55 protein-coding genes and 3 pseudogenes (1 of these 58 only partly in view) are annotated in these 55,574 nt (G+C 64.9%); 25 read left to right on the plus strand and 33 right to left on the minus strand.

From position 1 onward, the window contains the following. Positions 1 to 573: the 3' portion of a TRAP transporter small permease gene (locus tag ACLD02_RS00540; protein WP_410297680.1), read on the plus strand. The gene continues 6 nt to the left of window position 1, outside the view; 573 of the gene's 579 nt are visible here — the last part of the coding sequence; its start codon lies off the left edge, out of view; its stop codon occupies positions 571 to 573. Further along, positions 566 to 1,873: a TRAP transporter large permease gene (locus ACLD02_RS00545; protein WP_203105444.1), complete on the plus strand. Its 1,308-nt coding sequence runs from the start codon at positions 566 to 568 to the stop codon at positions 1,871 to 1,873. The genes ACLD02_RS00540 and ACLD02_RS00545 overlap by 8 nt, the downstream gene beginning before the upstream one ends. 41 nt (positions 1,874 to 1,914) lie before the next feature. On the opposite strand, the gene ACLD02_RS00550 is transcribed toward ACLD02_RS00545, so the two are convergent. Further along, the gene (locus tag ACLD02_RS00550; RefSeq protein ID WP_410297681.1) at positions 1,915 to 2,877 is read right to left on the minus strand and encodes an MBL fold metallo-hydrolase; all 963 of its coding nucleotides are present in this window, start codon (positions 2,875 to 2,877) and stop codon (positions 1,915 to 1,917) included. 32 nt (positions 2,878 to 2,909) lie between these two features. Then, complete coding sequence (gene doeB, locus ACLD02_RS00555; RefSeq protein ID WP_410297682.1) at positions 2,910 to 3,920, minus strand: N(2)-acetyl-L-2,4-diaminobutanoate deacetylase DoeB; 1,011 nt, start codon at positions 3,918 to 3,920, stop codon at positions 2,910 to 2,912. A gap of 182 nt (positions 3,921 to 4,102) precedes the next feature. On the opposite strand from doeB, the gene gmk reads away from it, so the two are divergent. From gmk to ACLD02_RS00585, 6 genes are all read left to right on the plus strand, one after another. After that, the gene (gene gmk / locus ACLD02_RS00560) at positions 4,103 to 4,735 is read left to right on the plus strand and encodes a guanylate kinase (protein WP_203105441.1); all 633 of its coding nucleotides are present in this window, start codon (positions 4,103 to 4,105) and stop codon (positions 4,733 to 4,735) included. Between the two features lie 29 nt (positions 4,736 to 4,764). Then, the gene (gene rpoZ, locus ACLD02_RS00565; protein ID WP_203105440.1) at positions 4,765 to 5,028 is read left to right on the plus strand and encodes a DNA-directed RNA polymerase subunit omega; all 264 of its coding nucleotides are present in this window, start codon (positions 4,765 to 4,767) and stop codon (positions 5,026 to 5,028) included. 184 nt (positions 5,029 to 5,212) lie between these two features. Then, on the plus strand, positions 5,213 to 7,333 hold the full coding sequence (spoT, locus tag ACLD02_RS00570; protein WP_203105439.1) for a bifunctional GTP diphosphokinase/guanosine-3',5'-bis pyrophosphate 3'-pyrophosphohydrolase: 2,121 nt from the start codon (positions 5,213 to 5,215) through the stop codon (positions 7,331 to 7,333). Positions 7,334 to 7,378: 45 nt separating this feature from the next. After that, positions 7,379 to 7,765: a RidA family protein gene (locus ACLD02_RS00575; protein ID WP_410297683.1), complete on the plus strand. Its 387-nt coding sequence runs from the start codon at positions 7,379 to 7,381 to the stop codon at positions 7,763 to 7,765. 337 nt (positions 7,766 to 8,102) lie between these two features. Further along, the gene (locus tag ACLD02_RS00580; RefSeq protein WP_238401124.1) at positions 8,103 to 9,851 is read left to right on the plus strand and encodes an alpha/beta hydrolase; all 1,749 of its coding nucleotides are present in this window, start codon (positions 8,103 to 8,105) and stop codon (positions 9,849 to 9,851) included. Between the two features lie 173 nt (positions 9,852 to 10,024). After that, positions 10,025 to 11,503 (plus strand): alpha/beta hydrolase family protein, encoded by a 1,479-nt coding sequence (locus ACLD02_RS00585; protein ID WP_410297684.1) that lies wholly within the window; start codon positions 10,025 to 10,027, stop codon positions 11,501 to 11,503. A gap of 76 nt (positions 11,504 to 11,579) precedes the next feature. Here the strand turns inward: ACLD02_RS00585 and ACLD02_RS00590 are convergent, their stop codons facing one another. From ACLD02_RS00590 to ACLD02_RS00600, 3 genes are all read right to left on the minus strand, one after another. Continuing rightward, positions 11,580 to 12,692: a 5-(carboxyamino)imidazole ribonucleotide synthase gene (locus ACLD02_RS00590; RefSeq protein ID WP_410297685.1), complete on the minus strand. Its 1,113-nt coding sequence runs from the start codon at positions 12,690 to 12,692 to the stop codon at positions 11,580 to 11,582. Further along, the gene (purE, locus tag ACLD02_RS00595) at positions 12,689 to 13,189 is read right to left on the minus strand and encodes a 5-(carboxyamino)imidazole ribonucleotide mutase (protein ID WP_410297686.1); all 501 of its coding nucleotides are present in this window, start codon (positions 13,187 to 13,189) and stop codon (positions 12,689 to 12,691) included. The genes ACLD02_RS00590 and purE overlap by 4 nt, the downstream gene beginning before the upstream one ends. Before the next feature lie 137 nt (positions 13,190 to 13,326). Next, entirely contained in the window at positions 13,327 to 14,154 is an 828-nt protein-coding gene (locus ACLD02_RS00600) for an NAD-dependent epimerase/dehydratase family protein (protein ID WP_410297687.1), read from the minus strand. Positions 14,155 to 14,205: 51 nt separating this feature from the next. On the opposite strand from ACLD02_RS00600, the gene ACLD02_RS00605 reads away from it, so the two are divergent. After that, entirely contained in the window at positions 14,206 to 15,108 is a 903-nt protein-coding gene (locus tag ACLD02_RS00605; RefSeq protein ID WP_203105432.1) for a hydrogen peroxide-inducible genes activator, read from the plus strand. A 10-nt stretch (positions 15,109 to 15,118) separates the two neighbouring features. Beyond that, the gene (gene recG, locus ACLD02_RS00610) at positions 15,119 to 17,200 is read left to right on the plus strand and encodes an ATP-dependent DNA helicase RecG (RefSeq protein WP_410297688.1); all 2,082 of its coding nucleotides are present in this window, start codon (positions 15,119 to 15,121) and stop codon (positions 17,198 to 17,200) included. 7 nt (positions 17,201 to 17,207) lie between these two features. Here the strand turns inward: recG and ACLD02_RS00615 are convergent, their stop codons facing one another. Continuing rightward, positions 17,208 to 17,684, minus strand: coding sequence for a hypothetical protein (locus ACLD02_RS00615; RefSeq protein WP_410297689.1), 477 nt, complete (start codon positions 17,682 to 17,684; stop codon positions 17,208 to 17,210). Between the two features lie 93 nt (positions 17,685 to 17,777). Next, positions 17,778 to 18,773 carry an AraC family transcriptional regulator gene (locus tag ACLD02_RS00620; protein WP_410297690.1) on the minus strand — a complete coding sequence of 332 codons (996 nt, stop codon included), beginning with the start codon at positions 18,771 to 18,773 and terminating at the stop codon, positions 17,778 to 17,780. Between the two features lie 90 nt (positions 18,774 to 18,863). Between ACLD02_RS00620 and ACLD02_RS00625 the strand changes: the two genes are divergently transcribed. Together ACLD02_RS00625 and ACLD02_RS00630 are read left to right on the plus strand one after the other, a co-directional pair. Next, the gene (locus ACLD02_RS00625) at positions 18,864 to 20,564 is read left to right on the plus strand and encodes an alkyl sulfatase dimerization domain-containing protein (protein WP_410297691.1); all 1,701 of its coding nucleotides are present in this window, start codon (positions 18,864 to 18,866) and stop codon (positions 20,562 to 20,564) included. Between the two features lie 100 nt (positions 20,565 to 20,664). Continuing rightward, positions 20,665 to 21,582 carry a DUF3298 domain-containing protein gene (locus ACLD02_RS00630; protein ID WP_410297692.1) on the plus strand — a complete coding sequence of 306 codons (918 nt, stop codon included), beginning with the start codon at positions 20,665 to 20,667 and terminating at the stop codon, positions 21,580 to 21,582. Positions 21,583 to 21,584: 2 nt separating this feature from the next. Here ACLD02_RS00630 and ACLD02_RS00635 read toward each other — a convergent pair whose 3' ends face one another. After that, positions 21,585 to 22,475, minus strand: coding sequence for a LysR family transcriptional regulator (locus tag ACLD02_RS00635; RefSeq protein WP_203105426.1), 891 nt, complete (start codon positions 22,473 to 22,475; stop codon positions 21,585 to 21,587). A gap of 149 nt (positions 22,476 to 22,624) precedes the next feature. Between ACLD02_RS00635 and ACLD02_RS00640 the strand changes: the two genes are divergently transcribed. The 3 genes from ACLD02_RS00640 to ACLD02_RS00650 all read left to right on the plus strand — a co-directional run bounded on the left by ACLD02_RS00640 (position 22,625) and on the right by ACLD02_RS00650 (position 25,417). Further along, positions 22,625 to 23,401, plus strand: a complete 777-nt coding sequence (locus tag ACLD02_RS00640) for a ferredoxin--NADP reductase (RefSeq protein ID WP_203105425.1) — start codon at positions 22,625 to 22,627, stop codon at positions 23,399 to 23,401. Between the two features lie 188 nt (positions 23,402 to 23,589). Beyond that, complete coding sequence (locus tag ACLD02_RS00645; RefSeq protein WP_203105424.1) at positions 23,590 to 24,210, plus strand: hypothetical protein; 621 nt, start codon at positions 23,590 to 23,592, stop codon at positions 24,208 to 24,210. A gap of 7 nt (positions 24,211 to 24,217) precedes the next feature. Further along, positions 24,218 to 25,417: an FAD-dependent oxidoreductase gene (locus ACLD02_RS00650; RefSeq protein ID WP_410297693.1), complete on the plus strand. Its 1,200-nt coding sequence runs from the start codon at positions 24,218 to 24,220 to the stop codon at positions 25,415 to 25,417. 36 nt (positions 25,418 to 25,453) lie between these two features. On the opposite strand, the gene ACLD02_RS00655 is transcribed toward ACLD02_RS00650, so the two are convergent. Genes ACLD02_RS00655 through prlC form a run of 3 tightly spaced genes read right to left on the minus strand, consistent with a single transcriptional unit; the run spans position 25,454 to position 27,984 of the window. Continuing rightward, positions 25,454 to 25,729 carry a YrhK family protein gene (locus tag ACLD02_RS00655; protein ID WP_203105422.1) on the minus strand — a complete coding sequence of 92 codons (276 nt, stop codon included), beginning with the start codon at positions 25,727 to 25,729 and terminating at the stop codon, positions 25,454 to 25,456. A 12-nt stretch (positions 25,730 to 25,741) separates the two neighbouring features. After that, positions 25,742 to 25,939 (minus strand): YheV family putative metal-binding protein, encoded by a 198-nt coding sequence (locus ACLD02_RS00660; RefSeq protein ID WP_410297694.1) that lies wholly within the window; start codon positions 25,937 to 25,939, stop codon positions 25,742 to 25,744. Positions 25,940 to 25,947: 8 nt separating this feature from the next. After that, entirely contained in the window at positions 25,948 to 27,984 is a 2,037-nt protein-coding gene (gene prlC, locus ACLD02_RS00665; RefSeq protein ID WP_410297695.1) for an oligopeptidase A, read from the minus strand. Positions 27,985 to 28,031: 47 nt separating this feature from the next. Between prlC and ACLD02_RS00670 the strand changes: the two genes are divergently transcribed. Beyond that, positions 28,032 to 28,562, plus strand: a complete 531-nt coding sequence (locus ACLD02_RS00670; RefSeq protein ID WP_203105419.1) for a gamma carbonic anhydrase family protein — start codon at positions 28,032 to 28,034, stop codon at positions 28,560 to 28,562. Positions 28,563 to 28,591: 29 nt separating this feature from the next. Here ACLD02_RS00670 and ACLD02_RS00675 read toward each other — a convergent pair whose 3' ends face one another. The 6 genes from ACLD02_RS00675 to ACLD02_RS00700 form a co-directional block, all read right to left on the minus strand. Next, complete coding sequence (locus ACLD02_RS00675; protein WP_203105418.1) at positions 28,592 to 29,578, minus strand: lipid A deacylase LpxR family protein; 987 nt, start codon at positions 29,576 to 29,578, stop codon at positions 28,592 to 28,594. A gap of 195 nt (positions 29,579 to 29,773) precedes the next feature. Then, on the minus strand, positions 29,774 to 30,589 hold the full coding sequence (gene aroE / locus ACLD02_RS00680; protein WP_410297696.1) for a shikimate dehydrogenase: 816 nt from the start codon (positions 30,587 to 30,589) through the stop codon (positions 29,774 to 29,776). Next, a complete protein-coding gene (hemF, locus tag ACLD02_RS00685; RefSeq protein ID WP_203105416.1) occupies positions 30,586 to 31,494 on the minus strand; it encodes an oxygen-dependent coproporphyrinogen oxidase in 909 nt (302 codons plus the stop codon). Before hemF ends, aroE begins: the two co-directional genes overlap by 4 nt. Positions 31,495 to 31,506: 12 nt before the next feature. Then, a complete protein-coding gene (locus ACLD02_RS00690) occupies positions 31,507 to 32,052 on the minus strand; it encodes an L-threonylcarbamoyladenylate synthase (RefSeq protein WP_410297697.1) in 546 nt (181 codons plus the stop codon). Positions 32,053 to 32,092: 40 nt separating this feature from the next. Further along, a complete protein-coding gene (gene dprA, locus ACLD02_RS00695) occupies positions 32,093 to 33,142 on the minus strand; it encodes a DNA-processing protein DprA (RefSeq protein ID WP_410297698.1) in 1,050 nt (349 codons plus the stop codon). Between the two features lie 45 nt (positions 33,143 to 33,187). Beyond that, positions 33,188 to 34,261 (minus strand): LysM peptidoglycan-binding domain-containing protein, encoded by a 1,074-nt coding sequence (locus ACLD02_RS00700; RefSeq protein ID WP_203105413.1) that lies wholly within the window; start codon positions 34,259 to 34,261, stop codon positions 33,188 to 33,190. 166 nt (positions 34,262 to 34,427) lie between these two features. Between ACLD02_RS00700 and def the strand changes: the two genes are divergently transcribed. From def to ACLD02_RS00725, 5 genes are read left to right on the plus strand one after another with little or no spacing between them, the layout of a single operon-like run. After that, positions 34,428 to 34,937: a peptide deformylase gene (gene def, locus ACLD02_RS00705; RefSeq protein ID WP_203105412.1), complete on the plus strand. Its 510-nt coding sequence runs from the start codon at positions 34,428 to 34,430 to the stop codon at positions 34,935 to 34,937. Further along, positions 34,934 to 35,887 (plus strand): methionyl-tRNA formyltransferase, encoded by a 954-nt coding sequence (gene fmt / locus ACLD02_RS00710; RefSeq protein WP_203105411.1) that lies wholly within the window; start codon positions 34,934 to 34,936, stop codon positions 35,885 to 35,887. The genes def and fmt overlap by 4 nt, the downstream gene beginning before the upstream one ends. Beyond that, a complete protein-coding gene (rsmB, locus tag ACLD02_RS00715; RefSeq protein WP_410297699.1) occupies positions 35,880 to 37,211 on the plus strand; it encodes a 16S rRNA (cytosine(967)-C(5))-methyltransferase RsmB in 1,332 nt (443 codons plus the stop codon). Before fmt ends, rsmB begins: the two co-directional genes overlap by 8 nt. Then, the gene (gene trkA / locus ACLD02_RS00720; protein WP_203105409.1) at positions 37,208 to 38,584 is read left to right on the plus strand and encodes a Trk system potassium transporter TrkA; all 1,377 of its coding nucleotides are present in this window, start codon (positions 37,208 to 37,210) and stop codon (positions 38,582 to 38,584) included. Before rsmB ends, trkA begins: the two co-directional genes overlap by 4 nt. Positions 38,585 to 38,594: 10 nt before the next feature. After that, on the plus strand, positions 38,595 to 40,046 hold the full coding sequence (locus ACLD02_RS00725) for a TrkH family potassium uptake protein (RefSeq protein WP_203105408.1): 1,452 nt from the start codon (positions 38,595 to 38,597) through the stop codon (positions 40,044 to 40,046). A 66-nt stretch (positions 40,047 to 40,112) separates the two neighbouring features. Here the strand turns inward: ACLD02_RS00725 and ACLD02_RS00730 are convergent, their stop codons facing one another. Then, a complete protein-coding gene (locus ACLD02_RS00730; RefSeq protein ID WP_203105407.1) occupies positions 40,113 to 41,261 on the minus strand; it encodes an alkane 1-monooxygenase in 1,149 nt (382 codons plus the stop codon). A 192-nt stretch (positions 41,262 to 41,453) separates the two neighbouring features. Between ACLD02_RS00730 and ACLD02_RS00735 the strand changes: the two genes are divergently transcribed. From ACLD02_RS00735 to ACLD02_RS00745, 3 genes and pseudogenes are all read left to right on the plus strand, one after another. Beyond that, entirely contained in the window at positions 41,454 to 42,119 is a 666-nt protein-coding gene (locus tag ACLD02_RS00735) for a GntR family transcriptional regulator (RefSeq protein ID WP_203105406.1), read from the plus strand. Between the two features lie 239 nt (positions 42,120 to 42,358). After that, a pseudogene (locus ACLD02_RS00740) lies at positions 42,359 to 42,559 on the plus strand (type II toxin-antitoxin system RelE/ParE family toxin); the annotation flags it as partial. Continuing rightward, entirely contained in the window at positions 42,543 to 42,875 is a 333-nt protein-coding gene (locus tag ACLD02_RS00745) for a helix-turn-helix domain-containing protein (protein WP_202552862.1), read from the plus strand. The pseudogene ACLD02_RS00740 and the gene ACLD02_RS00745, both read left to right, overlap by 17 nt. Before the next feature lie 113 nt (positions 42,876 to 42,988). On the opposite strand, the pseudogene ACLD02_RS00750 reads toward ACLD02_RS00745, so the two are convergent. The 11 genes and pseudogenes from ACLD02_RS00750 to ACLD02_RS00800 form a co-directional block, all read right to left on the minus strand. Further along, positions 42,989 to 43,177 (minus strand): annotated as a pseudogene (locus ACLD02_RS00750) (aminoglycoside nucleotidyltransferase ANT(9)); the annotation flags it as partial. A gap of 58 nt (positions 43,178 to 43,235) precedes the next feature. Beyond that, a pseudogene (locus tag ACLD02_RS00755) lies at positions 43,236 to 43,323 on the minus strand (nucleotidyltransferase domain-containing protein); the annotation flags it as partial. A 141-nt stretch (positions 43,324 to 43,464) separates the two neighbouring features. Further along, entirely contained in the window at positions 43,465 to 43,803 is a 339-nt protein-coding gene (locus ACLD02_RS00760; RefSeq protein WP_203105402.1) for a DUF2834 domain-containing protein, read from the minus strand. Between the two features lie 253 nt (positions 43,804 to 44,056). After that, a complete protein-coding gene (locus tag ACLD02_RS00765; protein WP_410297700.1) occupies positions 44,057 to 44,560 on the minus strand; it encodes a hypothetical protein in 504 nt (167 codons plus the stop codon). A 92-nt stretch (positions 44,561 to 44,652) separates the two neighbouring features. Continuing rightward, positions 44,653 to 45,033 (minus strand): hypothetical protein, encoded by a 381-nt coding sequence (locus ACLD02_RS00770; protein WP_410297701.1) that lies wholly within the window; start codon positions 45,031 to 45,033, stop codon positions 44,653 to 44,655. Positions 45,034 to 45,396: 363 nt separating this feature from the next. Beyond that, positions 45,397 to 45,843 carry a hypothetical protein gene (locus ACLD02_RS00775; protein ID WP_410297702.1) on the minus strand — a complete coding sequence of 149 codons (447 nt, stop codon included), beginning with the start codon at positions 45,841 to 45,843 and terminating at the stop codon, positions 45,397 to 45,399. Positions 45,844 to 45,917: 74 nt separating this feature from the next. After that, the gene (locus tag ACLD02_RS00780) at positions 45,918 to 46,127 is read right to left on the minus strand and encodes a hypothetical protein (protein WP_410297703.1); all 210 of its coding nucleotides are present in this window, start codon (positions 46,125 to 46,127) and stop codon (positions 45,918 to 45,920) included. A gap of 42 nt (positions 46,128 to 46,169) precedes the next feature. Continuing rightward, positions 46,170 to 46,604 (minus strand): hypothetical protein, encoded by a 435-nt coding sequence (locus ACLD02_RS00785; protein WP_410297704.1) that lies wholly within the window; start codon positions 46,602 to 46,604, stop codon positions 46,170 to 46,172. A gap of 103 nt (positions 46,605 to 46,707) precedes the next feature. Further along, positions 46,708 to 47,601: a hypothetical protein gene (locus tag ACLD02_RS00790; RefSeq protein WP_410297705.1), complete on the minus strand. Its 894-nt coding sequence runs from the start codon at positions 47,599 to 47,601 to the stop codon at positions 46,708 to 46,710. Between the two features lie 247 nt (positions 47,602 to 47,848). After that, a complete protein-coding gene (locus ACLD02_RS00795; protein ID WP_410297706.1) occupies positions 47,849 to 48,319 on the minus strand; it encodes a hypothetical protein in 471 nt (156 codons plus the stop codon). A gap of 92 nt (positions 48,320 to 48,411) precedes the next feature. Beyond that, complete coding sequence (locus ACLD02_RS00800; RefSeq protein WP_203105396.1) at positions 48,412 to 49,008, minus strand: TetR/AcrR family transcriptional regulator; 597 nt, start codon at positions 49,006 to 49,008, stop codon at positions 48,412 to 48,414. 54 nt (positions 49,009 to 49,062) lie between these two features. On the opposite strand from ACLD02_RS00800, the gene ACLD02_RS00805 reads away from it, so the two are divergent. Then, on the plus strand, positions 49,063 to 49,479 hold the full coding sequence (locus tag ACLD02_RS00805) for a PaaI family thioesterase (RefSeq protein WP_203105395.1): 417 nt from the start codon (positions 49,063 to 49,065) through the stop codon (positions 49,477 to 49,479). A gap of 6 nt (positions 49,480 to 49,485) precedes the next feature. Here the strand turns inward: ACLD02_RS00805 and ACLD02_RS00810 are convergent, their stop codons facing one another. The 4 genes from ACLD02_RS00810 to ACLD02_RS00825 all read right to left on the minus strand — a co-directional run bounded on the left by ACLD02_RS00810 (position 49,486) and on the right by ACLD02_RS00825 (position 55,409). Continuing rightward, positions 49,486 to 50,625, minus strand: a complete 1,140-nt coding sequence (locus ACLD02_RS00810; RefSeq protein ID WP_203105394.1) for an acyl-CoA dehydrogenase family protein — start codon at positions 50,623 to 50,625, stop codon at positions 49,486 to 49,488. A gap of 121 nt (positions 50,626 to 50,746) precedes the next feature. Beyond that, entirely contained in the window at positions 50,747 to 51,196 is a 450-nt protein-coding gene (locus ACLD02_RS00815; protein ID WP_203105393.1) for an OsmC family protein, read from the minus strand. 73 nt (positions 51,197 to 51,269) lie between these two features. Next, positions 51,270 to 54,371, minus strand: a complete 3,102-nt coding sequence (locus ACLD02_RS00820; RefSeq protein WP_410297707.1) for an Ig-like domain-containing protein — start codon at positions 54,369 to 54,371, stop codon at positions 51,270 to 51,272. A gap of 192 nt (positions 54,372 to 54,563) precedes the next feature. Then, complete coding sequence (locus tag ACLD02_RS00825) at positions 54,564 to 55,409, minus strand: esterase/lipase family protein (protein WP_203105391.1); 846 nt, start codon at positions 55,407 to 55,409, stop codon at positions 54,564 to 54,566. Positions 55,410 to 55,574: the final 165 nt, after the last annotated feature.

Here is a 55,574-nt window from a genome sequence, read left to right on the forward strand (position 1 = left end):
CGGCTCGGACGTTGGCTTTCCCGCCTGACCAGCGCCACCACTCTGCTGGGCGGGTTCGCCATTGCCCTGATGATGTTGCACATCACCGCCGACGTGGTGCTGCGATACCTGTTCTCGGCGCCGCTTCCCGGCACCATTACCTATGTCTCCAATTACTACATGATCATCGCCACCTTCGTGCCCCTGGCCTACGCGGAAAAGCTGGATGCCCACGTTACCGTGGAAGTGGTCGCCGAGCGTCTGCCGCGCCGGCTGCAGCGTCATCTGGCCCACTGGCTGCTGCCGGTTTGCGCGGTGGTGCTGTCGTTCATGACCGTGAAGACCTGGACCGAGGCGGTGAGCAAGTATCAGATGAACGCCTCCCTCGTGGAAGGCGGCACCACCATCATTACCTGGCCTGGTTATTTCATGCTGCCCCTGGGGCTGGGCCTGATGGTGCTGGTGCTGCTCTACAAGTTCGTCGTCTATCTCACCGGCGCCCGTTGCGGCCTGACGGTGAGCGACGAGGAACGGGCCATTGCCCGGGAAGTGCACGCGGATAAGCCGGCCTCACCGGGAGACCGCCATGAGTGACGTTCAGATCGGGCTGTCCGGGCTCGCCGTATTGTTCGTGCTGATCGCCTTGCGCATGCCCGTGGGGCTGGCGTTGATCGGCGTTTCCTTCGGCGGCCTCTGGTATTTGATGGGCTGGGGCATCGCCTGGGGCTCCCTGGGGCTGATTCCGTATCAGTTTTCCGCTAACTGGGTGCTCAGCTCGGTGCCCATGTTCCTGTTGCTGGGTTACGTCTGCTACCACGCTCAGCTTACCCAGGGCCTGTTCCGGGCCGCGCGATTATGGCTGTCGAGAGTACCCGGCGGGCTGGCGGTGGCCTCGATTTTCGGCACCACCGGGTTCGCCGCCGTGTGCGGTTCCTCGGTGGCGTGCTCCGCCGCCATGGGTCGGGTGGCGGTGCCGGAGATGATTGAGCACCGCTACAACCCGGGCCTGGCCACCAGCACGGTGGCCATCGCCGGCACCGTGGGGGCGCTGCTGCCGCCGTCCATCATCATGATCCTGTACGGCATCATCGCCCAGGAGCCGATCACCAAGCTGTTTCTCGGCGGCATCACCGCTGGCCTGCTCACGGTGCTCGGTTACATCATCGTGGTCATCGTGCGGGTAAAGCTGAACCCGGAGTTGGCGCCGGCGCCGGACGAACGCATTTCCACCGAGGAGCGGCTCAAGGCGCTGTGGGAAGTCTGGCCGGTGGTGATGATCATGCTGGGCATTTTCGGCGGCCTGTTCGCCGGCCTGTTCACACCCACCGAGGCCGGCGCCGTGGGTGCCTCCCTGGCCTGCGCGGTGGCGCTGTGCAAAGGCACCCTGACCTGGCAACGCTTGCGCGACGCGGTGCTGGAGACGCTGCTTACCACGGGTACCATTCTGATCATCGCCATGGGCGCCAGCCTGTTGACCCGCTTCCTGTCACTTTCCGGCGCCGGTGACTATCTCTCTTCCATGGTCATCGACGCCGGTGCCAGCACCTTCGCCATTTTGCTGATCATCGTGCTGATCTACCTGCTGCTGGGCATGTTCCTGGAGCCGATCGGCGCCATGTTGCTGACGCTGCCCATTGTGCTGCCGATCGTGGACAGCGTCGGGCTCAGCCTGATCTGGTTCGGCGTGGTGCTGACCAAGCTGCTGGAGATCGGCATGGTGACACCCCCCATCGGCATGAACATCTTCGTGATAAAAAGCGTGGTCGGGAACCTGGTGAGCACCGGCGCCATTTTCAAAGGCGTGCTGTGGTTCCTGCTCATGGACGTACTGGTGCTGGCGCTGCTGATGAGCGTGCCGGAGCTGGTGCTGTTCCTGCCCGAACACGTTGGCTGAGGGAACGGGCCGCCGGGCGGCGGCCCATTCCGCCGGCGCCGTCAGGCGGCCTTGCGCGCCTCCAGCCACACCGCCAGCCCCTGGCTGTTGAGCTTCACGTCCATGCCCAGGATCGCATCCAGATGGTCGTCATCCTGCTCGCAGCCGTGTTCCCGGGCGCGCCGGAACAGGTAGCCGCGCAGGGCGGTTCGCAGCGCCGGCTCAAGCTCCTCGTCGCCGTGGTCGGCGGCCACCCGTTCCGCCAGATCCACATAGTCGTCCACCATGCCGCGCAGACGTTCGCCGAGAATCCGCGGGCCTTCCACCGGGCCGTAATGGGTCAGGTACATGCGCTCCGGGTTCAACGCCAGCAGCCTGGCGATGGAATGCTTGAGCGCCGGCGGGTCGAACTGCACCGGGGTGGTGGTGGGCAGAATGAAGGGGCCTTTTTCCGTGGTCAGGGGAGGATACGAAAGCCCGAAGGTGTCACCGGTGAAGACGCCGGCGGAGGCCGGATCATGGACGCAGAAGTGGTGTTTGGCGTGACCGGGCGTATCCAGGAATACCAGGCGCCGGCCATCCAGGTCGATTTCGTCGCCATCGTTCATGGTACGCACTCGCGCCTCGGGCACCGGCAGGATTTCGCCGTACATCTTCCTGAACGCGGCTTCGCCATAGACGGCGGTGGCGCCGGCGACCAGCTTCGCGGGATCGATCATGTGCCGGGCACCGCGCGGATGCACCAGCAGAGTGGCGTCCGGCAATGCCTCCATGAGCCCGCCCACGCCGCCGGCGTGGTCCAGGTGCACATGGGTGGGGATCACGTAGCGGACCCGGGCGCGATCAATACCGCGCTGTTCCAGCAGGTCCAGGATGATCGGCACGGTGTGATGGGTGCCGGTCTCGATGATGGCGTAGTCCTCGCCACCACGCATCAGGTAACAGGCCGCCAGCTCCTCGCGAACCATGGCGGTGTCGATGCGGGTGATGCCGTGGCCGAGGTCTTCATAAACCTTAAAAGACATGGGTCCCGAGCTCTCCGGTTAAGTCGTTATTGTCATTGCTCCAGCGGCACCGCCAGCACGGCGAAGGTGTCGCCCGGGCTGACGCGGGCGGGGTGGCGGCGACCGATCAGGAGGCCGTTCACGGTAGCATGATATTCCGCCGGCGGGGTGCCGGTGCGTTCCAGGTCGTGGACCCGGGCGATCAGGTCGCCGGCGCGCACCGCGTCCCCCAGGTTCACGGTGAATTCCAGCAGCCCGCGGTGCTCGGCCTGCAGGTAATGGGCGGCGTCGGGGATCTCCAGCCGGCGCGTGTCCGCCGGCGCCGGGGCACCGGGCAGAATTCCGGCGTGGCGCAGCAGGTTGTCCACGCCGCGCTCGGCCAGGGCGACGCTGGCCGGAGTGGTGGTGCCGCCGCCGCGCAGTTCGGTGCTGACGAACACCTTGCCCTGGCGTTCCACGGCGGTATCGAACAGGGCGTCGCCTTCCAGTTCCGCCATCAGCAGGGTGTTGGGGGCGCCGATGGCGAGGGTCGCGTCCAGGCAGCGCCGCGCCAGATCCAGGTCGTCCAGACGGTGGGTGGCGGCGAAGGGCAGCAGGTCCAGGGTGCGCCCACCGGAATGCAGGTCCAGCACCAGGTCCGCCAGGGGCACCAGGTGGCGGGTAAAATAGTCGGCGATGCGCTCGGTGAGGGTGCCCGTGGGACTGCCGGGAAAGGCCCGGTTCAGATTGCCTTTGTCGATGGGCGAGGTGCGGGTGCCGTTGAGCACGGCGGGGTGGTTCATCATCGGCACGATGATCACGCGTCCGGTGATGTGTTCCGCGCGCAAGCGACCGGCCAGCTTGAGCAGGGCGGTGATGCCCTCGTACTCGTCACCGTGGTTGCCGCCGGTGAGCAGGGCGGTGGGGCCTTCTCCGTTGCGCACCACGGTGATCGGAATCATCAGGCTGCCCCAGGCGGACTCGTCATGGGAATGGGGCAGCTTGAGAAAGCCGTGCTGCACGCCGTCGCGGTGGTAGTCCACGGTGGCGGTGATCGGGCTGTCCGGCGTCGGGCTGTCCTGCATGGGGTCTCCTGGCGATCGGCACGGTTCGGGTACGGGGGGGGGCAGGCCAATATAGCCTGCCGGCGCGCCCCTCTACGAGCCCCGCGAGGCGCGGCGCCGCTGGCCATGACGGACCGGGCCTTTGTCCCTATAATGCCGGTTTTCGCGGCCCGGCCGCGCCCTCCGCAATACAGGACGCCCCCATGACCGACAAAGGCAACCTCTATATCGTGTCGGCCCCTTCCGGCGCCGGCAAGACCTCGCTGGTGGCGGCGCTGGTGGAAAAACTGCCGCGCCTGCGGATTTCCGTGTCGCACACCACCCGGCCACGCCGGGAGGGCGAGGTGGAGGGGGTGAATTATCACTTCACCAGCCGCGAACACTTCGTGCGCATGATCGAGGAGGGCCGCTTCCTGGAGCACGCCGAGGTGTTCGGCAATCTGTACGGCACCAGCGCCGACTGGGTGGCGGACACCCTGCGCGATGGCGAGGACGTGGTGCTGGAGATCGACTGGCAGGGCGCCGCCCAGATCCGCCACCTGATGCCGGAGGCGGTGAGCGTGTTCATCCTGCCGCCGTGCCTGAAGACCCTGGCCCAGCGTCTGCGCGGGCGCGCCTCGGACCACGACCACGTGATCGAGAAGCGCCTGGCCGGGGCCCGGGAGGAAATGAGCCACTACGCCGAATTCGATTATCTGGTGGTCAACGACAACTTCGAGCGGGCCCTTCACGAGATGGCCAGCATCGTCGAGGCCAACCGGCTGGTGACCACCCGCCAGGCGGTGCGCCAGGCGGCCATCCTCGCCGACTTGTTGTCCGGCACGGAAACCCAGTAAAATCCCGCTCCCGCAACAGGAGAACCTCCATGGCCCGTGTAACCGTAGAAGACTGCCTGGAAAAACTGGACAACCGTTTCGAGCTGGTCCTGGTATCCAGCCGGCGCGCTCGCCAGCTGCAGACCGGCGGCAAGGAGCCGCGGGTAGCCTGGGAAAACGACAAGCCCACCGTGGTGGCGCTGCGCGAGATCGCCGAGGGCCACGTGACCGCCGACTCGGTGGAAAACCCGATGGCCGATCAGGGCGCCGAGGTCGATGACCTGGCCCTGCTGACCCAGTCGTTCGGCGAATAATCGCCGCCACTGGCGCCGTCCGAGCGAGCCCGCCCTTCGAGGCGGGCTTTTTCGTTGCGGCCCCGTCCGCGAAATTCCAACCTTATCAAGTACTCACGAGCCTCATCGTAGACAAATTGTCACGCCACTCCTAAGCTAGGAAAGATCGTTAACTTCCAACGCCCTGGCGGCACGGCGAGGCCCCTTGCCCTCCATTCGTAACCTGCAAAAACGGCTGCGCAGCTACCTGACGGACGATCAGATCGATCAGGTGGTGCGCGCCTACCATTTCGCCGAGAAAGCCCACGAGGGCCAGTACCGGCGGACCGGGGACCCCTATATCACCCATCCGCTGGCGGTGGCCAACATCCTGGTGGATATGCACATGGACTACGCCTCGCTGATGGCGGCCATGCTGCATGACGTGATCGAGGACACCGGCTACAGCAAGGAGCAACTGGCCGAGGAATTCAGCGAGGAGGTCGCCGAACTGGTCGACGGGGTTTCCAAGATCGCCCAGATCAAGTTCGAATCCAAGGCCGAGCAGCAGGCGGAGAACCTGCGCAAGATGATGCTGGCCATGACCCGCGACATCCGCGTGATCCTGGTGAAGCTGGCCGACCGGCTGCACAACATGCGCACCCTGCATGTGATGAAGCCGGAGAAGCGCCGCCGCATCGCCACCGAGACCCTGGAGATCTACGCTCCCATCGCCTTCCGCCTGGGCATGTACAACATGCGGGTGGAGTACGAGGACCTGGCGTTCCACAACATCCACCCGATGCGCGCCCGGCTGATCGGCAAGGCGGTGCAGTCGGCGCGGGGCAACCGCAAGGAGATCCTTTCCTCGATCAAGGCGAGCATCGAGCACAGTCTCAAGGAAGAAGGCATCGAGGCGCGGGTGCTGGGCCGCGAGAAGCACCTGTACAGCATCTACCAGAAGATGAAGGAACAGCATAAGCCGTTCTCGGAAATCATGGACGTGTTCGGTTTCCGCATCATCGTCGACCGGGTGGACACCTGCTACCGGGTGCTGGGCGCGGTGCACAACCACTTCATCCCGATCCCCGGGCGCTTCAAGGACTATGTGGCGATCCCCAAGGCCAATGGCTACCAATCGCTGCACACCACCCTGAAGGCCCATTCCGGCATTCCGCTGGAGATCCAGATCCGCACCGAGGAGATGGAAGCGATGGCCAACAACGGCATCGCCGCCCACTGGCTGTACAAGGCCAGCGACGAATCCGGCTCGCCCACCCACACCCGCGCCCAGTCCTGGATGCAGCGCCTGTTGGAGATCCAGCAGAAAGCCGGCAATTCCATGGAGTTCATCGAGAACGTCAAGGTGGACCTGTTCCCGGACGAAGCCTATGTGTTCACCCCCAAGGGCGACATCAAGGAGCTGCCCGCCGGGGCGACGCCGGTGGATTTCGCCTACGCGGTGCACACCAAGGTGGGCAACCGCTGCGTGGCGGCGCGCATCGACGGCAAGCTGGCGGCGCTGTCCACGCCGCTGGAATCCGGCCAGACCGTGAAGATCATCACCGCCCCCAACGCCAGCCCCAATCCGGGCTGGCTGAATTTCGTGGTCACCGGCAAGGCGCGCTCCAACATTCGCCACTTCCTCAAGCAGCAACGCCGGGAAGACGCCGCCGAGCTGGGCCGCCGGTTGCTGGACAAGGCGCTGGGCGCCTATGAAATGGAGCTGGGGCGGCTGTCCGATGTGACCCTGGCCACCGAGCTCACCGACAACAACTACGCCACCGTGAACGATTTGCTCGAGGACATCGGCATGGGCAACCGGCTGGCGCCGCTGGTGGCGCGCAAGCTGGCCGGCGCCCGGGACGACGCCGAGGAGGACAGCGGCGAAAGCGACCGCCGGCCACTGGCGATCCGTGGCAGCGAGGGCCTGATGGTCACCTACGCCAAGTGTTGCTACCCGCTGCCCGGCGACACCATCATCGGCCATCTGAGCGCCGGCAAGGGCATTGTGGTGCACCGCGATACCTGCAAGAACCTGCTTTCGGAAATGCGCGGCGCCCCGGAGAAATGCATCGCGCTGGACTGGGACAAGGAGGTGGCCCAGGAATTCACCGCCGCCCTGCGCATCGAACTGATCAACAAGCGCGGCGTGCTGGCCACCCTGGCCAACAGCGTGTCCGAGCTGGGCTCCAACATCGACACCATCGACATGGCCGAGAAGGACCCGACCCTGTCGGTCATCAATGTCACCCTCACGGTCAAGGACCGCATTCATCTGGCGCGCATCATCAAACGTTTGCGTACGCTGGATAATGTTGTGAGGATTCACCGTATCAGCGCCTGAGGCCGCCGGCCCGGCGCCGTCATTATTCATGGGGAAAACGTCATCATGTCCAATCATTCCGTGATCAAGACCGATCGGGCGCCCGCCGCCATCGGCACCTATTCCCAGGCCATCAAGGCCGGCTCCACCGTTTACCTCTCCGGCCAGATCCCGCTGGACCCGGCCACCATGGAGCTGGTGGAAGGCGATATGGAAGCGCAGATCCGCCGTGTGTTCGACAACCTGACGGCGGTCTGCGAAGCCGCCGGCGGCGGCCTGACCGACATCGTCAAACTGAACATCTACCTCACCGACCTGAGCCACTTCGCGCTGGTCAACGAGGTGATGGCCAGTTACCTGCAGGAACCCTACCCGGCCCGCGCCGCCATCGGCGTGGCGGCCCTGCCCAAGGGCGCCGGCGTGGAGATGGACGCGATCATGGACATCGCCTGACACGCCCTGGAAGTGACAATGTCACTCCGGCACGCACCAAGGGGCATCATTGTGATGCCCCTTTTTAATGGCCACCGCACACGGATGGACCACCCGAGCGCGCCAGTCCGTCGCGCCGCCCTCCCTCTCCGCCATACCGCCCGGTATGCCCGACCGGAATAATTCCCATGTCAAATCAAGGGGTTTGTCCCAATAAGCCGTAAACATCCGTGCACATCAACGGCGGAATGGCACCCAACTTGCCTCCTGGTACCCCGTCCAGATTCTGGGCCTTTGCCAATTCATTGACGGGGAACAAAGCATGACAATTTCAATGTCCTCCCTTCGAAGCAAGGGAATGAGCACCTTTGTTTTATCCGCCGCCCTGGTGCTGAGCGCCTGCGGGGGTGACTCCGACAGCAACGATGATTACAGCGAAGCACCGGCACCGAAAACACAACCGGACCCGGTCGCCAACACCACCGCCGCCGATGCCGCCGCCATGGGCAGTCACACCGTGGCCGAGGAAGAGTACGACTTCGGCCGCATGACCGTGTACGACAACAAAAACGGCGACAGCTACGAAACCGACATTCACGGCTACATCCAGTACCCCGAGGACGCCGACGGCCCCTTCCCGGTGGTGTTGTTGCTGCACGGTCGCCACGGCACCTGCTATGACGGCCGGGGTATCGACGACGACGATTGCGCGAACCCGATCCCCAGCTTCCGGGGCTATGAGTACATTTCCGAGAACCTGGCCAGCCACGGCTACGCGGTGATCTCCGTGGACGCCAACGACATCAATGACAATGACAGCGGCCCGTCCAATGGCGACACCGGCGCCCTGGCCCGCGCCATGCTGGTGGTGCGCCACCTGGATGAGTTCCGCGACATCAACGCCTCCGGCGGCCTGGGCCTGGACGCCCTGATGGGCAAACTCGATATGAGCGAGATCGGCATCATGGGTCACTCCCGGGGTGGCGAGGGCGTCAACCAGACGGTGCTCTACAATCGCGCCCAGCCGGAACCGCACAACATCACCGCGGTGTTCTCCCTGGCCCCCACCGACTACAACACCCAGACCGTGAGCCGGGTGAATTTCGTCGCCCTGGCCGGTTACTGTGACGGCGACGTGGAAGACCTGATGGGCAACTTCGCCTACGACACCAGCCGCTACGCCGTGGATAACGACCCCTATCCCAAGTTCCAGCTGATCCCCATGGGCGCCAACCACAACTACTACAATACCGTGTGGACCACCGACAGCCGCCCGGACGACTGGACCATCCTGGACAGCGACGGCGACGACCCCTGGTGCGGCGAGAACGCCGCCGACAATGGCCGCGACACCCCGGAACTGCAGCAGGCCCAGGGGCTGTTCTTCATCGCCTCCTTCTTCCGCTATTTCATCGGCCATGAACCCGAATTCGGCGCCTACTGGAACGGCCAGACGCCGGTGCCCGGCGACATCTGCCCGGATGGCCAGGGCCCGTGCGACGACCGCTACCTGCTGAGCGTGCACGCGCCGTCGGCGGAAAGGCTGGTGATCGACGACACCCTGGACCCGGCCAGCCTGACCACCAACAACCTGGGTGGCTCGGTGTGGTTCGACGGCTTCTCCTCCTACGGTATCTGCCAGACCAACGGCCGACCCGGCGAAGGCTGCGACGTGGCCACGCCCACCTTCAACATCGCCGAGCAACTGTTCATGGCCTGGGACACCAGCGCCACCTACCGCTCGGAACTGCTGGGCCTGGATGCCACCGATTATCAGGTGCTGTCGGTACGCGTGGGGATTTCCCATGGCGACACCGACAACGAAAGCGGCCAGGACTTCCACGTGATTCTCGAGGACCGTGACGGCAACCGGGTGGAAGCCCTGGCCAGTGATTACAGCGACGGGTTGTTCTACCCGCCGGGGCGCGCCTTCTACGACAGCAACCATGGTTCACAGAAGACCACGCTCAACGCCGTGGATATCCCGCTCACCGCTTTCGACGGCGTCGATTTCACCGATCTGAACGCGGTGGAACTGGCCTTCGACGAAACCCCCGCGGGTACCGTACAGATCACCGACCTGGTAATGCAGCGCGTGGATTTCTAAACCCCACCCCTCCCACCATTCAGGACGCCCCGCCTTGTGCGGGGCTTTTGCCTTGACACCCCGTTCCACCGGGCTCGATATTGGCCCCTCGCCTTTGCGGAAAGACTATTTCGCAGAGCGAAACACATAAACAAAAAAGACCAATAACACTAAGAACAACGGGAGAAACCAACGTGGATTTTAATTCCGGAAGACGCACGACAACCCTGCTGTGCGGCCTGCTCGCCGCCGGCCTGCTGACCGCCTGCGGCGGTGACAGCGATCATCACAACGATACCGACACCCCCTCCGAACCACAGCGGGCCCAGGACAGCCGCTCCTTCAGCGTCAACGAAGCCAGCCTGCCGTTCGACGAAACCGGCGTCAGCGGCCACGACAACGCGGACCGCTGGTGGGGCGTGCGGCCCAGTGGCGCGGGCTACCGCATCGAAGTGCCTGAAACCTGGAACGGCATGCTGGTGATGTACGCCCACGGCTATCGCGGCGAGGGCGAGGAACTGACCGTGAACAACCCGAGCATCCGCCAGCATCTGCTCGACGAGGGCTATGCCTGGGCCGCCTCCAGCTACTCCACCAACTACTACGACGTGCGCGCCGGCGTGGAGGACACCAACGAGCTGGCGCTGGCGTTCAACGACATCGCCGAGGACGAGGGCCGCACCCTGGCGGCGCCCACCAAGATCTACATCATGGGCGGTTCCATGGGCGGCCATGTCACCGCCGCGGCCATCGAGGAAGAGACCTACCAGACCGCCAACCACAAGGTGCGATACAACGGCGCCGTGCCCATGTGCGGCGTGGTCGGCGATACCTTCGAGTTCCAGTACCTGGCGCAGGTCACCATGGCCGCCCAGCACTTCGCCCATATGGTCAACCCGGCGGCGCCGCCACTGACCGCGATTCCGGCCACCAACTTCGACGTGGCCGCCATCAACGATGTGGTCTGGGACAGCGTGCCCACCACCAGCACCCTGGGCGTGCTCAGCGAGGAAGGCGAGAAGATGCAGGCCCTGGTGCGTAACCTGTCCGGCGGCCAGCGTCCCATCGCCGATACCGGCTTCCGCACCTATTACTGGAACGTGGTGATGGGCACCGGCGGCCGGGGCGGCGACGTCAACGGCATCCTCACCGGCAACCTGACCGGCAACGCCGGGGTCACCTATCAGTTCGACAACTTCCCGCCGCTGACCACCGAGGAGCAGGCGTTCAATGACACCATCCTGCGCGTGGAGGGCAATCCGGCGGCCAATGGCCTGCGCGACGATGGCCTGCGCTGGATTCCGGTGATCAACGGGGAATTCAGTATTCCGGTGGTCAGCCTGCAGGGGCTGGGCGATCTGTACGTGCCCTTCCGGCACGGCCAGCTCTACCGCGAGCGCGCGGAAGCCAACGGCAACGGCGGCTGGCTGGTGCAGCGGGCGATCCGCTCACCGGGCCACTGCGACTACACCCTGGAAGAACAGGAAACCGCCTTCGACGACATGATCGACTGGGAGCAGAACTCGATCATGCCCGATGGCGACGACTTCCTGAATCCGACCAACGTGGCCGCCGATACTTTCGGCTGCGCCTTCTCCACCAACGCCAGCGGCGATGACGCCGCCGCCGTCCAGGCCACCCGGCCGTCGACCATGGCCGCCTGCGTTCCGTAACCGGCGGGTTCCATCGGCCACGAACGACAACGCCCCGCATTGCGGGGCGTTGTTTTTTGGCATTCGGGGTTCCGCTTCAGCCGCGATCCAGCGACAGCTCGGAATCCAGCACCTTCTCGAAACCCTCGGGCAGCACATCCGCCCAGGCACGCAGCCCCTGGCGCAGGCCATCCAGGCTGTCGGCGGTGAGATTGGCGTGGCCCAGCTTGCGCCCGGGCCGCACCGACTTGCCGTACCAGTGCACCACGCCGGGGTGCTGCAGCCAGGCCTGATCAAAGGGCGTGCCGATCAGATTCACCATGGCGGTGGGGCCATGCACGTTGAGCGCGTGCAGGGGCACGCCGGCCAGGGCGTGGACGTGCAGGTCGAACTGGGACCAGTCCGCGCCTTCGTGGGTCCAGTGGCCGGAATTGTGCACCCGGGGGGCGATCTCGTTGACCAGCAGCTCGCCATCCTGCTCGAAGAACTCCACCGCCATCACGCCGGCGTAGTCCAGCTCTTCCATGATGCGCCGCAGGATGTCCTCGGCGTGGGGCTGAAGGGCGGCGCTGGCCACCGCCGGCGCCAGGCTCAGGCGCAGGATACCGTCCACGTGCCAGTTGCGGGTAAGCGGGTAAAACAGGGTCTCGCCAGCCGGGTTGCGGGCGCCGACGATGGACAGCTCACGGCGGAACGGGATCTTTTTCTCGACGATGGCGCGGCCGGCCAGCTCGTCGGCGGGCACCGTGCCCAGGTCGCCGCCTTCGCCGATGATCCAGGTGCCGCGACCGTCATAGCCGCCGCTGCGCGCCTTGACCACCACGCCGCCGAATTCCGCCACCGCCGCCGACAGGTCCTCGACCCGGTCCAGCAGCCGCCAGGGAGCGGTGGGAATGCCCAGACGATCCAGCATGGACTTCTGATCGAAGCGGTCGGGGATGGTGGCCAGGGCACCGCGCGCCACGCAACGGTAGCTGGCGGCAAGCCGCGCGGACAGGCCGGTGTCCGGAAAGGCTTCCCGCTCCACGGTGATCACCGGGTAGCGCTCCATGCATTCTTCCCAGGTGATCGGCACCGCCAGATCGGAGGTGCCGGGGAGCAGCACCGCCCGTTCCGGATCATAGCGATCCACCACCAGACCGAGCCGGGCGGCGGCTTCGGCCATCATCAGGCCGAGCTGGCCGCCGCCGAGTACCAGCACCCGGTTCATCGCGTGCTTTCCTGGCCCAGATTCGCGTCCGCCAGCACCTCATCGGCGCGGGACGCTTTCCACTCGGCGATGCGCTTGAGCAGGGCATCGTCCTGGGTGCCCAGCATCTGCGCCGCCAGCAGGCCGGCGTTCCAGGCCCCGGAGGTGCCGATCGCCAGCGTGCCCACGGCCACGCCCTTGGGCATCTGCACAATGGAGAGCAGGCTGTCCATGCCGGACAAGGCCCGGCTCTTCACCGGCACGCCGAGCACCGGCAGCGGCGTCATGGAAGCGATCATGCCGGGCAGGTGGGCGGCCCCGCCGGCGCCGGCGATGATCACCTTGTAACCCTCGTCCACGGCGCTCTCGGCGAATTCCACCAGGCGCTTGGGCGTGCGGTGAGCGGACACCACCTCCGCCTTCCAGCCCACGCCAAACTGGCTGAGCGCGTCGCACGCCTCCTTCATGGTCTCCCAGTCGGATTGGGACCCCATTACCACGGCTACCGGTATCGTCATGTTTCACTCCCCTTGGGCGGGCGCGCCGCCTCGGCGCCTCGAAGGCGCACACTCTACGGATTCCGAGGCCGGGCACAAGTGCGCCCGGGGGCGCTAAAGATACAGCAGCGAGCGGCTCAGGCCCAGAATTGGCGCGGTTAGCGCGCCTCCAGCAGGGTCCGGTAGCCGGCCCGGTAGTCCGGGTAGCGCAGGGTATAACCGCCCTCGGCGATAAAGCGACTGTGCAAGCGTTTGCCGGTGGCCCGGGTGGCCGGCACCGGCAGCGCGCCGCCCAGGCACTCCGCCAGCCACTGGTAAACGTCCAGATTACGGGCGGGATGGTTGTCGGTGCCCACCACCAGCGGCGGCACCGTCTCTCCGGCCAGCCATTGCCCCGCCAGGGTGTGCAGCAGGCCGACGCAATCGTCCCGGTGGATACGGTTGCTCCATACCGGCTCGGGCAGGGCCTCCTCACCGCGCATCAGCTTTTCCACCTTGCTTAGCAGGCGGAGACGGCCAGGGCCGTAAATACCGGAGAAACGCACCACCGTGGTCAGGGCGCGGGCGCTGATCTCCTGCTCCGCCGCCAGCACCACCTTGCCGTTATAGCGGCTTGGCCGGGGCGGGGTGGTTTCGTCCACGTCGCCGTCCTGGTCGCCGAACACCGCCGTGCTGGACACGAACAGTACCGGCGGCAGCGGCTGCCGGGCGGCCAGGCCGTCGAGCAGGTTCAGCGGCGCGCGCACATAGGCCTTCAGATAACCTTCCTCGCTGTATTCCGAGGGCGTCATGATGACCACCGCCAGGTCAACGCGATCCGGCGGCAACAGGAGGGCGCCGTCGAGCAGGTCCTGGCTGTACAGATCCACGCCGGCGGGGGCGTCGCCGCCACGGCGGATACCGCTCACCCGGTGGCCGTCGGCGAGCAGCCGCTCGGCCAGGCCGGTGCCCAGGTCACCGAGTCCGGCGATCAGAATATGGCTCATTGGGAGTCAGTCCGGCAGAATGGGGGTTCATTGAAAATACTTGTTGCGATTATGACCCTAACAGAACTTCGCTATCTGGTCGCTCTTGCCCGCGAACGCCATTTCGGCCACGCGGCGCAGGTGTGCAACGTCAGCCAGCCGACTCTCAGCGCGGCAATCAAAAAGCTGGAAGAGCAGCTCGGCATGCCGCTGTTCGAACGGCGTCCCCGGGAGGTGGTGGTCACCCCCCAGGCGGGCCCCATCGTCGCCCAGGCCCAACGGGTGCTGGAGCAGGCCGACCTGCTGGAACAGATGGCCATGAGCCAGCGCGACCAGCTCGGCTCGCCGCTGCGGGTGGGCGCCATCTTCACCGTGGCGCCCTATCTGTTCCCCACCATGGTACCCCGAGTGCGGGCGGAAGCGCCGGAAATGCCGCTGTTCATCGAGGAGAACTACACCCACGTGCTGCGCGGCAAGCTGGACCGTGGTGAGCTGGACGCCATCATCGTGGCGCTGCCGTTCTCCGGCGGCGGTCTGGTGCGCGCCAAGATGTACGAGGAATCCTTCTCGGTACTGCTGCCCGGCGACCATCCCTGGACCAAGCAACAGCAGATCCGCCCGGAGCAACTGCTGGAGGAAACCCTGCTGCTGCTCGGCGAAGGCCACTGCTTCCGCGACCAGGTGCTGGAGCTGTGCCCGGCCATCGATTCCGAGCGCCAGCGCAATCTGGTGCAGATCGAGGGCGGCTCCCTGGAGACCCTGCGCCACATGGTCGCCTCCGGCCTGGGCATCACGGTGTTGCCGAACTCGGCGCTCCACCAGCACGGCTACGACAAGGCCACCTTCGCGGTGCGCCCGTTCGCGCCACCGGTGCCCTCGCGCACCATCGCCCTGGTTTGGCGCGACAGCTTCCCGCGTCCCAAGGCCATCGAGGTGCTGCGCCACTCCGTGCCCCGCGAGGGCCTGGCGGCCTGACCGGCGTGGCATGAGCGAACCCGCCGCCACTCCGGACCATATCGACATCACCCGCTTCAAGGGGGTGGGTCCGCGAGCGGCGGAGCGGCTCGCCAAGCTCGGCCTGCACACTCTGGAAGACGTGCTCTTCCACCTGCCGTTCCGCTACGAGGACCGCACCCGCATCACGCCGATCGGCGCGCTGCGCCCGGAGCAGGGGGTAGTGATCGAGGGCGAGGTGATGGCCGCCGACGTGGTGTTCGGCAAGCGCCGCTCGCTGCTGTGCAAGGTCGCCGACGGCACCGGTATGGTGGTGCTGCGCTTCTACCATTTCAGCGCCGCCCAGAAGAATTACCTGGAAAAGGGCCGGGCGATCCGCGTCTACGGCGAGCCACGGCCCGGTGCCGCCGGCCTGGAGTTCTACCACCCGGAATACCAGACCGGCCCGGACCTGCCGCCGCTGGAAAAAGCCCTGACCCCGGTCTACCCGACCACCGACGGCGTCAGCCAGAAGCTGCTGCGCAACCTGGCCGGCCAGGCGCTGCAATGGCTTCGCGGCCACGAACCGGAGGAACTGATCCCCCGGGAGCTGCTTGATCAAAGCGGCCTGCCCGGCCTGGCCGAGGCGCTCACCAAGCTGCACCATCCGCAGCCGGACGATCCGGTGGACCTGCTGCTGGACGGCAACCACCCGGCGGTGAAGCGGCTGGTCATGGAGGAGATGGTGGCCCACCAACTGGGCATGCTGGCCAAGCGGGCCGGGCAGAAGGCGCTGGCCGCCCCGCCCCTGGAAGGCGAGCGGCTCACCGCCCGGCTTCTGGAAAGCCTGCCGTTCCCGCTCACCGGCGCCCAGCAACGGGTGATCGGCGAAATCCGCGCCGACCTGCGCCGCGACCACCCCATGTTGCGCCTGATCCAGGGCGACGTAGGGTCCGGCAAGACCCTGGTGGCCGCCGCCGCCGCCTTGGTGGCCATGGAAGCCGGCTACCAGGTGGCGTTGATGGCGCCCACCGAACTGCTCGCTGAACAGCACCTGAACAACTTCCGTCACTGGCTGGCGCCCCTGGGCATCGACGTCCACTGGCTGGCCGGCAGCGTGGGCGCCAAGGCGCGCCGGGAAACCCTGGCCGCCCTGGCCGACGGCAGCGCGCCCCTGGTGGTGGGCACCCATGCTCTGTTCCAGGACGCGGTGGCGTTCCAGCGGCTGGGGTTGATCATCATCGACGAGCAGCACCGCTTCGGCGTGCAGCAACGGCTGGCCCTGCGCGAGAAGGGCCGCTTCGACAATCAGGTGCCCCACCAGCTCACCCTCACCGCCACGCCGATTCCGCGCACCCTGGCGATGAGCGTCTACGGCGACCTGGACACCTCGGTGATCGACGAGATGCCGCCGGGGCGCAAGCCGATCCAGACCCTGGCGCTGCCCGCCGGCCGCCGCGACGCCGTGGTGGAGCGTATTCGCGCCGCCTGCCGGGACGGCACCCAGGCCTACTGGGTGTGCACCCTGATCGAGGAATCCGACGAACTGCAGGCACGCGCCGCCGAGGTCACCTTCGAGGATCTGCGCGAAGCACTGCCGGACCTCACCGTGGAGCTGGTGCACGGTCGCATGAAGGCGAAGGAAAAGCAGGAGCGGATGGCGCGCTTCGCCAGCGGCGAGGCGCAGCTGCTGGTGGCCACCACCGTCATTGAAGTGGGGGTGGACGTGCCCAACGCCACCCTGATGGTAATGGAAAACGCGGAACGGCTGGGCCTGGCCCAGCTTCACCAGCTACGCGGTCGGGTGGGCCGGGGCGGCGACCAGAGCTACTGCCTGCTGCTCTACGACACGCCATTGTCGCAAACCGCCAAGAAACGCCTGGCGGTGATGCGCGACACCAGCGATGGCTTCGTGATCGCCGAGGAAGACCTGAAACTGCGCGGTCCCGGGGAATGGCTGGGCACGCGCCAGACCGGCGACCTGGCGTTCCGGATCGCGGATCTGGTGCGTGACGAAGCCTTGATGGCGCCGGCGCGAGAGGTGGCCTCGGCGCTACTGGCGCGTTATCCGCGGCGGGTGGATCGTCTGCTGCGCCGGTGGTTGCGGGGCGGCGAGCATTTCGCGGACGTTTAGGCGGGGCTCAGTTCCGATCTTGTTCCGGATCCGGGGCGGTCAGCTTGGACCAGGCGTCCTTGGTGGACTCCCAGGCGCCGCCGAAACGGGCCTTGGCCGCTTCCCAGTTATCCCCGGAAGAGGCTTCCAGTTGCTGGTAGCGGGTCTGCAGCGTCTCGCGCTGTTCCTTGAGTTCGCTGAGCGCTTCCTGCTTCTTCAGGCGGGCATCCTGGGACATATCCTGCCAGTTCTCATCAATCCGCTCGCTGGCCTGATCAATGTCCTCGTCCAGGGCGTCCATGGCGTGGCGCAGGGCGGCCAGGGCCTGATCTTTCTGATCGGCGGAAAACTGCTTGATGGTTTCCCAGGTATCGCGCATTTGCGTCTGGATATTCTCCTGGTCCGGCTGCTTGATATTGGGTACGCCGTCGGTGGCGTCCTGGGCCCAGCTATTGGCGGTGGTGGCCAGCATCAGCGCGGTGGCCAGAAGATAGGAAGGTCGCATCGGTTCTCTCCGAGAATGTGACACTAAGACTCCTCTATTATGGCTTTGCCCTCCTTACATGGGTGCAAAACACTGAAAAACAAGGGGTTGTGGTCAAGATCGCCGAAAATGGTCCGGCGCCATGCCGTACCAGCGCTTGAAAGCCTTGCCGAAATTACTGGCATCGGAGAAGCCCAGCCGCCGGGCGACTTCCGCCACCGGCAGCTTCTCCTGACGCAGCCAGACGGCGGCCTGTTCGGCGCGCTGCTCCTCGATCAGCTTGCGGTAACCACTGCCCGCTTCCGAGAGGTGCCGGCGCAGGGAACGCTCGCTCAGATTCACCGCCCGCGCCAGTTCCGCCAGGGAGGGCGGCGCGTCCGGGCGCACCCGCAGCAACCCGCGCAGGGTCTGAATCAACGGCGGCGCCCGGTCCAGTTCCGCCAGCGCTTGCTCCGCCAGGGTCTCGTGCTGGCGGCACAGAGCGGCATCGCCCAGCGGCAGCGGGTCGCGCAACCCCTCGGCACGATGCCAGATAACATCCCGTTCCCGCCCGAAACGCACCACCTCGCCGAACGCCGCCCGCCAGGGGCCCGGGTCCCCCGGCGCCGAACGGCACAGATCCACCCCGGTGATACGGACCCCCGGCGCCAACCGCCGCAAATGTCGCACGTGGGCGGCGACGAAGGCATCCAGGGCGCAGGGGTGCACCGGCGCACCGGGCCGGGCCTGGATCGCCAGGCCCACGGCGCCGGGCCGGTGCACCCGGGTCACCGTGACGCTGGTGGAGATCAGTGCCTGGAAACGCACCACCAGGTCCAGCACCCGGTCCAGGGTGGGGGCGGTCTGCACCAGCAGGCCGAGGATGCGCAGATGCATGGGCTGGGCCCGGGCGCCCACCCGCAGGCCCACGGCGGGATCGCCGCTAAGGCGCTCGGCGGCGGCCCACAGCAGGCTCATGGCGGCCACCGGCACGCGGCCACCCGGGTCCGCCGCCAGGGCCTCGCCTTCCAGCCCCGCCTCGCGAAGCAGCGCCGGCGCGTCCACGCCGGCGGCGGCCAGGGTGTCCAGCAACGCCAGCGGCCAGGCCGCCACGGTGGTGGCGGTGGTCATCGGCCACCTGCCACTGGCCGTTTGCGACCTTCGGTCCCGAGCGGCGTCGAGCTAGCCTGAAAGTCGATTTCCCAACAAGGATAACAATCCATGCGATACCTTTTTCTTCTGCTGACGGCGACGCTGGCCGCCTGCGGCGGTGACCACCCCCAGCCCGCCGAGACTCCGGCGCCGGATGCCCTGCGGACGCACAATCAGGTGTTCGAACAGGGCGTGGTGAAAGTCACCGACGGGGTCTACGTGGCGATCGGCTATGGTCTGGCCAATTCCATTATGCTGGAAGGCGACGATGGCATCATCATCGTCGACACCATGGAGACCGTGGACGAGGGCAAGCGGGTACTGGCCGCCTTCCGCGAGATTACCGATAAACCGATCAAGGCGCTGATCTACACCCACAACCACGCCGACCATGTGTTCGGCGCGCGCGCCTTCGCCGCCGCCGGCGAGGTACCGGTGTACGCCCATGAAACCACCGGCTATTACATCAACCGGGTGGTCAATCAAATCCGGCCGATCATCACCACCCGCTCCATGCGCATGTTCGGTCACCATCTGCCGGACGGCGAGCGCATCAACGACGGCATCGGCCCCTTCCTGGGCGTCAACGAGGACAGCACCCTGTTCGCCCTGCCGCCGGACCACACCGTGGGCGAACGCCGGGAAGTGACCATCGCCGGTTTGCGTCTGGTGCTGGTGCACGCGCCAGGGGAAACCAACGACCAGCTGTTCGTGTGGCTGCCGGACAAGAAAGTGGTGCTGTCCGGCGACAACATCTACCAGGCGTTCCCTAATCTCTACACCATTCGCGGCACCCCTTACCGGGATGTACGCCGTTGGGCCGACAGCCTGGACAAGATCCGCGCTCTGGGCGCCGAATACCTGGTGCCCAGCCACACCCGTCCGCTCACCGGCGCCGACACCATTCGCGATACGCTCACCGCCTACCGGGATGCGATCCAGTTCGTGCACGATCAGACCCTGCGCTACATGAACCAGGGCCTGACCCCGGACCAGATCGTGGAACGCGTGCATCTGCCGCCCCATCTGGCGAAGCACCCGTGGCTGCAGCCGTTCTATGGCAACGTGGCCTGGTCGGTGCGCTCGGTGTTCGATGGCTATCTGGGCTGGTTCGACGGCAACCCGAGCACCTTGCAACCTCTGGCGGAAGGCGAACGGGCCCGCCATATGGCGGAACTGGCCGGTGGTGAGGACGCGCTGCTGGACCGTGCCCGCGACGCGCTCCAGGGCGGCCAGGCCCAGTGGGCGCTGGCACTCACCGATCACCTGCGGGTGCTGCGCCCGGACGATCAGGACGTCGCCGACCTGCGCGCCGGGGCGCTGCGCCGCCTGGCGGAAACCGAATCCAACCCCAACGCGCGCAATTACTACTTCACCGCCGCCCGGGAAGCCGCCGAGGGCCTGCATCCCGGCTTTCGCACGGAAAGCCCGGACGGCTTTCTCGCCACCCTGCCGATCGATAACTTCCTGAATGCCATGCCCGCCTTCCTGAAGGCCGAGGAGACCCTGGACGCGCACGAGAAGCTGGGCTTCGAATTCGCCGACTCCGGCCGCTCGTTCACCCTGGAAATCCGCCATGGCGTGGCGGTGGTCCATGAAGGCCTGGACGAGGACACCGTGGCGGTGCTGGAAACCCGCGAGCCGGTATGGAAGGCGATCGCCGCCGGCAAACGGGGCGCGGTGTCGGCCCTGGCCGGCGACGACCTGGATATCCGCGGCGGCAAGGTGGCGGCGCTGCGCATCCTGGGCTACTTCGAGAAGGTGGACTGACCCGGCCACTTGCCCGGCGACCGGCAATCAGGGCATGCTCCCGCATTACGGCGCGGTTGCGACCGCGCCGCTTTTTTCCATGGAACCAACGGGACTTCCCATGCCGCGCCTGCCCGGGCAATCGCCCTTCGTGATCTCCGCGCTGGCGGCCCTGACGCTGTCACTGGCCGCCTGCGACAATAGCAACGACGCCACCTCCGCCAAACCGGAACGGCCCGCGTCCACCGATCAGGCGGAGCAACCGGCCACCGGCGCCCCGGACGGCGGGTCCGACGGAAATCACGATACTAACGCGGGCCCGGACGGTGCGGACCAGAGCAACGGTCGCCCGGTCCCGGAAAAGCTGACCCACCATACCGAAACCCTGGAGCGGCGCCCGGACGGCTGCGAGGGCGACCAGTGCCCGGTGTTCGATGCGCGGCTTGAGCTCTATGACGGCCAGCCGGCGCTCAATCAGGCGATCCGCGAACGTCTGGCGTCGCAGTTGGTGGTCAACAGCGAGGACCCGGCCACGCCGGACAGCCTGGAGGCCGCCGCCGAGCAGTTCCTGGCAACCGCCGCCGGCACCGCCGGCGAGGGCGGTCAGGGCTGGGAGTTATCCGGCAACACCAAACAAATAGGCCGCTGGCGGACCCTGGTGACCGTGGCGATCAACAGCTATGAGTTCACCGGTGGCGCCCACGGCATGCCCATCACCCAATGGCTGAACTGGGATCTGGCCAGCAATGGCCCGGTCTCCCTGGGCAACCTGATCGAGGCCGGCCAGGAAGACGCCTTCTGGGAAGCGGCCCGCCGGGCCCACGGCCAGTGGCTCGAGCAGGAAGCGCCCACCGATGACGGCACCTTCCAGGAAGACTGGCCGTTCCAGCAAACCGACGCTTTCCGCCTCACCCGGGCAGGCGTGGTCCTGCACTACGACGTCTACAGCATCGCGCCCTATTCCATGGGGCAGCCGGAATTCACCCTCCCCTGGGAGGATCTGGAAGGAGTGATCCGGGCCCGCTACCGCCCCCGCTAGTGCTAGCCGGGCGCCGACGACGCCCGGCACAATTCCAGCCAGCGCTCCACCCCGGGGCTGCGGTATTTATCGCGGTGCAGCACGAAGTAGAACTCCCGGCTGAAGTCCCGGTGCGGCACCGCCAGCGGCACCAGGGAACCGCGCCGGAACGCTTCACGCAGAGACACCCGGGACAGGCAACTGATGCCCAGGCCGGTTTCCACCGCCCGCTTGATCGCTTCGGTGTGCTCCAGCTCCAACAACAGATTCAGATCCGGCAGGATGCCGTGCATGCCGCGCTCGAAGGTCTGGCGGGTCCCGGAGCCGGGCTCGCGCACGATCCAGGTAGCCGCCTTCAGGTCGTGGTCATCAAGGCGCCCCCGAGCCGCCAGCGGGTGGTCCGGCGAGCAGAACACCACCAGGTCGTCACCGCGCCAGGGCAGTAATTCCAGATCGCGGTGATTGATTTCACCCTCGATCAGACCCAGATCAAGATCGAAGCCCAGCACCCGGTCGACAATGGTGCTGGTGTTGGCCACCTCCAGTTGCACCCGGGCGCCGGGCTGTTCCGCCATATAGCGGGCCATGATGCTCACCGCCAGATAGTTGCCGATGGTCAGGGTGGCCCCCACCTTGAGCTGCCCGAGTTCCTGATGGGCCAACAGGCCGGCTTCCAGTTCCCGGGCCTGTCCAATCAGGGCCTCCGCCCGGGGCCAGAGCTGACGTCCCAGTTCATTCAGGCGCAACCGCTTGCCGGCGCGCTCGAACAGTTTCACCTCGAACTGGGATTCCAGCTCCTTGAGCGCCCCCGACGCGGCGGATTGGGACATGTTCAATTGGGCCGCCGCCCGGCTCACATTCTCGTAATGGGCGGTGGCGAGGAAGACTTCCAGTTGGCGCAGGGTGTAGCGCATGGCGATCACCGTTCATATGAATGAGAACCATTGACATTTAGATATCGATGCTGTCAATATGAAATATCGGAATTACCCATTTTACCGATATCCATGAAGTGGTTACATTCTCGCCAACTGGAGATTTCGGAATAAAAGCGTATTAGCTTATGTCAAATTTGAATACTGAAACCGTCACCAGCGTGCACCATTGGAATGACACGCTGTTCAGCTTCACCACCAGCCGTGACCCGGGTTTCCGGTTCAAGAACGGCCACTTCACCATGATCGGCCTGGAGCAGGACGGCGGTCGCCCGTTGCTGCGCGCCTACTCCATCGCCAGCGCCAACTATGAGGAAGAGCTGGAGTTCTTCAGCATCAAGGTGCCGGACGGCCCGCTCACCTCCCAGCTGCAGAAGATCCAGCCCGGCGACAAGATCTACGTGAGCCGCAAGCCCACCGGCACCCTGGTGGCGGATCATCTTCTGCCCGGCAAGCGCCTGTGGCTGCTGTCCACCGGCACCGGCCTGGCGCCGTTCATGAGCATCATCAAGGACCCGGAGATCTACGAGAAATTCGATCAGGTGATCCTCACCCACGGGGTGCGCTATACCTCGGAGCTGGCCTACAAGGACATCATCGAGCAGGAGCTGCCGAACAACGAATTCTTCGGCGAGATCATCCGCGACCAGTTGCTGTATTACCCCACGGTGACCCGCGAGCCCTACCGCAACAAGGGCCGGCTCACCGACCTGATGACGTCCGGCAAGATCTATGAGGATCTTAACCTGCCGAAACCGAATCTGGACGAGGACCGCTTCATGCTGTGCGGCAGCCCGGCCATGCTCAAGGACCTCACCGCCATTCTCGACGACTGGGGCTTCCAGGAGTCCCGAGGCGGCAAGATGCACGAATACGTGATCGAGCGCGCTTTCGTCGAAAAGTAAGCCTTGCGCTGTTTTCTCCAGTTTGTTGTTGCTACGTTTGTTGTTGCTACTTCGTTGCCGTCACTCCAAAGCCCCGCTCCGGCGGGGCTTTTTTATGGTTTGTTTATGAATTCCGTGGCGGTCTTCCATGACAACCGCCATGGGGACCGGTATGTTTCCGCGATTCAGCCGCCAAGGAGATTCACGCCATGTCCTCCCTGCTTTCCAGCCTAACGGCCATCCTGCCCCTGGTGATCCCCGCGCTGGTGGGCATCGTGCTGGGCATCGTCTTCCACAAACGGGCGCCCAAGGCCGCGATGCTGGTGATCATCGCCTGCATTCTGATGCTGCTGCAGTCGGTGTTCATCGTCTTCACCATGACCGTGCTGATGGATCTGGCCGGCAGCGGCTCCTTCAGCTGGGACATGTACGGCCTTCTGGTGTCCTCGGTGCACTTCGTGCTGGGCGTCTCGGTGACCGGCCTGATGCTGGCGGCGGCGTTCGTGGAGCGTCCGGCGGCGCCGGTGCCAACCACCACGGCGCACGCCGCCGCCACCAACACCGCCCTGCGCCCGCACCGGGGCACCGCCGTGCTGGTCATGGGGTTGCTGGGGATGCTGGTGTTCGCGCCGATCGGCACCGTGGCCTGGATCCTGGCGGCACGGGATCTGGGCGCAATGAACCGGGGCGAGATGGACCCCGAGGGCCGTGGCCAGACCACCGCCGGGCTGGTGCTGGGCATCATCGCCACGGTGCTGATGGTGCTGGCGCTGATCGGCGCCGGGTTCTTCGTGTATTCACTGAGCCAGATGAGCTGGTCCCCGCACTGACGCCGCCATGAAGCCGCAAACCATCGCCGTGGTCGGCGCCGGCACCGCCGGCCTGGCCAGCGCCTGTCTCCTGGCCCGCCAAGGCCACCGCGTCACCCTGATCGAGCAGGCCCCGGCGCCCGCGCCGGTGGGCGCCGGCCTGCTGTTGCAGCCGTCGGGCCTGGCCGTGCTCACGGAAATGGGCCTGGCGGGTCCGATCCGCGAACGTGGCGCGCCGATCCACGGCCTGTTCGGCGACACCCCGGAAGGCCGCACCGTGATGCGGGTCCACTACCAAAGCCTGGCCCCCGGCATGGAGGGCCTCGGCGTGCACCGGGCCAGCCTCTGCCACACCCTGGACGAGGCGCTTCAGGCGCACCCCCACGAGCGGCTCACCGGCACCCGGGTGCTCGCCGTGGCCCCCGTCGACGACCGCGCCTGGCTGGACCTGGACCGGCAAGGGCACCATGAGCGCCGCCCCTTCGACGCGGTGCTGGTGGCCAACGGCAGCCACAGCCGGCTGCGCCCGCCGGCCTGGGTGCGCTATGACCGCCGCTACCCCTGGGGCGCGATCTGGGCCATGCGGCCGATGGTGGCGGAACTGGACCATGACCGGCTCAGCCAGCGCTACCAGGGCGCCCACACCATGGCCGGACTGCTCCCCACCGGGCGCTCGCCGGCGGCACCGGACCAGGATCTGGTGAGCTTCTTCTGGAGCCTGCCGGTCACGGAATTGACACGCTGGCGGGCCGGCGAGGTGGATTTCAATGCCTGGCGGGAACAGGCGTTGCGAATCTGGCCCCGGCTGGCGCCGGTGCTGGAAGGGTTGAGCGCGCCCTCGGACCTGCTGGTGGCTACCTATCGGGATGTGATCATGCGCCGCTGGGGCGCCGGGCGGCTGGGCTTTCTGGGCGATGCCGCCCACGCCATGAGCCCGCAACTGGGCCAGGGCGCCAACATGGCGCTGCTGGACGCCCGTGAGCTGGCGGCGGCGGTGGCGGCCAGCAGTGACTGGCCCGGGGTCTGGGCCCGCTATCACCGCGCCCGGCGGGGCGGGATCCGCTTTTACCAGCGCATGAGCCGCTGGCTGACACCGGCATTCCAGTCCCATGGCCGCCTGGTGCCGGCCCTGCGCGACACGCTGTTCCCGGCCATGGACCGGGTGCCCTGGCTGCGCCGGGAAATGGCGCGCACCACGGCGGGTCTGAAGACCGGTTTTATCCGGTAGGCGCGGCCAGGCGCTCCGCGATCACGGGCCAGGACGCTAACGTTCCCAGCTGCTCTCCGGCAGCCGCTGCAGGTGAATATGACTGATCAGCCGCAGGGTGGGCCGGATCAGGAACTGGAAGCTGCCAACGATGAACAGCCAGGCCGCGGGCTTCTCCAGGCTCGGATAAAGAAAGAAAACACTGCCCAATAAAAACCAGATGGCGATCAGGAAGTCGTTGACGATACTGAGCGTCTCATAGCGCCGCCGGATGATCAGTTCCTCGCGCCCCAGGTGCAGGGTCAGCGGGTCATCGACACGGGGTCGCGTCATCGTCCTTCCTCCCTAGTTCGGTGTTTTCGGCCCTCGCAGGGTCACCGGCTGTTCATTGGCGTCGGTGGTCGCCGGCTTCTCATCAAGATTGCGCACCATGCCGCAGGCGACGCATTCCATCCAGATGGTGTCGCCCTCGCTGCAGCGCTGAATACGGTCGACGGCGCCGCAGGACGGGCAGGCGGCGCCGGCGATGAACTGACGTTTCATGGTGCGGCTCAGCCTTCGATGCCGCTGTGACGCAGCAACGGCTCGACGCTGGGTTCGCGGCCACGGAACGCCACGAACAACTCCATGGGCTCCTGGCTGCCGCCCCGGGCCAGGATCTTCTCGCGGAAATCCCGGCCGGTATCAGCGTTGAAGGGCCCTTCTTCCTCGAACCGGGAGTAGGCGTCGCAGGACAGCACCTCCGCCCATTTGTAGCTGTAATAGCCCGCCGCGTAGCCACCGGCGAAGATGTGCGCGAAGCCGTTCTGGAAGCGGTTGAACGCCGGCGGCTTGACCACCGACACCTCCTCGCGCACTTCATCGAGCACCTTCTGAATGCTCATCCCCTCCCGGTACTCGGCGTGCAGCCGCATGTCGAACAGGGAGAATTCCAGTTGCCGCATCATGCCCATGGCGCTCTGGAAATTTTTCGCCGCCAGCATCTTGTCGAGCATGTCCTTGGGCAGCGGTTCGCCGGTCTCGTAGTGACCGGAGATCAGCGCCAGGCCCTCCTCGGTCCAGCACCAGTTTTCCAGGAACTGGCTGGGCAGCTCCACCGCGTCCCAGGCCACGCCGTTGATACCGGAGATGCCCGGCACGTCCTGTTCGGTGAGCATGTGGTGCAGGCCGTGGCCGAACTCGTGGAACAGGGTCACCACCTCATCATGGGTGAGCAGGCCGGGCTTGCCGCCGGCCGGCGGCGCGAAGTTGCAGGTCAGGTAGGCCACCGGGGTCTGCAGGGCGCCGTCCAGCCGGCGCCGGCGGATGCGCGCGTCGTCCATCCAGGCGCCGCCGCGCTTGCCGGTGCGCGCGTACATATCCAGGTAGAAGGCGGCGCGCACGGTGCCGTCATCGTCCACCAATTCGTAGAAGCGCACGTCCGGGTGCCAGGTGTCCACGTCGTCCCGGGAGCGGAAGCGAATGCCGAACAGCTTGCCGACCACCTGGAACATGCCGTCAATCACGGTTTCCGCCGGGAACCAGGGCCGCAACGCCTCCTCGGAGAGGTCGTAGCGGGCCTCGCGGAGCCGCTCGCTCCAGAAGCCCAGATCCCAGGGTTGCAGATCGTCGGCGCCCTGCTCAGCGGCGAACGCCTTCAGCTCCGCCAGCTCCTTTTCCGCCTGGGGCTTGGAGCGGCGCGCCAGGTCGTGCAGGAAGCCCATCACCTCGTCCACGTCCCGGGCCATCTTGGTGGCCAGGGATTCCTCGGCGTAGTTGGCGAAACCGAGCAGGTTGGCCTGCTCATGACGCAGCTTGAGGATCTCATCCATGATGGCGGCGTTGTCGTACTCACCGGCCTGGGGGCCCTGGTCGGAGGCTCGCGTGGTGAAGGCCCGGTACATTTCCTCGCGCAGGGCGCGGTTGCGGGCGTGGCTCATCACCGCCAGGAACACCGGCACGTCCAGGGTCAGCAGCCAGCCTTGCTCCAGGCCCTCGGCGCGGGCGCGGTCGGCGGCGCCGGCCAGGGCGGTTTCCGGCACGCCGTCCAGCTCGCTTTCATCGGTGATGTGCTTCTTCCACGCCTGGGTGGCGTCCAACAGGTTGTTCTCATAGCGGGTGGTGAGCTCGGAGAGGCGCTTGGCGTTCTCCATGTACTGCTTTTTCTGCCCACCGGACAACGCCACGCCGGACAGCCGGAAATCACGCAGGGTGTTGTCGATGTCCTTTTGCCGGGCGGGGTCGAGGCGCTGGAATTCCTCGCTTTCGCGCAGCGCCTGGTAGGCGGCGAACAGTTCCGCGTTCTGGCCCACCTCGGTGCCGTACTCGCTGAGCAGCGGCAGGCAGGCGTTGTAGGCTTCGCGCAGGGCCTCGTTCTGGGCCACGGCATTGAGGTGCCCCACCGGCCCGAACGCCTTGCTCAGCCGATCATCCTCCTCGGCCAGGGTCTGCTCCAAGGCGCGGTAGCTGAAGTCGCCCTTGGCCAGCACCTCGCGGATGCGTTCGCGACCGGCCTCCACCAGGGTTTCCACCGCCGGCTTGACGTGCTCGGGGCGAATCTCGGAAAACGGCGGCAGATCCGGATAATCGATCAACGGATTGTGGCTCATGGGACCTCTCGGTATAAACGGGTAAACGCAACTTCAGGAGTATCGAAATGGGGATTCGCCCCTTCGAAGACAAGGCACCGGACCTCGGCGAGCGGGTCTACGTGGACCCGGCCGCCACCGTGATCGGTGACGTGACACTGGGCGACGACTGCTCACTGTGGCCGGGAGCCGTGGTGCGCGGCGACATGCACCGCATCCGCGTGGGCGCGCGCACCAGCATCCAGGATAACGCGGTGCTGCACATCACACACGCTTCCGAGTTCAATCCGGGTGGCTTCCCGCTGGAGATCGGCGCCGACGTGACCATCGGCCATCAGGCCATGCTGCACGGCTGCACCGTGGGCGACCGGGTGATGATCGGCATGCAGACCATGATCATGGACGGCGCCGTGGTGGAGAGCGACGTGATGCTGGCCGCCGGCAGCCTGGTGAGCCCGGGTAAGCGGCTGCAATCCGGCTGGCTGTATCGGGGCCGCCCGGCTCGGCCGGTACGCGAGCTCACCGAGCAGGAAGTGCGCTTTCTGCCCTATGTGGCCGGCAACTACGTGAAGCTCAAGGACCAGTATCTGAACCCCTGACGTCGGTGATAGCCGCTGTAGGAGCGGCTTCAGATCGCCCACATGAAGGACATGTTGCCGAAGCTCAACGGGTCATTACTGTCGCGGATCGGCGAGGTGGAGGTCTGCAGCGTCAGGGTGAAGCTGAACCCGCTGTTGCGCAGGCCAAACCCGGTGATCAGGGTGCCGGTGAAATCCCGGGTCTCGATGTCGTAGCGGTCGGCGTGTTCCTCGATGTAGGAGTAGGCGTTGTACTGGCCGGCGGCGCCCAGGAACACTTCCCAGCCGAAGCCCGGGTTGTCGAACAGGCCGACCAGGGAGCCGGCGGTGCCGATGCCGGCGTAATCGGGAATGAAATTGCCCGGCAGATTGCGGCCAAAGCGGATAAAACCGCCGGCCTGGGCATTGCCGTCGAAGTTGTTGGCGTCGATGCCCCAGGCGGTGCCGAGCTCTGTCTGGTAGCCATTGTCGCCGGTGTTGCGCAGCAGCCGGTGGGCATGCAGGAACCAGGCGCCGCCGACGGCGTCCGGGCCGAGCTGGTTGTCCCAGCCCTGGGGCTCGTTGGAGCCGGTGATGCGGTGCACCACCCTCTGGCTGTTCTCGGCCCCCGAATCCGGCCCCACCACGCCACCGCGCAGCCCGTAACCAAACAGATTCTTGCGGTCCCAACTGAACAGCCCGACTTCCAGGTTGGCGTAGCCTACATAGGGCAGATCATTGTAATCGGGGGTTTTGCGCTCGATGTCCGACGGCGTGATCATGATTTGCTGCAGGCTCACGGTGAGCGCGTGGCGCTCGTCGGCGGCGGACACGCCGGGCAGCGGGTCCAGGGTGCGCGCCACGCCACAGGTGAAACCGCCGTTCTTTTCGCAATCGGCCTGGCCATCGCCGACCCAGCTCAGGCGCACGCCATTGGTGTAGTTCTTGTCCTGCCCCAGAAACAGGTCGTTATCCCAGGAAAAACCGAAAGTATTGGCCAGGCCCAGGGACGGCGCCAGACAGCCGGCCAGAACCAGGGCACGAAACACTGAACGCATGGCGTCCCTCCACGAGCAACAAACGGGCAAGCAATCGCCGCCGGCGCGGCGCAAGGCGGAAGGGCAAGGCAGGACGGACAGGCCGCCGGCCAATCCCAAAAAATCGGGCGCTCAGCGGCGCCCGTGTGCGCATTTCACCGCGAAGCCCGCGGCGCCGCCAGCGCGCGGACGGCAAAAGTTGTAAAAAACCGGCTTTCAGCCACGACGCAGCGACGCCAGCACCGGCGCCGTGTCCGGTCGCCAGCCGCGCCACACCAGGAACGCCTCGGCGGCCTGTTCCACCAGCATGCCCAGGCCATCGCGCACCGCCGCCGCGCCGGCGGCCCCGGCCCACTCCATGAACGGGGTGGGGCGGGCGCCGTAGACCATGTCGTAGGCCACGGTGGCGTCGCCCACCAGGCCATCCGGCAGGGCCGGCATGTCACCGTGCAGACCGGCGGAGATGGCGTTGATGATAACGTCGAAACGGTTTTCCAGGGCATCCAGGGCGCTGGCATGCAGGGCCACACCCTGGCCGGCGAACCGTTCCACCAGGGTTTCCGCCCGGGCCAGGGTGCGGTTGGCGATCACCAGTTCCGCCGGGGCCTGGGCCAGCAGCGGGCCAAGCACACCGCGCACCGCGCCGCCGGCGCCCAGCACCAGCAGGCGCTTGCCGCCCAGGGCCCAGCCCTGGTTGGCGCGCAGGTCCGCCACCAGGCCGGCGCCGTCGGTGTTGTCGCCGTGCAGCACGCCGTCCCGGCGCCACAGGGTGTTCACCGCGCCGGCCTGGCGGGCCCGCCCGGTGAGCTCGCCGCACAGATCATGGGCTTGTTCCTTGAACGGCACGGTGACGTTGGCGCCGAGACCGCCACCGTCGAAGAAGGCCGCCAACGCCGCCGGGAAACCATCCACCGGCGCCTCGATGCGTTCGTAGACCAGATCCTCGCCACGCTGGGCGGCGAAGGCATGGTGGATGTCCGGCGAGCGCGAGTGGCTCACCGGGTTGCCGAACACAGCGTAGCGATCGCTCATAGCCACTCCCGGTGGATCAGGAATTTCTCATACAGCTCGGCTTCCGGGGTGCCCGCTTCCGGTCGCCAGTCGTAATCCCAGCGCACCAGAGGCGGCAGGGACATAAGGATGGATTCGGTGCGCCCGCCGGACTGCAAGCCAAACAGGGTGCCCCGGTCATAAACCAGGTTGAATTCCACGTAGCGACCGCGCCGGTAGAGCTGGAAATCCCGCTCGCGCTGGCCGAAGGGCGTGGCCTTGCGGCGCGCCACGATGGGCCGGTAGGCGCGGATGTAAGCATCGCCGATGCCGCGCGTCAGCGCGAAGCTGTCCTCGAAACCGAGGCGGTTGAAGTCGTCGAAGAACAGGCCACCGACACCGCGCGGCTCGTCGCGGTGCTTGATGAAGAAGTAATCATCGCACCAGGCCTTGAACTCCGGATAGATCTCCTCGCCGAACGGCTGGCAAGCGTCCCGGGCCACCCGGTGCCAGGCCACCGCGTCCTCTTCGTAGCCGTAGAAAGGCGTCAGGTCAAAGCCGCCGCCGAACCACCATACCGGCGCCTCGCCTTCCTTCTCGGCGATAAAGAAACGCACATTGGCGTGACTGGTGGGCACATAAGGGTTGCGCGGGTGGATCACCAGGGACACGCCCATGGCCTGGAACGATCGGCCCGCCAGTTCCGGCCGGTGGGCGGAGGCGGACGGCGGCAGGCGCTCGCCGAACACATGGGAAAAGTTCACGCCGGCCTTTTCGAACACGGCACCGTCGGCCAACACCCGGCTGCGGCCGCCGCCGCCCTCGGCCCGGTCCCAGGCGTCCTCGATGAAGCGGCCCTCACCGTCTTCCGCCTCCAGTTCCGCCACGATGCGGTCCTGCAGATCCAGCAGCCAGGCCTTCACGGCATCCGGCGAAACGTCTTGCATGTTGCTTGCTCCTTAACGCAGCACGCGGCCGCTTTCCAGGTCGATGATGGTGGAGGGGCGGGCCAGCGGGTGGCACTGGCCGGTGACCACGAAATCCACGTCCGCGCCCAGGTTGCGCGCCGCCAGAAAACGGTTGCGGGCCGCCGGGCGCCCGGCGCGGTTGGCGCTGGTGGACACCAGCGGCGTGCCCAATCCCCGGGCCAGGGCACGGGCCACCGGGTGGGGCCCCACGCGCACCGCCACCTTGTGGTGGGTGCCGCGAATCCAGGCCGGCACCCGCTCGGTGGCGGGCAGCAAGTAAGTCACCGGCGCCGGCCACACCGACGCCAGCTCGCGGTGCTGGGCCGGGGTCAGCGTCACCAGCCCGTCCAGTTGGTCGAGATCCGCGGCCAGCAGGATCAGGCCCTTGGCCACCGGCCGGTCCTTGATCGCCAACAGCCGCGTCACGGCGGCCTCGTCAAAGGGATCACAGCCCAGGCCGTATACGGTCTCGGTGGGATAGGCGATGACGCCGCCGGCGCGCAGGATGCGGATGGCCGTATCGAGATGCTGTTTCATGCGGCGAGAGGATACCCGCTGCGACCGGTGCGCCGCCAGTTCAGCGGTGGATCACGTAGCCACCGCGGGCGCGCTTCACGTGGCCTTCCAGCTCCAGCTCGGCAAGGCGGTCGGCCAGCTCCGCCATGCCCAGGCCGCTGCGCCGGCACAACGCGTCCAGGTCGTTGACGCCGCTGGTGAAATGCCGGAGCAGCGCCGGCCGATCCGTGTTCAGGGCGGGGCTGTCGTCGATCACGCGGCGGAAGTCGCCGAACGCTTGCAGCACATCCTCCACGCTTTCCAGCCAGTTGGCGCCATCGCGCAGCAGCCGGTGACAGCCCTTGCTGAACGGGTTGTGCAAGGAGCCGGGCACGGCGAACACCTCCCGGCCCTGCTCGGCGGCGGTGCGGGCGGTGATCAGCGAGCCGCTGCGCGGCGCCGCCTCCACCACTATGGTGGCCAGGCTGAGCCCGCTGATCACCCGGTTGCGCATGGGGAAGTGGCGGGCCAGGGGACCGTCGCCGGGGGCGAATTCCGTGATCACCGCGCCGCCGCCCTCGACAATAGCCTCGGCCAGAGCCCCGTGACGGGCGGGATAAATGCGGTCCGGCCCGCAGCCAAGCACCGCCAGGGTACGACCCGGGGCCGCCAGCGCGCCCCGGTGGGCGGCGCCGTCCACGCCCAGGGCCAGACCGCTGGTGATGGTGAAGCCGGCACCGGCCAGGGCGCGGGCGAAACGATGGGCGTTATCAAGCCCGTCCGCCGAGGCGTGACGGGCGCCAACCATGGCCAGTTGCGGCGCACTCAGGACGGCGGGGTCACCGCGCACCGCCAGCACCCCGGGGGCGTCGTCCAGATCGGCCAGCAGCGGCGGGTAATCGGTGTCGCCCAGGGCCAGCCAGCGCCAGCCGTGGGCGGCCAGGCTGTCGCGCACCGGCATCAGGACACGGGGATCGCGGAGCAGGCGCGCCTGCCCAGCGGCGCTCAGGCGCGGCACGAAGCGGAGCAAATCATCCCGGTCCGGGTTGAGTTCACGCAGCGCCCGGCCAAGCCGGGCGGAGTCGGGGGAAAAGGCGGCGCTCAGGGCCAGCCGGCGGAGTTGTCCATCCATCGCGCACCTCCTTGTGCGCCGGTTGAAGCGATGTCAGTCGCGGTATCAGTAACTGCCCTCCGGGCTCTCCACGATGTCCTTCATGTAGATCGGGCGGAGGGATTCCATGATCAGGCCGTAGCTGACTTTTTCGTAGACCCGGAACAGCACCATGCTGCCGGAACGGGTGCGCGGCAGGCGCACCATTTCGTCACGCTGACGGTCGCGCACCAGTTCGCCCTGCTGGAAGATATCCAGCACATGGCCGGCCTCCATGCCTTCGCGCTCGCCCAGGTTGATCACCACCACGTCGTTGCGGGCGACGCTGTTGATGCGGTCGAAGAAGCGGATGATGTGGCCGGTGGTCTTCTCGTCCGGCGCGTGGGGGTAGAGCACCGCGCGCACCCGGCGGTCCGGTTGCGGGAACAGCCGGTCATCAACGCGGATGTCCTCGGAGGAGCGCACCACCTCCATGGTCACCATGTCGTCCTCGTGGCCGGTGATGCTGGCCAGGCCGATCTGGCGAGCCTCGTAGCCCAGCACCTCGTCGGTTTCCGGGTCCACGTATTCCTCGCCCACCCGGTAGATGCCGTAGCGGGGCGGGGCGTTCTCGAACTGGTTCTCCGGGTCGCGGGCGTAGACGGTGTCGCCCATGCCGTAAACCACCCGGCGATCCTGGCCGCCCACCACATAGGGGGCGGAGGTGATCTCCTCGCGGGTCACCACCAGCGCTTCCTTGAGGTAGCTCTGAATGGCGCTCATGGGAATGGCGGGGATGGCGCTGTCGCGGTCCAGTTCCCGGGCGCGCGGGCTCAGCTTGATGGTGCCATCGGGCAGCTTGGCGCGGCTGTTGCCGTCCCGGCGCAAGGCCAGGCGCGGCTCGCCATCCTGCCAGAGCAGGCGGATTTCATCGCCGGGGTAGATCAAATGCGGGTTGTCGATCTCCGGGTTGTCGTGCCAGAGTTCCGGCCACTGCCAGGGGTTCTCGAGGAAGCGAGCGCTGATATCCCAGAGGGTATCGCCCTTCTTGACGTAGTAGACGTCGGGATGACCGTCACGAAGCTGAATGCTGTCGGCCGCGGCCAGCGACGCCAGCAGCAGTGCCCCCAGGCACAGGATTCGCTGCAGCGATTTCATCATCAGCGGATTCCTTTTATGATTATCGGCATCCGCGACAAGGCGGACGCACCCCCGGATCGAACACAGTCGTCACCGGATATTAGCAACGCGATCATAGATTTAGCAACCAAATTTAAAGCAGCTTCACAAGTAGCTGGCAAGCAGTTGGAAGAGACGCAGGAGCCCCATGGCCAAGCTGGAGATATTGGAATTTCCCGACCCACGACTCCGCACCGTAGCAAAACCGGTGGAGCAGGTGGATGACGCGCTTCGCAAACTGATCGACGACATGATCGAGACCATGTACGACGCGTCCGGGATCGGTCTGGCGGCCACCCAGGTGAACGTGCACCAGCGCGTGCTGGTGATCGACGTGTCCGAGGAGCGGGACCAGCCCCAGGTGTTCATCAACCCGGAGATCACCCCGCTCACCGAGGACCTGGCCCCCTACGAGGAGGGCTGCCTGTCGGTACCCGGCTTCTATGAGAAGGTGGAGCGCCCGGCCAAGGTGCGCATCAATGCCCTGGACCGGAACGGCGAACCCTTCGAGATCGTCACCGACGGCCTGCTGGCCACCTGCATCCAGCACGAGATCGATCATCTGGACGGCAAGCTGTTCGTCGATTACGTGTCGCGGCTCAAACGCGACCGGATCAAGAAGAAACTTCAGAAAATCCACCGTCAGAACGCCGGATGAGCAGTTCACCTCTGCGCATCGCGTTCGCCGGCACCCCGGATTTCGCCGCCGCCAGCCTGCAAGCCCTGATCGACGGTCCCCATGACATCGCCGCCGTGCTCACCCAGCCCGACCGGGGCGCCGGGCGCGGCAAGAAAGTCGTGCAGAGCCCGGTGAAGAAGCTGGCGCTGGCCAACGACCTGCCGGTCTGGCAACCGGAATCCTTGAAGGACGAGGCGATCCAGCGGCAAATCGCCGAGCTGGAGCTGGACGCCCTGATCGTGGTGGCCTACGGCCTGATCATCCCCCAGGCGGTGCTCGACCTGCCACGCCTGGCCTGCGTCAACGTGCACGGCTCGCTGCTGCCGCGCTGGCGCGGCGCGGCGCCGATCCAGTGGGCGATCCTGGCCGGCGACGCCGAGACCGGCAACACCATCATGAAGATGGACGCCGGCCTGGACACCGGCCCCATGCTGCTCAGCGAGGCCCTGCCCATCGGCGAGCGGGAGACCGGCGGCGAGCTGCACGACCGGCTCGCCGCCCAGGGCGCCCGGCTGCTGGGCACCGTGCTCGACGACCTGCCCGGTTATCTCGAGCGCGCCGAACCACAGCCGGACGAGGGCATGACCTACGCCAGCAAGCTGAGCAAGGCCGGCGCCCGGGTGGACTTCGGGCTGCCCGCCCGGGGCATCGTTAACCGGGTGCGCGCCTTCAACCCCTGGCCGGTGGCCTGGGTGGAGCTGGACGGCCAGCCGCTGCGCCTGTGGGACGCCGAGGAAGCCCACGGGGACGTGGACGACGCCGAGCCGGGGCGCATCCTCACGGTGAGCGACGAGGGCCTGATCGTGGCCTGCGGCGATGGCGCCGTGCGCCTCACCCGGCTGCAGTTGCCCGGCAAGAAACCCCTGACCGTGGCGGAAATCCGCCGTGGCCATCCCGATCTGTTCCAACCAGGAGCCTTCCTTGGCTGAAAGCCCGGACCCCCGCCTGGCGGCGGTACGCGCCCTCAACCGCGTGCTGCCCGGCCAGGGCGATGGCGCCAGCCTGCGCGAAGTACTGCGCCGGGGCGTTCCCGACGGCAGCGCCGGCGGCCTGACCCGCGACCTGTGCTTCGGCGTGTGCCGCTATTTGCGCCCGCTCAATCAATGGCTCAACGACCAGCTCGATAAGCCGATCAAGGCCAAGGCGCAGCCGGTACGGCTGGCGCTGCTGTGCGGGCTTTACGAACTGTGGTTCACGGAGCGCCCCCAGCACGCCGTGGTGAACGCCTACCCGGAGCTGTGCCGGCGCCTCAAGGCCGGCTGGGCCAGCGGCCTGACCAACGCGCTGCTGCGCAAGGCCAGCCGCCTGGACGCGGCCACCGCCTTCGCCGGCTACCCGCCGGCGGTGGCCAGCTCCCTGCCGGACTGGCTGTGGCGGCAGTTCCAGGAGGATTGGCCGGAGCAGGCCGACGACATGGCCCGGGCGAGCCTGACGCCGCCGCCGTTCACCCTGCGTGTGAACCGTCGGCGGCACGACCGCGACCAGGCCCGCGCGGCGCTGGGCGAGGGCGCCCGACCCGGCGAGCTGGCGCCTTGGAGCCTCTACCTGACACCGCCCCGGCCGGTGACGGCGCTGCCCGGCTTCGACACCGGTGCTTTTTCGGTGCAGGACGAGGCGGCGCAACTGCCGGCGGAATGCCTGGCGGTGCCGCCCGGCGGGCGGGTGCTGGACGCCTGCGCCGCCCCCGGCGGCAAGACCGGCCAGATTCTGGAAGCCTTCCCCGATGCCCGGGTGGTGGCCCTGGACCAGGTACCGGCGCGCCTGGAGCGGGTGCGCGAGACCCTGGCACGGCTCGGCGTGGACGCCGAACCCCGGGTCGGCGATGCCGCCGAGCCATCGCAATGGTGGGATGGCGAGCCCTTCGACGCCATCCTGCTGGACGCCCCCTGCTCCGCCACCGGCATCCTGCGCCGCCAGCCGGACGTGAAATGGCACCGGCGTCGCGCCGACCTGCCACCGCTGGTGGATTTACAAGCGCGCATGCTGGATGCACTATGGCCGCTTCTGCGGCCCGGTGGCCGGCTGGTGTACGCCACCTGTTCGGTCCTGCGCGAGGAGAACGACCGCCAGGTAGCGGCGTTCCTGGCGCGCACGCCGGACGCCGCCGACCTCACCGAGCGGCCGCCCGCGGCGCCGGCGGTGGAAGCGGGCTGGCAACTGCTGCCCCGCGAGAACGGGCCGGACGGCTTTTACCTGGCTTGCCTGCGCAAGCACGAAGCGCCGGGACCTGATGAACAAGAAGGCGATCGATGAAGATCATCATTCTGGGGGCCGGCCAGGTCGGCGGCACCCTGGCGGAGAACCTGGCGGGGGAACGCAACGACATCACCGTCATCGACATTGACGGCGAACGGCTGCGGGAACTGGGCGACCGCCTCGACATCGGCACCGTGCAGGGGATGGGCTGCTACCCCTGGGTGCTCAAGGACGCCGGCGCCGAAGACGCCGACATGCTGATCGCGGTGACCAACTCCGACGAAGTGAACATGGTCGCCTGCCAGGTGGCCTACACCCTGTTCCGCACCCCCACCAAGATCGCCCGCATCCGTACCGCCTACTACACCAGCCGCGCCGACAAGCTGTTCAACGAAAGCGCCATCCCCATCGACGTGATCATCAGCCCGGAGCAGGTGGTCACCGACTACATCAAGCGCCTGATCGAACACCCCGGCGCCCTGCAGGTGGTGAACTTCGCCACCGGTCGGGTGCAGTTGGTGGCGGTGCGTGCTTACTACGGCGGCCCGCTGGTGGGCAACGAGCTGCGCGAACTTCGCAAGCACATGCCCAACGTGGACACCCGGGTGGCGGCCATCTTCCGCCGCAACCGGCCGATCATCCCGGAAGGCAACACGGTGATCGAGGCGGACGACGAGGTGTTCTTCATCGCCGCCAAGAACGACATCCGCGCGGTGATGAGCGAGCTGCGCCGCCTGGAGCACAACTACAAGCGCATCCTGATCGCCGGCGGCGGCAACATCGGCTACCGGCTGGCCAAGAGCATCCAGCACCGCTACAACGTCAAGCTCATCGAGCGCTCGCCGAAACGCGCCGAGTGGCTCGGCGAGCGGCTCAACCACACCGTGGTGCTGCAGGGGCTCGGCACCGACCGCGACGAGCTGCTCAAGGCCAACATCGAGAACACCGACGTGTTCTGCGCGCTCACCAACGACGACGAAGCCAACATCATGGCCTCGCTGCTGGCCAAGCGCCTGGGCGCGCGCAAGGTGATGACGCTGATCGCCAACCCCGCCTACGTGGATCTGGTACAGGGCCACGACATCGACATCGCCATTTCACCGCAGCAATCCACCATCGGCAGCCTGCTCACCCATGTTCGCCGGGGCGACGTGGTCAACGTCTACTCCCTGCGGCGTGGCGCGGCGGAAGCCATCGAGGCGATCGCCCACGGCGACGCCAAGTCCTCCAAGGTGGTGGGCCGCGCCATCGAGGACATCGACCTGCCGGAGGGCACCACCATCGGCGCCATCGTGCGTGGCGAAAAGGTACTGATCGCCCACGACGATCTGGTGATCGAGCCCAACGACCACGTGATTCTGTTCCTGATCGACAAACGCCGTACCCGGGACGTGGAAAAACTGTTCCAGGTCGGGTTCACCTTCTTCTAGGACGCCGGGGATGCACTTCGCGCTGATCTCGAAAATCCTCGGCCTGCTGCTGGTGGTGTTCAGCTTCACCATGATGCCGCCGGTAGCCGTGGCGTTCTATTACGGCGACGGCAGCGAAGGCCCCTTCCTGACCTCGTTTTCCATCTCCATGCTGCTCGGCCTGATGCTGTGGTTGCCGTTCTTCCGCCACCGTGCCGAGCTGCAGGCCCGCGACGGCTTTCTGGTGGTGACCCTGTTCTGGTCGGTGCTGGGGGTGATCGGCGCCCTGCCCATGCTGATTTCCGACGCCGTGCCGGTGGGCTTCACCGACGCCGTGTTCGAGTCCGTGTCCGGCCTGACCACCACCGGCGCCACCATCCTTTCCGGCATCGACGAGTTGCCCAAATCGATGCTGTTCTACCGCCAGCAGCTGCAATGGCTGGGCGGCATGGGCGTCATCGTGCTGGCGGTGGCGATCCTGCCGATGCTGGGCATCGGTGGCATGCAGCTCTACAAGGCGGAAATCCCCGGCCCCATGAAAGAGGCCAAGCTCACCCCGCGCATCGCCGAAACCGCCAAGGCACTGTGGTACGTGTACCTGGCGATCACCGTGGCCTGCGCCCTGGCCTACTGGGCCGCCGGCATGAGCCTGTTCGACGCCGTCTGCCACAGCTTCAGCACCGTCTCCACCGGCGGCTTCTCCACCCACGACGCCGCCATGGCGTACTGGGACAAGGCCGCCATCGACTGGGTGGGGGTGATCTTCATGCTGATCGGCGGCATGAACTTCGCGTTGCATTTCGCCGCCTGGCGCGGCCGCTCCCTGCTCACCTATGTGCAGGACCCGGAATTCCGCTTCTTCATGGGGCTGATGCTGATGTACATCGCCCTGGTGGGCATCGGCCTGATGTTCTTCCACATTCACGACCACCCGGATCAGGCCGCCCGGCACGCCGCCTTCCAGGTGGCGTCTTTCGGCACCGGCACCGGGTTGACCAGCACCAACGCCGCCGCCTGGCCCGGTTACATTCCCTACCTGCTGATCTTCACCAGCTTCATCGGCGGTTGCGCCGGCTCCACGGCGGCGGGCATGAAGGTGGTACGCGCCGCGCTGATCGCCCGCCACAGCCTGCGTGAGCTGCGCCGCCTGATCTACCCGAACGGGGTGTTCGCCCTGCGCTTCGGCAAGCACGTGGTCAACGATCGGGTACTGCAGGCGGTGTGGGGATTCGTCGGCGTTTACATCACCATCGCGGTGATCTTCACCCTGCTGTTCACCGTCACCGGCATGGACCTGACCACGGCGGTGAGCGCCGTGGCCGCCTCCATGAACAACCTGGGCGTGGGCATCGGCCAGGTGGGCGGCGGCTTCGCCAACATCACCCCGGAAGCCAAGTGGATGATGACCCTGCTGATGCTGCTCGGCCGTCTGGAGATCTTCACCTTCCTGGTGCTGTTCACGCCCCTGTTCTGGAAGCAATAGGAACGGCCACGGAAAAGCCCCGGGACCCAATCGGGTGCCGGGGCAGGCAAGGCATCAAATACCGGATCAGGCGATGTTGTTCACCCGGCGGCTGTCGCGGAACAGCTGGTCCATCTCGCCCTGGTAGTAAGCTTCCACCCGCGGGTTCATCACCTTCTTCCACAGCGGCGGGAACAGCGCCAGCACGTACATGGCCGCGTAGCCACCGGGCAGCTGCGGGCTCTCTTCATAATGGCGCAGCACCTGGTAGCGGCGCTTGGCGTAGGCGTGGTGGTCGCTGTGCCGCTGCAGCTGGAACAGCGCCAGGTTGGTAAGCAGGTAGTTGGAGTTCCAGCTGTGCGCCGGCGTCACCCGCTCATAGCGGCCATTATCCTTGACCCGACGGTGCAGACCGTAGTGCTCGACGTAGTTGATCACTTCCAGGGTGAAGGCGGCCACGAAACTCTGGGCGCAGAAGAACAACACGCCCTGCCAGCCGAACAGCACGCCGAAGGCCACCGCGAACAGCGCCGAGATGCCGTACCACCAGATCAGCTCATTGTGGATGCTCAGGTTTTTCTTACCCTTGCGCTCCAGGTACTGCTTTTCCAGCCGCCAGGCGTTCAGAAAGTTGTGCTTGAACGCGTGGGGCAGGAACGCATAGAGCCCCTGATTGTACTGTGAGGAAGACGCGTCCTCCGGCGTGGACACATGCACATGGTGGCCGCGCACGTGCTCCACCTTGAAGCCCGCATAGGTCACCGACGACAGCAGCAGACCGCCCATCCAGTTTTCCAGCTTGGGATCCTTGTGCACGAACTCGTGGCCCAGGTTGATGGCGATGATGCCACCCACGGTGCCCATGGATACGATCCAGCCCAGCTTGCCCAGCCAGGAATAATCGTTATTCACGAACACCCAGCCACCGAAAAACAGGGCGCCCAACCAAATGAACCCCATCAAGAACAGGGACCCGGTGTAGAAACGCTCCTGACTGAGCGAAGGCACCTGTACCTGTTCGTCCGGGTTGGAAGGGTCCTTGCCGATCAGGTAGTCCAGCACCGGAATGACGCCGAACACCACGAAGTAGATGAACCAGGCCCAGTAATCCTGGGTGCCAGCCTCCCTGCCGATAAAGGCACTCAACGGCAGCAGCGGCAACACCAGGGCCCAGAACCCCAGATATCCCCATTTTTTTATTTTCAGCATGGTGTCGGAATGCATCGTGGCGAACATCGTTTGGCCTCCTCCCCGGCGACCCGGGGTAAACGGTGCGTCCTGTTTTCATCGTATGACGGACGCGGGTCTCCCATGACTTTATCAGTCCTCGATGGCAACGTTACCACCCTTTCTTGAATTGTCCAACAACTCAATTCGTGACATAGAAGCCCCGCCAACGGATAATGGCCACCCAAAGGAGGAGTCAGGATGTCGCTGAAAGCGGTAAGTTTGAGCGAGCAGATCGCCGAGCATCTGGCGGAGCGGATCATTCGCGGGGCACTGGCCCCCGGGGAAAAGCTGCCGGAAACGGACTTGGCGAAAGAGCTGAATGTGAGTACCAACTCACTTCGGGAGGCCTTCAGGCTGCTGGAAAAGCGGCACCTGATCGAACTGCAACCGCGCCGGGGCGCGCGGGTCTGCGAGGTCACCGAAAGCCAGGTCCGCGACCTCTATGACTTCCTGTTCCTACTGCTCTCGCACATGGCCGCCCGCGCCGCCCGGGACTGGCAACCCGGCCAGATCGAGGACCTGGCCGCCATGCTGCCGGAACTGGAGCGCCACTATCAGGCCGACGACATGCCCGGCGCCCACCAGGTGGCCTTCCGCTTCGTGGAGCTCGCCACCCGCCGGTTCGCCAATAATAGCTACCTGGCCGCCGACATCGAGGACCTGGTCCCCCTGCTCAAGCGCTTCTCCTACATCGCCCTGCAGGAAGAAACCACGGAATTCGACGGCTCCCTACGCATCTTCCAGCGCCTGCTGGAGAACGTCCTCGGCCGCAACCCGGAGCAAGCCGCCGCCGACATCCGCGAATACGGCGACAACCAGTGCCGCATCGTGCTCAGAGCGGTGGCCAAGCGCTACGCGGCTTAGCGGGCCTTGAGGCGAAGAACCGGGCCGCCCCAACTATCAGCACCTTTACTTGCCCAGCCTTCAGTCTGCTTGATGACATGTCGAAATTGACATAGCATGTCGAACATGAGCCCCAAGGACAAGCCACTGATCTGGCTACATGGATACGTAAAGACGCCGCCTTTCTCGGCCGCCGCCAGATTAGAGGCGGGTTATCTGCTGCGTGAACTGCAGCGCGGTGTAGCGCTGACCATGCCGCACTCCAGACCCATGCCATAGGCGCTCATTGCCACGAACTTCGCATCACGGACGACGACAAGATCTGGCGTATATTTTACCGGATAGATACGGATGCCATTGTCATAGCGGATATTGTTAAGAAGAAAACCGGCAAAACTCCGAAGACGGTAATCTACACATGTAAGGCCAGATTCAGGATGTATGATGATGCATGCGAATAAACGTAAGAAGCTCGAGGAAAAGGGCTGGAAAATTGGCGATGCGGACGAGTTCCTGGAACTCACGCCAGAAGAATCCGCCTACATTGAGATGAAGCTGGCGCTCAGCCAGTCTCTCAAAGAGAGTCGACGCAAGAAAAATCTGAGCCAGGTCGAGCTGGCGAAGCTGATCAAATCCAGCCAGTCTCGCGTTGCGAAAATGGAAGCTGGCGACCCGAGTGTCTCCTTGGATCTGCTTATGAAATCATTGCTTGCGCTTGGAGCCTCACCGGAGGAAGTGGGCAAAGTAATCTCTTCAGGCAAGCCCCGAGCAGCCTAGCCCAATACCAAGTGGCAACCATTTGCTCTACGGGGCGACCAGACACGCCTCAATCGATCTCTTCATATAGGCAACAAGCGCGTCAAAACCCGCTCGCCCGTCCCATCGATCACTTCCTTCAGAACAATGGCAAGATCAGGATCGCGGGCCGGCTCCGGCACGCCTCCCGCCTCAAAGTCCTCTCGCAACCATTCACCGTATACAAACTCGGCCTTAGGCGGAAATCGCCAAGGCGCGACCTCGGACACCGTGATCACCGTCAGCTCCAATGCCCACACGCCCCGAGTATTCCCAACCGCGCCGGGTACGCTCATCGAGAGATCAGGGCCCTTCTTTGCTCGAAGGTAGGCGGCTCAATCATCGCGACCAGGACATCCACGTCACTGTCGCGCCTTAAACCACCCACGACGGCGGAGCCGAACAGGTAAATGCCGATGATCGAATCACCAAGCGCAGCCTCAACGGCCGAACCGTGCCTGCTTCGCTTCGTCGGGCATCTCTGCATTTGCCATATAAGCCAGGATATCCTCGCGCCGCTTACTACCGGTTTTTTCCGCAAGACACGGTTGGAATCTATTTGATCAGCTCGTCATGCATCGCGCTTGAATTCCCGGATCTGCTTTGCTCGAAGCAACAGATACAGCGCAAACCCAACCGCCACTCCAGGCACAATGCCGAGCAGCAGGCAAACCCACCCCTTTTTAACTTCATGGGCCTTGGCTTCATAAGCCACCCAGACAGCAAGAACAACCCAACAAACAAGCACATCCGTCGAATAGCCACTCGAATAAGGGTTCACAAACCCTGCTGCGAACGCGCCCCATACATCGGGGTTCTCAAAAAGCGGTGGCAAAACGGTCACAGCAAAGAACGCCGTGAAGAAAAGAGCAGCGACAACCAACATTCCTTTATAGATCGATTCGGGCATCTTTATATCCCTCTGCTGTATGCCATAGCGTAGTTAAGCATCGGTACCGGGAGGCATGAAATGCCGCTGCTCGTTACGCCCCGTCACTCCTCGCTCCAGAAGAATTACGATATCGTTCACCCCCTTATCTAACACCAGACACCACAAGCTCCTTATAATTGACATAATTATTAAGAAGCGCCTTTATAGCACAGCAAACGGTACGCGGCGCTTTTTCAAGGCCGACGTTTACAGTGTCGTTCAACACTGGCCTTTACGTATTTCCAGATATCACAAAGCAAACCGATAGCAATAATGATCCCACCGCGACGTAGTACCCTAAAACAAAGCCGACGAACCGTTTCATCGGGTTCGCTCGATAGCTAAAGTAAAAGAGGACCCTTCCGATCACATAGATAATCGCCTGTATCGGTACCAGCTTGATCAGTCCAAGGGGAGCAACCATACCCAAGGTGACCACAGTAAGTACGTTCACCGCCGTTTGCTCTACAGTGTTGCTTAGATAAGCCTGTTCAAACCGTATGCTTTCGCTCGCGTTGTATCCCTTTATAAGATCAGCGCTGTTATATCTCCGGAATAGGATGGGGTGAATACCCAGGAAGAGCGGAATAGAAAAAACGGCAAGCCACGAAAGTGTGTATTCAACCCGATTGCCTGGCTGATGATTCGGAATCAGCGACCACAAACCAAGGGCCAGAATGGCCAATACAATAAAGCCAAGCGCGATCTGCTTATTGACTTCCTTTTTATGGCCCATCTCATCCACCCATTTTTTGTGCGATGCCGCGTTGATGGGGCCGCACCTTATCTCGCCCCGGCACGCGATCGCGAACGAATTGAGCGCCTTGGTTAGCTACGGGCACTTAGATTGACCTCATTAGCCGGCGACAAAGGAAGCCGCCAACCAACGATGAATGCCATTAATACAACCAAAAGGAAGTGTAAGAATGGTGCAACTTCGTAGAGGCTGGTTAATTTTGATACTTGGTGTGCAAGAACAAAGGTAAGTGGTCCCATCCAGAACAATGGCTTTAGCACCATGTTCTTTCCTGCAATTAACTGGCCCAGCCAATACCCAGAAAATGCAAGCACGAAATAAATAGCCGCCTGAATCAGTATGGATAAAGAGTCAAAAGGCAAAGACCCCTTTACCATTGGGACCATTAGAAAAGCCACTGAGGTTATCGAAAGCGTTATAGAAAAAATTAAGGCTTCCTTTCCATGTTTCATTACTGCTCCTTATACAGCTGACGCCGACCATCATGCGCTAGTCGCACGCTTGGCATTGTTATATCTACTCCACATCATCACTGCCGCAATCCGGACACTCTTCTAACAACTGTTCCTTTCTGGTGGCGGGGATAAAGTCCATGCAGTCATTGCAATAAAGCTCGTACTTCTTAGCACTTCCCTCGCAAGTATCCGGGTGGCAGCTTGTCAATTCCGGGTCATTAAATGGAACCCAACGGCGCCTGCATTCCCCCGGCGGGAGGACAACAGCCATGAAAATAACTCACCAACAGTACTTACACCTCTTTTCTCGTGCCATCCCTAACCCATTAGATATAACACCGCAAGCAAAACATGTGGCTGCTACCGGCCAAGGTTTAGATCCAATGGTTCATTCAAATTCGGCACGCCGTTTTCAATCGGGTATAAAACTGCCTTGGGGTCGCATGCGGAGCTTTCCTCTGATTTTATAATGCCCGCTGTCCCTATTGAAGTAAGGGTTTCCGAGATATTTGAGTCAGAGGTTTGACCAACCTTAGTCAGCAGTCCGTTCGCAAACTCAGCAGAGAGGCTGGAAGACCCATACCCTGCCTTGAAGTCTAGATGCCTTTTTTCGCCTGGCAATGTCACCGCAGTTGCGGAACTCACACATTTGTCAGTTACAGCGTAGAAAAGATACGGAACCGGCTCGTAGTAAACCGCGCCGTCTTCGCCGGCATTGAAATCGATGCTTGCACACCCCGAAAGGACCGTCGCCAATAATACTGTCATGTATTTTCTCATAATATTTTTTCCTTTGATCTTCTGCATATCGCTTGCAGCATGCACACCCACGGAATGGAGCCGAAGGCGCAATGTAGTGGGCGTCGCCGTGCCTGCACTGGTTATTCAGTGTTGGCGCGGGTTAGTAATTCCAATGCCTGTTCAAAAATTTTCTCTACATGCTCTCTGTTTTCAATATTTTCTGGAAGTGCTGCCCGATCACCTTCAACGCCCGCGATCATTTCCTGGAGCATGCCAGGACGCTCAGCATCAAGACGCTGAAGAAGCCCCGTCAACAGATACAGAGCCGCATCGGCTTTAACGCTTTCCATATATTAACCTCAGTTCCCAGTTCCATAATGCTGCATAACGCCTTACTCAGCCGGCGCGTTAGCGGTCGGTTGCAGTTGCTTGTTAAATCCCTGCTCAAAACCCTTGGACGCCTGGAGCCCTCCCCCAATAAACACCAGGTAGGATGCCAGTACAGTTGCAATGGTTAGACGGGTTATATGCTTCCCGAGGCTCTTAACCGATGGGTATTTCATCTCATGGAGATAGCGGAACTGGGCCAAGTAGGAAAACCCAGTAGCTAAGGCAGACAAGGTGACTCCGGCAATATAGAATTTTAGTGCGCAAGTAAAGAACGACATGCCTGGATGTTCTTGTGAATTCCCCAAGAAGGTTAGCAGTGATATCGCAGCACCTCCATTTATTAGCATGGCGCTTTTTAGCGCCATTGCTGATATCTGCATAACTGATTTGAACTGCTCCAGTTGTGCCTCTTCTTGGAATTTAAGGCTGCTCGGCATCCATCTCCCCTCGCAGATTTAACGCCGCCAACACGCGCGGCTTTGTAATGGAGCCGAAGCCGCAATGGAAAAGCTGTCGCCGTGCTTGGCCTGGTTAGGCATATTACTTCCTCCCCACCGTAAACCATTGCAGCCCAAATGATTTGCAAAAAGCCTTAACAGTAAGGAAGCTTCTAATGGCAGATGGCTCTGGTTCCTCAGCCCCATCAAGCACGTTCTCAATTGACGACAACCGCTGAAAGAACAGTGCTGAACGGGCTTCCTGAAACTGCGAAGCCCGTTTAGCACAAGAGCGCACAACCTCGGAAAGACTGCTCAAATGACCAAGAAATGCTGTCTCGTCCATACGAGCCTGATCGGGCAACAGCGAAGACAGTCGCTCGAGGAGGCTATCACCCTCAACGTACCTCGGCTCTACATTGGCCACTCCAATATTCCCAGGTTGATCGTAGTTCCATTTTGAGTGACCGGATAAAACCGACGCGTCAGGGAAAGTTGAATTCTCAACCATAGTACCTGAGGCAATATGGCTATATAGCTGACCTAACCGATGAAATGCTGGTGAGGCGTAACAAACAAGACCTTTCCCTTGCATTTGGCTAGCCAGAGAATCAAGTAGTTCCTGTTGAATACGTTCGACATTGAAGCGCCAATATGGGCCCTGAATTCCTCGCTGCCTGAGTTTACTGCCCACACGCCTTATATGCTCTGGACGCTTTGCTTGAAGAAACAGGTTCAATTCAAAATTTGGCAGAGGCCTTGGGCTTCTGACCCGTCTCATGTGCCAAAGAATTCGCAATTCATCCAGTAAAACGCCGGCGAATGGCGCCTCAATTTCATGAATATCCCAGATTCGAGGGTCCATGCATAATGCCGCGTAATCGAACCCCACATGCCCTTCTAGCACCTGACCCGGGGACCATACCAAACTGGTATGTTGTAATTGGCTATACAACGGAGTTTCAAATTCACGCTCTTCAAATTCTGCAGATGGCACGATGTTTCCTTTGTATGCCTAACAGGTATTAGGACGCCGGCTCGAATATCCAATGAACGCGCGGGCGTCATATCTTGTAAACCAGCATGCGATACCCCCCTGATAAAATCAGAAATCTCCAAGCCAGACAAACCTGACCCAACTCCTGTCGCAAAAGCACAAAAAACGCGGCCGAGGCCGCGTTCTGGTGTCGGCACCGCTCGCGCTACGCGCGGCGGTCGAAGGTCTGCCCGCCTGGGGCGGGTATTTACCAGGTCACGCTAAAGCCGGTGACGCGGCCGCTTTTCCAGAGGTTTTTGGCACCGTTGGGCGGCAGGCAGTTGGTGCGGCGGTTGCCGTTGAAGCCACACAGGGCTTCGTCCCAGTCCGGGGAGCCGGTGGTGTTGTAGCCAAAGCCGGCGTTGCCTTTGGGGACGGCCGGCGAGAGCCGGACGTAGCCGCGGCCGCCGCGGCCGTCTTCGACTTTTAGCCAGAGGGTGGTGGAGGATGGGAGCGAGCAGTTGCCGTTGCCGGTCCATTTGTAAGAGCCGCTGACGGTGGGTTCGCCCATGAGGCTGTCGAGTTTATAGATGACCTGCATGTTGCTGACCTGGCAGTTGCCGACGCGGAAGTTGCTTTGGCTTTGCGAGCCGGCGCCGGGGCCGACGGCGAGCGCGGCCACCGGGGTGGCGAGGAGCAGGGCGGCGAGGCCACGTTTGAAGGAGGAAGAAAGGATCATGGTGGTGTCCCCAGTAATGACGGTATACGCCGGATAATCCACGCTCTGGAACCGGGGCGCATGCCCCATCTGGGGGGCGCGACTGGTGGACTTCAGTGGCCCAGGAGGGCCCGCACCACGCCGTCGGCCAGGGCTTCGCGGTGTTCCAGGGGGCTGGCGGGCATCAGCCCGTCGAGCCAGGGGCGGGCGAGGTAGTCCACCGGGCCGAATACCAGGGCCAGCACCAGGGCGGGGCGGCGGGCCAGGGGCCGGGTTTCCGGCCAGCGGTTGAGCCAGTGGCTCAGGGCGGTGAAGTAGCGGCCGTTGGCGTCGCGTAACTGCGGGCCGGCCTGGCTTTCCAGGCGGGGGCGGGCGGTGAGCAGGAAGCGGGCCCAGTCCGGGTGCGCCACGATCCATTCCAGGTAGTCGCCGACCAGGGCGCGCAGGCCGGCTTCGGCGGAGTCGCCCCGGGCCATGGCGGCCATGGCGATTTCGCCGAAGTGCTCCACGCCGGCCACGAACAGGGCGGTGAACACGCCCTGTTTGTCGCCGAAATGGTGGTAGAGGCTGCCCACGCTGACGCCGCTGCGGGCACGGATGGCGTCGATGGTGACCGCGTCCATGCCGCTTTCGGTGGCGCAGGCCAGGGCCGCCGCCAGCACCCGCTCCCGGGCACCGGGACGGTGCCGCATGGGGGTTGCTTCGCTCATACTAGAATCCTATTCTAGAACCATATTCTAACCGATTGTTTCCTAGAGGTTGCCATGACACCGCAAGAATTGCAGGCCCTGGGTGAACGCGTGCTGGAGGCCCAGCCGTTCAGCCGTTTCCTGGGGACGCGCCTGGATCGTTTCGTGGAGGGGGAGGCCCAGCTTTCCCTGGCGCTGAAACCGGAGTTCCTGCAACAGCACGGTCGCCCCCACGGCGGCGTGCTCAGCTATCTGGCGGACAACGCCCTGACCTTCGCCGGTGGTTCGCTGTACGGCGACGGCCTGACGCTGGAGTTCAAGATCAACTACGTGAAGGCGGCCAAGGGCGACACCCTGGTGGCCCGCGCCCGGGTGGAGAGCGCGGGCCGCCAGGCGGCGGTATGCCGGTGCGATCTGTTCGCGGTGGCCGACGACGGCGCCGAGACCCTGTGCGCCGTGGCGCAGGGCACCATCATGGCGCCGGCGGCTTAGGGCGGATCAGCGGCCGAGAATATCCCGGGCGATGATTTCCTTCATGATCTCGCTGGTACCGCCGTAGATGCGCTGGATGCGGGCGTCCACGAAGTCCCTGGAGATGGGGTATTCCTTCATGTAGCCGTAGCCGCCGAACAGTTGCAGGCATTGGTCGGCGACCTTGCCTTGCAGTTCGGTGGTGGTGAGTTTGGCGATGGAGGCGTTGGTGGTGCTGAGTTCGCCACGGTCGTATTGGTCGGTGCATTGGGCGCAGAAGGCTTTGTTGACCTGGACCTGGGCGTGCAGGTCCGCCAGCACGAAGCGGGTGTTCTGGAATTTGCTGATCGATTGGCCGAAGGCCTGGCGCTCCTGGGTGTAGGTGACGGTGCGGTCGATCATGCCTTCGCAGGCGGCGACGGCGCCCAGCGCCAGGATCAGGCGTTCGCGGGGCAGTTCGTTCATCAGGTTGAAGAAGCCTTTGCCTTCGCCGCCGAGGATCTGGTCGGCGCCGACTTTGACGCTTTCGAAGAACAGCTCGGAGGTGTCGGCGGCGTGGTGGCCCATCTTCTCCAGGTTGCGGCCCCGGGAGAAGCCCGGCAGGGAGGCGTCCACGGTGAACAGGGTGACGCCCTTGGCGCCGGCGTTGGGATCGGTCTTGGTGGCGAGCACGATGACGTCGCAGTGCTGGCCGTTGGTGATGAAGGTTTTCTGGCCGTTGATGACATAGCCGTCGCCGTCTTTTTCGGCGCGGGTTTTCATGCCTTGCAGGTCGGAGCCGGCGCCGGGTTCGGTCATGCCGATGGAGCCCACGGCTTCACCGGTGACCATTTTCGGCAGCCAGGTTTGTTTTTGCTCCTCGGTGCCCAGGTGGAGGATGTAGGGGGCAACGATGTCGGAATGCACGGAGAGGTTGGAGGCCAGGGCGCCGAAGCCCATGCGCGAGGCTTCTTCCACCATCACGGCGGAGAGCCGGAAGTCGGCGCCGAAGCCGCCGTACTGCTCGGGCACGTCCACGCACAGCAGGCCGTTCTCACCCATCCGGTTCCAGAGTTCGCGGGGCAGTTTTTCGTCCTTTTCCCACTGGTCGTAGTGGGGTTGCACTTCCTTCTCCAGGAACTTGCGGACATTGTCGCGGAACAGGTCGATTTCGTTCTGATCAAGCATGGGGCGCCCTCTCTACAACGGCAGAACAGCGGCGACGGGCCGCCGGGGAAGGCGACAGTTTAGCGGCTCGGAGCCGCGCGGTCGCCGGCCGGGCGTGGCCGGCCGGTCACGGGGCGGGCGGTCAGTCGTCGGGCTGAACCACCACTTCGGCGCGCAGGGAGTTGGCGACGAAGCAGTTGCGGTGGGCGGCGTCGTGGAGTTTCTTCAGGGCCGCCGGTTCCGGCTCCGCGTCGAACACCACCCGGGGGTGCAGCTCGATGCGGGTGATCGCCATGCGCCCGTCCTCGTTCTTTTCCACCACGCCCTGGGGGCGGTCCACGTAGCTGAGCACCTTGAGGCGCTGCTTGGCGGCGATGGACAGGAAGGTGAGCATGTGACAACTGGCGGTGGCGGCGATCACCGCCTCATCGGGATTGACCCGGTTGGCGGAGCCGAAGAACTCCGGTGACGCGGAGGCCTGAACCACTTCACCGCCGGCGAAGGTCCACTCATGGGACCGGTCGAAGCTGTCGTAGTCGAAACTGGCATCCGGAGCCAGATGCCAGGCCACGGTGGCGCCGTATTCACTCATGGTGCCTCTCCCCTTTTCTGATTGTCACTGACACCATGCTACGCCTTCCCTGGCGGTGCAATACTGAGCCGCGTCAACGTTTTATCGGCACGCCCAGATATTGCAGTTTCACCGCCCCTTCCGGGATCTGGAGGTTGATGCTGGCGCTGAGAAACAGCAACAGTTTGCTCAGTTCCACGTTCACCGGAATCGGGTTGCGGTTGTATTGCTGGATCGCCATGCGCCCGTTGGGCAGGAAGGTGAGCGGGCCGGCCAGATCCATGGTCAGCGGGTAGCTGTGCTGGTTGTGCTCGCCGCCCAGGGGCGCTTCCAGGTAGGGCGCGTCGAGATACAGGTCCACTTTGGCGCGGAATTCCGGGCCATCCTCGGTTTCCAGAATCCAGCCGGGGATCAGGCCGTCGTTGTCACCGCAGGCGCCGTCGCCATCGCCGGCGGCGCAGGTGTAGCGCATGCGCATTACCTGGGTGCCGGTGGGGCTCTCGATGGGAATGCCGCCTTCGATCAGCACATCCGCCTTGACCGTCACCGAGGAGGCCAGGATCAGGGTCGGATGCAGCGCCACCCTTACCCCGGGGATGCGCTCTTCCTCGGGCGTGGAGGGGTCGTCGTAGACGCCAGGCCCGAGTACTTCCGAATTGAGACCGCCCACCACCTGGATGTCACAGGCCTCGGGAGTACCGCAGCTCAGGCGCGGGTTCTGGGTCAGAGCGCTGCCGCCCAGTACCTGGAGGCGGGTGGTGTTGAAGCCCGGCTGGCCACCGATGTAGCCCGGTTCGCCGTCGTCGAAGCGGCCGTTGCCGTTGACGTCGGCGCTGGGCAGGTTATCCAGCGCCTGGAACACGCCCTCGCGGGCGGGTTCGCCCCGGAAATGGATCTCCATGTCCGGGCCGCCCCAGTCGGGTTCGGGCGCTTCCAACAGGGCGGTTTGCAGGCGCATGCCAGCGCTGGAGCAGATCGCCTCGCCGCCGCGGCAGTCGTCGGCGGCCTGCCCGGAGGCGCGATTCACCGATTGCAGCTTGTAGCGGTAGGCCACGCCGGGCTCCCAGGGCCGGTCGGGGACGAAGGTCAGGATGCGGGCGCTCTTTTCAAGGCGGCCGGGGACCGCCGTCTGGCAGTCGTATTTGCGTTTATCGCCGTCGTTGCGGATCACCGGCGCGCCGCTGGCGTCGGTCACCACGCGCTCGACCCGGAAGCTGCCTTCATTGCAGCTCTGGCCGAGAATCACCGATTCCGGGTCGATGTCCTGGGAGAAGGTGACGCGGATCGGCCGTTTGGCGGGCAGCCGCGACACCGGCAGGTGATCATCGTCGGCGCCGCCGCCCCGGCAGACGCCATGGTCTCCATCGGCGATGTTCCAGGTGGTCTTGTCCACCGCGCAGGGGAAACCGGGATAGGTGGTGGTGGCCACCGGCGCCACCGGGTCGCCCACCAGCGCCGGCAAGTGGAACTCCCGGCTTACCGGCACCAGCGGGTTGGACGGGTCGGCCAGATCGGTGGCGCGGTCATTCAGGGCGACCTGGTACGGGTCGCCGGGGCGCAGCGGGGTGAGCGGGCGCACCACCAGGGTGGCGCCGTCCAGGGACCAGTCAAACGGCTCCACCTGGCCGGCCCGGGTCAGGGTCAGGGCCTGCTCCACGCTGACCGGGTCCAGCGGCTCGCTGAAGTTGAGCACCAGCGGGTCGCCGGGTTTCACGGTGGGCGCCAGGCCATCCTGGTTGATCAGCGGCGTCATTGATTGCAGCACCGGCGGGGTGGTGTCGGGGATAGGCGTCGGCGCGCCGGTCTGGTCCGGGTAGGATTCGGTGTGCAGGCTGAGCAGACCGAACCCGGTTTCCTGGCCCAGCACCTCCGGTTCCACCACTCCCAGCGCGTCCATGATCAGGCTGGCGCCCCGGGTGCGCACCAGGCCCACCAGCTCCACCTGCAGCAGGGTCTGGCTGAGGCCGCCGTTGGCTTCCGGGTTTTCGGCGGTCATCGCCATGTCCACGTACAGGCGCACCTGGCGGGGGGCGTCGTCGTCGGTGCTGTAGTGGTTGGGCATCAGGTAGCCGGTGGCGTCGGACAGGAAGGTCACGGTGACGTCGCCGGTCTCGATGCCGGCGGGTACGGTGCCGGCCACCTTGACGCTCACGTTGCTGCCCCGGAGCAGGCTGCCCCGGGCGATGCGCAGCGGCGACACCAGCGGGAAGTTGGGCTGGTAGGCCAGCTCGGTGAACACATCGCCGCTTTGCTGGGTGGCGTCGCGGTCGCCCAGCAGCACGGCATCGATGGGCACGCAGTTGAGCGGCGCGCCGGACAACAACGACCGCCGGGCGTCATCCGCGTGGCAGGAATCCGGCCGGTCGCTGCCCGCCGGCGTGTCCTGGACCATCACCGAGCGGGGCCGGGAATCCCGGGCCACCCAGCTTCGCTCCACGGTTTCGCCCAGGGTGGTGCCATCAAAGGCGCGGATCGAGCCGTCCAGGGTCAGGGTGTAGCGCTCGCCGGGCTGTAGATCCTGGCGCGGGTCCAGGCTGATGGCATCGTTCTGGGCCAGCAGCACCGCCGGCACCAGTTCATTGCCCCGGGTAAGACGCACCGACTGCCCATAGACCAGGCTGCGGGTGTCCAGGAGGCGGCTGAAACGCAGGCGCCAGGTGGCGAAATCCATGGCCGGCAGTTGCTCGCCGTCCGGGCTCATCTCCACCAACCGCAGCGGTCCTTCGCGGCGCCGTTCCTGGTTGGGCCCCCGTGGCTCGAAGCGGGTGCGGAAACGAATCCCCTCGCCGGGCAGAGCGAAAGAGAAATCGTCGCCGCTCAGGCCGTTGAGGCGCAGGCGGTAAAGGGTATCCGGCTGCAGCGGGCCATTGGCGGGACGCACCATCAGGCTGCGTCCGTCGCCTACCACCTCCGGCTCGGACAGTGGCACCGGGTTGCCCTGCTCATCCTGGAGCAGCAGGTCGCCGGCGGAGGGGTCGCTCACCGGCGCCGACAGCCGCAACACCAGCGGCGTGTTCGGCGACACCCGTTGCTGGCCGTCGTAGGGATAGCTGAAAAACACCTCGCCGCCGTCCTCGCCAATGCGGGGCGCCGCGTCGTTGCCGGCGGCGCCTTCGCCGCCACCCCCACAGGCGCTCAACGTCGCCAGAGCAGTGATCAGCAACAGGGCCGGGAGAGGGAAGGAGTGCCTTGCCATGGTTATTGTCTCCAACGCCACGCCGGCGGCGCCGGACGGCGGTTTCTTGTTCTGGGGTCCGTGCTCGGGATGCCGGACGGTCTTGGTGGCACTAACGTACCACTTTATTCGAGACAGAAAACCCCGCCGTGCACGCACTTACAAAAAGCCAACAATCGACAGGGGAGAGCCAGGGAGGGAGGAGCGGCGCCCTCAGTCGGCGCGCAGACGTTCGGCCACCGCCCGCGCCACCCGGGGGCTATAGAGCAGGGAGCAGTGCCCCAGGTAGGGCAGGTGCAGGTTTTCCTCGGCGTCCGCGAGCACCGCGGTGGCGGCGGGCAGCACGAAGTTGTCCATGTCCGAGTAGAGGCAGAAGAAGCGGGCGCCACCGGGGCACTCGCCCTCTTCCGCCAGCTCCCGCACGAAGGGGCTGCGGTAGCGCATTTGGGCGGCGGCGCCCCGGGCCGGGAACAGCGCGGCGATGCGCGATCCGTAATGGGGGCTGCCCAGGGTAACGACCTTGCGGACCCGACCGGCCAGGCCCAGGTTCTTGATCGCGTAGCGGCTCAGCGGGCCACCCATGGAATGACACACCAGGTCCACCTGGTCGGCACCGGTGCGCTCCAGTATGCGCTCCACATGCCTGGCCACCTGCCCGGACAGCTTGCGCATATTGATGTGCGGCGGCGTGTAACTGACCGCGTAGACGTTGCGAAATCCCCAACGCCGCAGGCGCCACTGCATCCACAGAAAATTAGCGCTGTTACCGCCGTAGCCGTGGATCAGCACCACCGGCGGCCGGTCCCAGGCGCGGGCGCGCTTGGGCGAGGCGTCCTGAATCAACCGCAGCGGATAGGTGGCCACCAGAAAGGTCAGGCTGAGGGCCTCCAGCAGCATGGCGCGCAGCACGCGCCCGGCCTTCAGGGTGGCCGGCGCCTGATCCAGCACCGGCTCGGGGAAGTTGCGCCGGTCGTAGTGCCAGACCAGATAGAACGCCAGGGTGACGTAGGTGGGAATCAACACCACCACCACCAGAACAACGGACAAAATCCAGAACATGACAGCCTCCAGTACCTTGATCACCGACCCTACCCGCAGCGCCGCCGGCACTCAACGGAGTACCGCTGCGATAACAACAAGCGGCGGCCATTGACCGGCCCCGGCCAGTGTGGCCGCCCGGACGCCGCCATGGCACACTGCGGGACCTCCAAGGCACCGGGATAC

Origin of the sequence: Alloalcanivorax sp. C16-2 (assembly GCF_046507615.1) — a bacterium.
Classification (GTDB): Bacteria; Pseudomonadota; Gammaproteobacteria; order Pseudomonadales; family Alcanivoracaceae; genus Alloalcanivorax; species Alloalcanivorax marinus_A.

Coding starts and splice junctions, on each gene's coding strand:
- ACLD02_RS00660 (WP_410297694.1), bottom strand. CDS start 25,939: ATGAAACGTCAGTTCATCGCCGGCGCCGCCTGCCCGTCCTGCGGCGCC.
- ACLD02_RS00690 (WP_410297697.1), bottom strand. CDS start 32,052: ATGAAACAGCATCTCGATACGGCCATCCGCATCCTGCGCGCCGGCGGC.
- ACLD02_RS00645 (WP_203105424.1), top strand. CDS start 23,590: ATGTCCTCCCTGCTTTCCAGCCTAACGGCCATCCTGCCCCTGGTGATC.
- ACLD02_RS00630 (WP_410297692.1), top strand. CDS start 20,665: ATGCCGCGCCTGCCCGGGCAATCGCCCTTCGTGATCTCCGCGCTGGCG.
- ACLD02_RS00700 (WP_203105413.1), bottom strand. CDS start 34,261: ATGATGAAATCGCTGCAGCGAATCCTGTGCCTGGGGGCACTGCTGCTG.
- ACLD02_RS00545 (WP_203105444.1), top strand. CDS start 566: ATGAGTGACGTTCAGATCGGGCTGTCCGGGCTCGCCGTATTGTTCGTG.
- purE (WP_410297686.1), bottom strand. CDS start 13,189: ATGACGATACCGGTAGCCGTGGTAATGGGGTCCCAATCCGACTGGGAG.
- ACLD02_RS00735 (WP_203105406.1), top strand. CDS start 41,454: ATGTCGCTGAAAGCGGTAAGTTTGAGCGAGCAGATCGCCGAGCATCTG.
- ACLD02_RS00670 (WP_203105419.1), top strand. CDS start 28,032: ATGGGGATTCGCCCCTTCGAAGACAAGGCACCGGACCTCGGCGAGCGG.
- ACLD02_RS00775 (WP_410297702.1), bottom strand. CDS start 45,843: ATGCAGAAGATCAAAGGAAAAAATATTATGAGAAAATACATGACAGTA.
- ACLD02_RS00805 (WP_203105395.1), top strand. CDS start 49,063: ATGACACCGCAAGAATTGCAGGCCCTGGGTGAACGCGTGCTGGAGGCC.
- ACLD02_RS00625 (WP_410297691.1), top strand. CDS start 18,864: ATGCGATACCTTTTTCTTCTGCTGACGGCGACGCTGGCCGCCTGCGGC.
- ACLD02_RS00600 (WP_410297687.1), bottom strand. CDS start 14,154: ATGAGCCATATTCTGATCGCCGGACTCGGTGACCTGGGCACCGGCCTG.
- fmt (WP_203105411.1), top strand. CDS start 34,934: ATGAGCAGTTCACCTCTGCGCATCGCGTTCGCCGGCACCCCGGATTTC.
- ACLD02_RS00800 (WP_203105396.1), bottom strand. CDS start 49,008: ATGAGCGAAGCAACCCCCATGCGGCACCGTCCCGGTGCCCGGGAGCGG.
- ACLD02_RS00770 (WP_410297701.1), bottom strand. CDS start 45,033: ATGAAACATGGAAAGGAAGCCTTAATTTTTTCTATAACGCTTTCGATA.
- ACLD02_RS00785 (WP_410297704.1), bottom strand. CDS start 46,604: ATGCCGAGCAGCCTTAAATTCCAAGAAGAGGCACAACTGGAGCAGTTC.
- ACLD02_RS00730 (WP_203105407.1), bottom strand. CDS start 41,261: ATGTTCGCCACGATGCATTCCGACACCATGCTGAAAATAAAAAAATGG.
- ACLD02_RS00580 (WP_238401124.1), top strand. CDS start 8,103: ATGAGCACCTTTGTTTTATCCGCCGCCCTGGTGCTGAGCGCCTGCGGG.
- ACLD02_RS00605 (WP_203105432.1), top strand. CDS start 14,206: ATGACCCTAACAGAACTTCGCTATCTGGTCGCTCTTGCCCGCGAACGC.
- ACLD02_RS00825 (WP_203105391.1), bottom strand. CDS start 55,409: ATGTTCTGGATTTTGTCCGTTGTTCTGGTGGTGGTGGTGTTGATTCCC.
- ACLD02_RS00635 (WP_203105426.1), bottom strand. CDS start 22,475: ATGCGCTACACCCTGCGCCAACTGGAAGTCTTCCTCGCCACCGCCCAT.
- ACLD02_RS00760 (WP_203105402.1), bottom strand. CDS start 43,803: ATGCCCGAATCGATCTATAAAGGAATGTTGGTTGTCGCTGCTCTTTTC.
- rpoZ (WP_203105440.1), top strand. CDS start 4,765: ATGGCCCGTGTAACCGTAGAAGACTGCCTGGAAAAACTGGACAACCGT.
- hemF (WP_203105416.1), bottom strand. CDS start 31,494: ATGCAAGACGTTTCGCCGGATGCCGTGAAGGCCTGGCTGCTGGATCTG.
- ACLD02_RS00780 (WP_410297703.1), bottom strand. CDS start 46,127: ATGGAAAGCGTTAAAGCCGATGCGGCTCTGTATCTGTTGACGGGGCTT.
- ACLD02_RS00675 (WP_203105418.1), bottom strand. CDS start 29,578: ATGCGTTCAGTGTTTCGTGCCCTGGTTCTGGCCGGCTGTCTGGCGCCG.
- ACLD02_RS00575 (WP_410297683.1), top strand. CDS start 7,379: ATGTCCAATCATTCCGTGATCAAGACCGATCGGGCGCCCGCCGCCATC.
- doeB (WP_410297682.1), bottom strand. CDS start 3,920: ATGCAGGACAGCCCGACGCCGGACAGCCCGATCACCGCCACCGTGGAC.
- ACLD02_RS00820 (WP_410297707.1), bottom strand. CDS start 54,371: ATGGCAAGGCACTCCTTCCCTCTCCCGGCCCTGTTGCTGATCACTGCT.
- ACLD02_RS00650 (WP_410297693.1), top strand. CDS start 24,218: ATGAAGCCGCAAACCATCGCCGTGGTCGGCGCCGGCACCGCCGGCCTG.
- ACLD02_RS00765 (WP_410297700.1), bottom strand. CDS start 44,560: ATGGGCCATAAAAAGGAAGTCAATAAGCAGATCGCGCTTGGCTTTATT.
- ACLD02_RS00590 (WP_410297685.1), bottom strand. CDS start 12,692: ATGAACCGGGTGCTGGTACTCGGCGGCGGCCAGCTCGGCCTGATGATG.
- ACLD02_RS00810 (WP_203105394.1), bottom strand. CDS start 50,625: ATGCTTGATCAGAACGAAATCGACCTGTTCCGCGACAATGTCCGCAAG.
- prlC (WP_410297695.1), bottom strand. CDS start 27,984: ATGAGCCACAATCCGTTGATCGATTATCCGGATCTGCCGCCGTTTTCC.
- aroE (WP_410297696.1), bottom strand. CDS start 30,589: ATGAGCGATCGCTACGCTGTGTTCGGCAACCCGGTGAGCCACTCGCGC.
- ACLD02_RS00620 (WP_410297690.1), bottom strand. CDS start 18,773: ATGACCACCGCCACCACCGTGGCGGCCTGGCCGCTGGCGTTGCTGGAC.
- ACLD02_RS00655 (WP_203105422.1), bottom strand. CDS start 25,729: ATGACGCGACCCCGTGTCGATGACCCGCTGACCCTGCACCTGGGGCGC.
- ACLD02_RS00615 (WP_410297689.1), bottom strand. CDS start 17,684: ATGCGACCTTCCTATCTTCTGGCCACCGCGCTGATGCTGGCCACCACC.
- trkA (WP_203105409.1), top strand. CDS start 37,208: ATGAAGATCATCATTCTGGGGGCCGGCCAGGTCGGCGGCACCCTGGCG.
- ACLD02_RS00725 (WP_203105408.1), top strand. CDS start 38,595: ATGCACTTCGCGCTGATCTCGAAAATCCTCGGCCTGCTGCTGGTGGTG.
- ACLD02_RS00795 (WP_410297706.1), bottom strand. CDS start 48,319: ATGATCCTTTCTTCCTCCTTCAAACGTGGCCTCGCCGCCCTGCTCCTC.
- recG (WP_410297688.1), top strand. CDS start 15,119: ATGAGCGAACCCGCCGCCACTCCGGACCATATCGACATCACCCGCTTC.
- gmk (WP_203105441.1), top strand. CDS start 4,103: ATGACCGACAAAGGCAACCTCTATATCGTGTCGGCCCCTTCCGGCGCC.
- def (WP_203105412.1), top strand. CDS start 34,428: ATGGCCAAGCTGGAGATATTGGAATTTCCCGACCCACGACTCCGCACC.
- ACLD02_RS00815 (WP_203105393.1), bottom strand. CDS start 51,196: ATGAGTGAATACGGCGCCACCGTGGCCTGGCATCTGGCTCCGGATGCC.
- ACLD02_RS00550 (WP_410297681.1), bottom strand. CDS start 2,877: ATGTCTTTTAAGGTTTATGAAGACCTCGGCCACGGCATCACCCGCATC.
- ACLD02_RS00640 (WP_203105425.1), top strand. CDS start 22,625: ATGTCAAATTTGAATACTGAAACCGTCACCAGCGTGCACCATTGGAAT.
- dprA (WP_410297698.1), bottom strand. CDS start 33,142: ATGGATGGACAACTCCGCCGGCTGGCCCTGAGCGCCGCCTTTTCCCCC.
- ACLD02_RS00745 (WP_202552862.1), top strand. CDS start 42,543: ATGATGCATGCGAATAAACGTAAGAAGCTCGAGGAAAAGGGCTGGAAA.